This is a genomic window from Streptomyces sp. NPDC005574 (assembly GCF_040605435.1).
GTDB lineage: Bacteria > Actinomycetota > Actinomycetes > Streptomycetales > Streptomycetaceae > Streptomyces.
Genome location: NZ_JBEXCW010000038.1, coordinates 1 through 57671 on the forward strand (window position 1 = coordinate 1; position 57671 = coordinate 57671).

Consider the following 57671-nt stretch of genomic DNA (forward strand, 5'->3'; position numbering starts at 1 on the left):
AGCAACTCCCGCGACGCCGACGCGCTCACGTACTCACGCAGCGGATACCGCGCCAGCACCGCGTCCACCTCCGGCGTCAACGCCGCCGCCAGCCGCGTGGCGACCGGCAGGGTGTCGTCGCGCAGCGTCCGCGCCGCGGCCATGACCGCCGTACGCGAGGGGCCGTCCGGTACTCCCGAGGCCGCCCGCGCGTACAGGTCCGCGCCCTCCTCCAGGACCAGCCCGGTGTCGATGCCCGCCGGGACCTTGATCCGGGCGACATGGCGCCAGGTGGCCACCGGGTCGCCCCACGCCTCGACGCGGTAGGTCCAGCGGCCCACCGCGTCCGGGGTGATGGCGGCTCCCCACCGGTCGGAGCCCGGGGCCAGTTCGCGCATCGGGGTCCAGGGTCCGTGCGTTCCGTCCGGACCGGTCAGGACGACGTTGGCGCCGACGGCGTCGTGTCCCTCGCGGAAGACCGTCGCCGAGACCTGGAAGGTCTCTTCGGCGACCGCCTTCGCCGGACGCCTGCCGCACTCCACGGCCGGACGGACATCGCGCACCGGGATACGGCCGATCGGGGTCGAACTCATGGGTGTCACCTCCGCCGTGCTGAAGGCCGGGCCTGTTGGCCCGGCCGAGAACCGAGTTGCGCCGGAAGGGTCACCTTCCGGCGGGGGAGCGCCGGTCGGCCGCGGGCGGGCCCCGGCGGACCACGGCGCCCGGATGCGGCCGTTCGTCCTGCTCCCGCAGATAGGCCGACAGGGTCGTGCGCAGATACCGGTCGGCGGCGTCCGCAGCCTCGCGCGCACACCGCTTGCCCATCAGCACGCACAGCGTGTAGCCCGAGTCCTCGAACGTGGCGCGCAGATCCCGGTCGGCGGGAGCGGCGAGCATCATGCGTTCCCAGGCCCGGTACCGGCGCAGGTGGCGGGCGACTTCGTTCTTGGCCGGCAGCCGCATGGCGACGTTCACCTTTCAGGGTCTCGAAGGCACGTACTCCCGGCCGCCGGCCGGTCGCCGTGCGCACGCGGGCACGGTTCCGTCACGGGCAGCGAGGTCTTCACTCATGGTGCACGTACGGCGACCCAGCGTCTTGTTGGATTCTCAACCACCCCTCCGGTCGCTCGTGTTGCACGAATGGCGTAGCGCTCGCACTCTGGAGCTGACTCAGAAGCGACCAGTGCTCACGCTTCGTGTCCGGGGCCAGTCCCCGCAGGGGGCGAGGAGGAGCGAGAGCTTCGCCGGTGAGGAGCGACGACGATGAAGACCGCAGTGCCCTGCTACTACCACCTCGACGTGGAGGTCGGCCCCGAACGGGTCGGACAGGTCAGCCGCATTCTGGCCGCCCACCTCCGGTTCTGGGACCTGGAGAACCTGGTCGGACCCGTCTGCCACGGAGCCGAACTGCTGCTGAAGGCCATCGGCGAACACGCGACGGACAAGAACACGTCCATCGAGATGTGGTGGACCGGCCAGCACCTCATCACCGCCATCGGGGACAACAACCGGACCCTGCGCCCGGACCAGGAACTGCGCGCCTGCCTGGAGCGGATCGCCGCGATGAGCGACGGCTGGGGCTGCTGCACCACCGACACCGGCAGCAAGGTCATCTGGTTCTCGCAGCGGGCCCGGGCCGGCGAACGCGTCCCCCGGGTGCCGACCGCCCCCGCGCCCAGCCTGCGCGAAGGACTCCTGCTGCCCCACGAGGTCGCCGTCGCCCAACTGGCGGGCGCGGCGACTGCGCCGGACGGCGTACTGGTGGCCGCCCGGTGACCGCGCGCCGCAATCGGAAAGGGGTGTCCGCCTGGAGCGGGCACCCCTACCCGCTGGGTGCCGCCTACGACGGCGAGGGAACCAACTTCGCGCTGTTCAGCGAGGTCGCAGAGCGCGTCGACCTCGTGCTCGTCGACGAGGACGGCGGGCACCGCGAGGTGCGGCTGAGCGAGGTCGACGGCTTCGTGTGGCACGGCTTCGTGCCCGGTGTCGGACCGGGACAGCGCTACGGCTACCGGGTGCACGGCCCGTGGGCCCCCACGCTCGGACACCGCTGCAATCCGGCGAAGCTGCTGCTCGACCCGTACACCCGGGCGGTGGACGGACAGGCCGACAACCACGCCTCGCTCTTCGAACGCACCCCCGGTGGCCCCTCCCCGTCCGACAGCGCGGGACACACCATGCTCGGCGTGGTCACCGACCCGGCCTTCGACTGGGGCGAGGACCGGCCACCCAGACGGCCCTACGCCGACAGCGTGATCTACGAGGCCCACGTCCGCGGACTGACCGCGACCCACCCCGACGTCCCCCCGGAGCTCCGCGGCACCTACGCCGGTCTCGCGCACCCCGCGGTGCTCGACCACCTGACCTCGCTGGGCGTGACGGCCGTCGAACTCATGCCGGTGCACCAGTACGTCCAGGACGGCGTGCTCCACGACCGCGGACTGTCGAACCACTGGGGCTACAACACCATCGGCTTCTTCGCGCCGCACAACGCCTACGCCGCCCACGGCACCGACGGACAGCAGGTCACCGAGTTCAAGACCATGGTGAAGGCGCTGCACGCGGCCGGCCTCGAAGTCATCCTGGACGTCGTCTACAACCACACCGCCGAAGGCAACGAGAAGGGCCCGACCCTCTCCTTCCGCGGCCTCGACAACGCGTCGTACTACCGCCTGGTCGACGGCGACTGGGGGCACTACTACGACACCACCGGCACCGGCAACAGCCTGCTGATGCGCCACCCCTACGTGCTCCAGCTGATCATGGACTCGCTGCGCTACTGGGTCACCGAGATGCACGTCGACGGCTTCCGCTTCGACCTCGCGGCCACGCTCGCCCGGCAGTTCCACGAGGTCGACCGGCTGTCGGCGTTCTTCGACCTGATCCAGCAGGACCCGGTGATCAGCCGCGTCAAGCTGATCGCGGAACCGTGGGACGTCGGCGAGGGAGGCTACCAGGTCGGCAACTTCCCGCCCCTGTGGTCGGAGTGGAACGGCAAGTACCGGGACGCGGTACGGGACTTCTGGCGGACGGAACCGCACACGCTCGGCGAGTTCGCGTCCCGGCTCACCGGTTCCTCCGACCTGTACGCGCACAACGGACGCCGTCCCCGCGCCAGCGTCAACTTCGTGACCGCGCACGACGGTTTCACCCTGCGCGACCTGGTCTCCTACAACGACAAGCACAACGAGGCCAACGGCGAGGACAACCGGGACGGCGAGAGCGACAACCGGTCGTGGAACTGCGGGGCCGAGGGAGAGAGCGACGACCCCGCCGTGCTGGAACTGCGCGCCCGCCAGCAACGCAACTTCCTTGCCACGCTGCTACTTTCGCAGGGCATCCCGATGCTCTGCCACGGCGACGAACTCGGCCGCACCCAGCGCGGCAACAACAACGCCTACTGCCAGGACAACGCCGTGTCCTGGATCGACTGGGAGCTGACGGCGGAACAGGAGTCGCTGCGGGACTTCACCCGGTACGTCATCGGGCTGCGTGCCGAGCATCCCGTGCTGCGCCGCCGCCGGTTCTTCCTCGGCGAGACCGTCCGGCACGCCGGCCAGCCGCTTCCCGACCTCGTGTGGCTGCTGCCGGACGCGCGCGAGATGACGGACGAGGACTGGCAGCGCTCCGACGCGCACAGCGTCGGGGTCTTCCTCAACGGCGACGCCATCGCCGAGCCCGGGCCGCGCGGCCGGCCCGTGGTGGACGACTCCTTCCTGCTCCTGCTCAACAGCTACTGGGAGCCGGTGGACTTCCGGCTGCCCGACATCACCTACGGCGAGCGCTGGACGACCCTGATCGACACCGGTGATCCGCTGGGCGGGCCCGACGAGTCGGAGCACAAGGCGGGCACGGAACTGACCGTCGAGGCACGGAGTCTGGTCCTGCTGTCGAGGCCCTCCCGCGGGACCCGCTGAGGGGCGGCGCCCGGTCGGCCGCGGTGACGCGCGGCCGACGCGGATGCGCCGGAGGTCACGACCGGTACCCGTACCCGTGCCGGTACCGGTGCCGGTGCGGGTGGCGCGAGGTCGGGGGCGGGGACGCGAAGTCGGGGGCGGTGACGCGAGGGCGGAGCCGTTGCGGTGGGGCGAAGTCGCCGCTCGCGGCGCCGGGCCACCACCGCGGGGCCGGGCTACCACCGGCGTCGTATCACCGCTCGTGGCGTCAGGTCACCGCTCGTGGCGTGATGTCGCCGCTCGTGGCGCCGGGCCACCACCGGCGTCGTATCACTGCCCGTGGCGACAGGTCACCGCTCGTGGCGTGAGGTCACGGTGAACTGGGCGCCGTCCTGATCGCGCAGTACGGCCTCGGTGCCGTTCTCGGCCAGGACACTGCCGCCGTGCCGCTCCGCCGCCCGGGCGCAGGTGGCCACGTCCGACACCGCGAAGTGGACCTGCCAGTGCGGCCGGACGGTGGGGTCGGGTGCCGAGCCCAGTGCCCCGGACTCGATACGCGCCACCACGTCACCCTCGTTGCGCAGCACCACCTCGCCGCCCTCGTACCCGACCTCGCAGCAGCCGCCGCTCTCCGACGCCCAGTCGAGGACCTCGCCGTAGAAGATGGCGGCGTCGAAGGCGTCGCGGGTGTGGAGCCGGATGAAGGCGGGCTGCGCGTGGCGCCACCTGTCCCAGTTGGCGACGAGCTGACCCTCCCATACGCCGAAGGTCGCGCCGTCCCGGTCGGCCAGCAGTGCGGCCCGTCCGGGCGGGAAGGAGATCGGGCCGACCGCCGCCGTACCGCCGCGCTCCTGCACCCGCGCCACCACCTGGTCCGCGTCGGGTACGGCGAAGTAAGCCGTCCAGGCCACCGCCATCTGCCACATGGAGGCCACCGCGGCGATCCCGGCGACGGGTGTGCCGTCCGCCAGCGCGACCCGGAACCGGTCGCCCAGCTGGGCCGTCCGCCACCGCCAGCCGAGCACGGCGGTGTAGAAGTCCTCGGTGGCCCCGACGTCACGGCTGGTCAGGCTCACCCAGCAGGGCGCCCCGAAGACGGAGTGGGTGGAGAAGACGTCGGTCGTGCCGGCGGAGAGTCTCGAGTCGTGCGTCATGGCAGTCGTGTCCTGGTCTCGTCGGCCCGGGCCCGGGGTCTCACCCCAGTCTCCGGCCGGAACCCGCTGGTCCGCCTGCCGAGTACCCCGGCGGCTGCGTCGAAACGGTGACGCGACCGGCTCACGCCCGGGGCGGCGGGACCGTCCCGGGCGGTGACACGACCGGCTCACGAACGGATGCGGGGGCCCCCGGTGACAAGATGGACAGGTGGCATCGACCTCTCGCGAACCCGTGGAGGAGGGGGACCGCATCTGCCGGCTGCAGGAAGAGGTACAGCAGCTGAAGGAGGCCGTCGCCTCGCACGCTGTCGTGGACCAGGCGATCGGCATGATCGTCGCGCTCGGCAGAGTCACCCCCCGGCAGGCGTGGCAGGTGCTGAAGGACGTGTCGCAGCACACCAACATCAAACTGCGCAACGTCGCCGACCTGATCCTCGTCTGGGGGCGGGCCGGGGTGATGCCCGAGCAGATCCGTGCCGAACTCGAGGACGCCCTCGACCGGCACGGCCCCTCGCAGGTACCGGGCACGCCCGAGGGCTGAGAAGACGCCGGGACCGTTCCGCAGCGTCGTCAGCGGCTCTCGTTGAGGACCTCGTCGCGGAGGCGGTCGAAGCAGCCGCTGAGCAGCCGGGAGACATGCATCTGTGAGATCCCGAGCCGCTCCGCGATCGCGCTCTGCGTCATCCCCTTGTAGAAGCGCAGGTAGAGGATCGTGCGCTCACGCTCCGGCAGCGCGTCCAGACAGGGCCGGACGGCCACCCGGTCGACCACGACGTCGTACCCCGGGTCCGGCCGGCCGATGGTGTCCGCCAGCGCGTACCCGTCGGTGCCGGGCATCTCGGCCTCCAGCGACAGCGTGGAGAAGCACTCCAGGGCCTCCATGCCGGTGCGCACCTCGTCCTCGCTCAGCTGCGTGAACGCGGCGATCTCGGTGACGGACGGGCCCTGCCCCGACGTGGTCGGCGACAGCTCCTTCATCGCCTGGCGCACCCGGTTGCGCAGGTCCTGGACCCGGCGCGGCACATGCAGCGTCCACAGGTGGTCGCGGAAGTGGCGTTTGATCTCCCCGGTGACGGTGGGCACGGCGTACGCCTCGAAGCGGCTTCCGTGGTCGGGGTCGTAGTGGTCGACCGCCTTGACCAGGCCCAGCGCGGCCACCTGGTAGAGGTCCTCCAGGGCCTCGCCGCGTCCCCGGAACCGGACCGCGATCCGCTCCGCCATGGGCAGCCACAGCCGGATCAGTTCGTCCCGGAGCGCCTTGCGCTGCGGACCCTCGGGCAGTGCCGCCAGCCGGACGAACGCCTCGATGGTGTCGGGGGCGTCGTCGTGCGGATGCGGCTTCGTTCTGGTGGTGATGCGCATGGCACGCACCTCCTCGACGGGTGCTGAAGGGACAGACACCGCGGGAGACGCGCCCCGGACCGGACGTAAGGACCGGGGACCGAGTGCCGACTCCCGCCGAACGTGCCTCCTGTCCGAAGCACTGGAATTCGGATTCCCTCGGTCTCCCCGTCGAAACAAATCGGGCCATTAACGGTCAATAGGTACTCTCCTGGGTCGCCCGGTGGGACCGCCGCACCCGGCATCGCGGCGGCCTTCTCGCCCCTCGGACGGCCGGCCCGTTGATCATGCGACGGAACGTGATGTGCGGCACGCCCGCGGACACCGTTGTCGGCCCGGCCGGGGGATTCTTCCTGCGCACGGCTTGATCACCGATCAAGGGGACGAATTCGCTGGCCACAGCGCATTCCGCTCATTTGACAGTGCGCTGAGCCCACAGATAGGAAGCAGCTCTCTGAGGTCGAAGAGGTGCACCGTGTACGAGCCGAACGTGGTCGGGGACTGGCAGGAGTACGACGAACATGCCGGTCTGCGTGTCCGCGTCCACCGTCTGGAGGCGGGCGACCCGCCGCGCGGGCGGGACGACGCCGCCGAGGGACTCACGTACTTCAGTCTCAGGGTGACCGTGGAGAACCGCGGCAGCCGGCACTTCGGCATCCACCTGGAGGACGGCCAGATCGACGTCCGGGTCGGCTCCGACGGGGAGAGCGCGTTCATCGACTGGCGCAACACCCAGTTCATCGAGGGCTTCGACGTCCATCCGCTGCGCCGGGCCACCGCCGTGCTCTACGCGGCCGGTCCGGAGGCGGCCCTGGGTCAGGTCGACGTCCAGATCCAGCTGCGGGTCGACGAGGAGTGGACCGACCGCCGGCTGTGGGCCGGAGGCATCGGCGTCGACGAGCAGCGCGCCCACGCGGCGGGGCGGGAGAGCCTCGCGCACCAGGTGAGCAACTTCCTGCGGGACCAGGCGGAGGAAGGCACCGCCTGACCGTGGGTCCCGCCTGACCGTCCGCCCCCGGCCGCCTTCGTCCGACGGTCAGGCGCCCGACTGGCCCCGGGCGCTCGGCGGCCGGCCTCCGGCGGGCCCGGTCCGGCGCCCGACCTCCCGAGGGCGGACCGCCTGCTCAGTGCGGGATACCGTCGATGATCTCGCGGGCGCCCTGACGCAGCAGGGCCACGGCGACCGAGGTGCCGAGGGTGGCCGGGTCCAGCCGTCCCGCCCACTCGTGGGCGTTCAGCCGGGTCTTGCCGTCCGGGGTGAACACACAGGCCCGCAGGGACAGCTCACCGGTGCCGTCCACCTTCGCGTAGCCGGCGATCGGGCTGTTGCAGTGGCCCTGGAGGACGTGCAGGAACATGCGTTCCGCGGTCGCCTCCCGGTGGGTGTCCGGGTCGCCGAGCTCACTGACCGCGTCGATGACGTCGAGGTCGCCCTCGCGGCACTGGAGGGCGAGGACGCCCGCGCCGATCGGCGGCATCATCGTCTCGGGGGAGAGGACGTCGCTGATCACGTCCTGCCGGCCGATGCGCTCCAGACCGGAGACCGCGAGCAGCAGGGCGTCCGCCTCGCCGGCCGCCAGCTTCTCCAGCCGCCGGTTGGCGTTGCCGCGGAACGGCACGCAGTCCAGGTGCGGGTGACTGGCCGCCAGCTGGGCGACCCGGCGGACCGAGGAGGTGCCCACGCGTGTCTTGGCGGGCAGTTCGTCCAGGGTGAGCCCGCCCGGGTGGACCAGGGCGTCGCGGATGTCGTCCCGCCGCAGGAACGCGGCGAACGTGGTGCCCGCCGGGAGCGGCCGGTCGGCCGGCACGTCCTTGACGCAGTGGACGGCGAGATCGGCCTCCCTGGCCAGCAGCGCCGCGTCCACCTCCTTGGTGAACGCGCCCTTGCCCTCGACCAGGGACAGATCGCCCAGCCACTTGTCCCCGGTCGTCCTCACCGGCACGACCTCGGTGCGCACACCGGGGTGACGCAGGGCCAACTCGGCGCGTACCCGCTCCACTTGGGCGAGAGCCATCGGGGAGTCGCGGGAGACGATACGGATCAGTTCGGGCACAGACATGCGGACACGATAGACCTTCGGGGAGGTACGTCCGTGCCGTAACGCCCGCTTCCAGGCGGTGGTCCCGGTCACTGCCGTCGCGGTCGGCACACCGCCCGGAAGGCGTCCCGGGCCCGGGGCCTGCGCCCCGGGCCCGGTAGTCGCGCCGGTCAGGCGTTGGGGTCGAACGGGATTCCGGACGGTTTGGCCGACGAGAGGTGCGAGGCGAAGCTGCCGTCCTTCAGGCCGAAGTTGGCGCTGCCGAAGTTGTACGCGCTGAGCTTGTCCCGCAGGCCCGCGGGATAGCCGTTCCAGCCGACCAGCGGCGGGTACTGCCAGGTGTGCTTGTGGTTCTCCGGCGGCTCGTCGTTGGTGTTCGCCAGCCGGAAGCAGTGCGTGCCGATGCCGTCCTTGTGGTAGACGATCTTCGGGTGGGTGCCTTCGAAGCGCACGGTGGAGGCCGCGTGCACGGTGAACGAGCCGTGGTTGGAGGTCGACACGTACTGGACCTGGTCGTTCTGCACCCACACCACGACGTGCTCCCAGTCGTTGCGGTGCCCGCCGAGGCCGCTGCCCGCCACGGCCTGGTCCTTCTCGAAGTACAGCCCGTACATGTAGGCGCACCAGCCGTTGTTGCACTTGGAGCGCGAGTAGCCGTTGGTGTTGTCGAGGTCCGAGGCGTCGTGGCAGCTGCCGTTGAGCGCGCCGCTCGGGTTGAGGCCGCCGTTGACGGTGCCGTCGGGGCCGATGGCCGGTGTGGGGTAGCAGCCGTCGGTGTCGTAGTCGAAGGCGGGCTGGAAGGTGTTCTCGCCGGCCTCGGCGTTGGCCGGAAGGGCCGTCGGCGGGGCCGCGAAGGCGGCGGTGGGGAAGGCCACGACGAGAGCGACGGCTCCGGTGAGTCCGGTGAGCCATCTCCGCCGGTGCAGGGTGGACCTCTTCGAAGACGACACCGCGTCCTCCTTCTGGGGCGCAGCCCAACGGCTGTGGGGGGTAAGGGAGTTCAGCTTCCCGGCTTTTCACTGCCGCGCCAAGGGCCACGGGCGTACCCGATGTGAAGGGCAGTTCAACGGTTGGTTCCCGCCGCCCGGTCAGACGCTGTCGTCCGGGAGGTCCGCCGACGACTGCTCGGGGGTGAGGTCGGTGCGCAGCCGCAGCCAGGACGGTTGCCGCAGCATCCCGGCCCGGGTCCGGGTGCTGTAGCGGACCTCGCCGACCAGCAGGGGCCGCACCCAGTGGGCGCCCGCGACCGGCGGCACCGGGGTGAAGGGGCAGACATCGGTCGCGGCGTCCCGCAGCAGTTCGGCCAGGCGCAGACGTTCGCCCTCGCTCCAGCCGGTGCCCACGCCGCCGACGTACCGCAGGGTCCCGGCGGCGCGCTGGCCGACCAGGACGGCGCCCGGCAGTCCGGTGAGTCTGCCCCGGCCGGGCAGCCAGCCGCCGACCACGACGTCCTCGCTGCGCATGTTGCGGATCTTGATCCAGGCGCGTGAGCGCACACCGGCTTCGTACACCGAGTCCAGCCGCTTGCAGACCAGGCCCTCCAGGCCGTGTTCGCGGGTGGCGCGCAGCGCCTGAACGCCGTGTCCGACGATCGCGGCGGGGGTCGACCAGGAGGGTCCGGCGAGGTCCAGCTCCTCCAGCTGCCGGCGCCGCCGCGCGTAACGCACCGGGAGCAGGGGGCTCCCGCCCAGGTGCATCACATCGAACAGCACCAGGTGCGCCGGGACCTCCGCGGCCCGGCGCGCGGCCCTGCCGGGGGCGTGCGCGAGGCCCATCCGGGACTGCAGCAGCTGGAAGTCGGCGCGGCCCCGCGCGTCCAGGGCGAGGATCTCCCCGTCCAGCACGGCGGGCGTGGTGCCCAGGGCGCCGCCCAGTGCGTGCAGTTCGGGGTAGGCGGCGGTGATGTCCTCCCCGGACCGGGCGCGGAGCGTCACGCTGCCGTCCCCGGGCAGGTAGACCACGGCGCGCTGGCCGTCCTGCTTGGTCTCGTAGGCCCAGCGGGTGTCCTCGGCGGCGGGCGGCAGGGAGCCGGGCGTGGCGAGCATGGGGGCGATCGGCGGGAGGCGCACTGCTCAGTTCTCGACGCCTCCACCCCGCGGCACGCCCCGCGGCGGGGCATTTCGCCTGAACGGCGTCAGCCGGCGTCAGCCGGCGTCGCCGTCGGGAGGAGGGGTGGTGCGGCGCGTCCGGCGAGGCGGTGACGGGAGTGGGGGTGCGGTGCGTCAGGCGGACCGGTGACGAGAGGGGGCGCGGAGCGTCACGAGAGCCGGTGACGGGAGGGGGTGCGGCGCGTCAGACGATGCCGCCGTTCGCCCGCAGCACCTGCCCGTTGACCCAGCGGCCGGCCGGACCGACGAGGAACGACACGACGGAGGCGATGTCCTCGGGCGTCCCCAGGCGCTCCAGCGGGGCCTGCGCGGCGAGGCGGGCGACGGTCTCCTCGTCCTTGCCGTCGAGGAACAGCTCGGTGGCGGTGGGGCCGGGCGCGACGGCGTTGACGGTCACGTCACGGCCGCGCATCTCCCGGGCGAGGATCAGGGTCAGGGCCTCGACCGCGCCCTTGCTCGCGGCGTAGGCGCCGTAGCCGGGGAAGGCGAGCGCGAGTACCGAGGTGGAGAAGTTGACGAGCGCGCCGCCGGGGCGCAGCCTGCGGGCCGCCTGTTGGTCGACGACGAACGTGCCGCGGATGTTGGTGCGGTACAGGGCGTCGAGCTCGGCGAGGTCGAGGTCCACGACGGGGGACAGCGGCATCCGGCCGGCCGCGTGCACGACGGCGTCGACTCCGCCGTACGTGTTCTGCGCCAGGTCGAACACGGCCGCGACGGCGTCCTCGTCGGCGACGTCCGCCCGGGCGGCGACGGCGCTGCCGCCGGCCGTCTCGATGGTGCGCACGACGTCGTCGGCCGCGTCCTGGTTGCCCGCGTACCCGACGACGACGGCGAATCCGTCGGCGGCGAGCCGCTGGGCGACCTGGCGTCCGATGCCGCGCGATCCACCGGTCACGATCGCGACGCGCTGCTTGGCGGTGGGCTGAGTGGTCATGACTGCATCCTTTGTTAGCGGCGCTACGTTCTTCTCGTATCGACGGTAACACAGAGTCGTAGCGTTGCTATTCCTCTTTCGTATCGGTGCTACGAATGGCGTACGGTGGACCCATGAACGCGCGGGAGAAGATCTTGGAAGCGGCCACGGCCCTGCTGGCCGAGGCGCCGGTCGCCGACGTCTCCACCCGCGCCGTCTGCGAGGCGGCGGGGGTCGGGGCGCCGATGCTGTACCGCCTCTTCGGCGACAAGGCGGGGCTGCTGGCCGCGGTCGTGGACCGCGGGTTCGAGGAGTACCTCGCCTCCAAGCGGGCCGCCCGCCCCGGCGAGGACCCCGTCGAGGACCTGCGGCACGGCTGGGACAACCACATGCGTTTCGCGCTGGAACACCCCAACCACTACCGCCTGATGTACTCGCCCGGACTGACCGCCCCGCCCGCGGCGGCCCAGGAGGCGCACGCCCTGCTCCACGGCATCCTGGAGCGCTGCGCGGCCGCCGGACGCCTGACCGTGCCGCCCGCCCTCGCCACCCGGGTGATCATGTCCGCGAACGTCGGAGCCGCGCTGTCCCTGCTCACCAGACCGGAGCAGTACCCCGACGCCGGTTTCTCCGCCCGGTTGCGGGACTCCGTCATCGACTCACTGACCCGCCCCGCCGAGCCCGGGGAGCCGGAGGGCGTCCCCGGCGCGGCCGCCACCCTCGCGGCCCGCCTGCGGGCACGACCGCCGCGGTCGTTCACGGCGGTCGAGGCGGCTCTCCTCCAGCAGTGGCTGGACAAGCTCGCGGAGAACTGACGGCTCCACCGCGCGGCGGCGGCGGCGCGGCCCGCACCGGGCCCGACCGGTGGGCCGGCGCGACGAGTCGGGGGCCGCGGGTGCCCGGCTTCGGGGAGCCGTGGGGGCCGGCATGCGCCTGGCACGGCCGTGCCAGGCGGGTGTGGCCGCTCCGGTGTGCTTGGGGCCGCGTCCGGGCGGGCTTTGGACTGTCTGTCGTCCTCGGCCTGTCGTGCGGACCTTGCGGCGCGGACGCGCGTGCCCTGCCCCGCGTCCCGCCGTACGACCCGAACGACGGGCCTGGCACCGGCTGCGGCCGGTCGGGGTGCCGCGACGCGTGTGCCTGCCGCGTCGGCCACAGCCGCGCATGCCCGCGCGGTCGCGGGACCGGACCTCGTACGGCCGTGTCGTCCCGGGGCTGCGTTCCGGTCCGCCGCGGACGTGCCGAAGTCCTGTCAGGCGACCGCGGCCCGGTGACCGCGGACCCTGGTGGGCTCGCGGTCACCGGGCCGTGTCCTCAGCGCGCCGAGGGTGCGTCCGCCGTCGTCTCCGCGGCCGTGGGCGCCACCGCCGCGGTCACGGCGACGCGCTGGCGCGGGATGAAGGAGGCCACGGCGCAGGCGAGCAGAGCCGCCCCGGCGCCGAGGGCCATCACCGTCCTGAAGCCGTTCTCCGAGGGCAGGGCGTAGCCGCCGAAGTCGACGGTCATGTGGGACAGGATGACGCCCGCGATCGCGCTGGCCACCGACGTGCCGATGGACCGCATCAGGGTGTTGAGGCTGTTCGCGGCGGCCGTCTCGCTCGCCGGCACCGCGCCCATGATGAGGGCGGGCATAGAGCCGTAGGTGAAGCCGATACCGGCGCCGATCACACAGGACACCAGGACCAGATGCCAGACCTCGGACATCAGCACGATGTCGATGCCGTAGCCCGCCGCCACGATCAGCGCGCCGATCATCAGGGTGACCTTGGGGCCCCTGGCCTTGGAAACGGCGGCGGACACCGGGGCGGTGGCCATCATGACCAGGCCGGACGGCGCCATGACCAGACCGGCGGTCAGCAGCGACCGGCCCAGCCCGTAGCCGGTCTGCGCGGGGAGCTGCAGGAGCTGCGGCAGGACCAGGGACATCGCGAACATCGAGAAGCCGATCGCGATCGAGGCGAGGTTCGTGACCAGCACCTGGCGCCGGGCGGTGGTGCGCAGGTCGACGAGCGGCTGGTCGGTGCGCAGTTCGAAGACGCCCCACACCACCAGCACGACCACGGCCGTCACGAACAGGCCCAGCGTGGTGCCGCTGCCCCAGCCCCAGTCGGCGCCCTTGGAGACCGCCAGCAGCAGGCACACCAGTCCGGTGGCCATGCCCAGGGCGCCGATCACGTCGAAGCGGCCTCCGCTGCGCACCGGCGACTCGGGCACGGTCAGCAGGACCAGCACGAAGGCGATCACGCCCATCGCGGCGGAGCTCCAGAACAGCATGTGCCAGTCGAAGTGGTCGGCGATCAGTGCGGCGGTCGGCAGACCGAGGGCGCCGCCGACGCCCAGGGAGGCGCTCATCAGGGCGGTGGAGCCGGCCAGCCGCTCGGCGGGCAGTTCGTCGCGCATGATGCTGATGCCGAGGGGGATGACGCCGGACGCCATGCCCTGCAGCGCGCGGCCGACGACCAGCGGGACCAGCTGGTCGCTGAGCGCGCACACCACGGAGCCGGTCACCAGCAGGACGACGCTGACCAGCAGCATCCGGCGCTTGCCGAACATGTCGCCGAGGCGGCCCACCACGGGGACGGCGACCGCGCCGGCCAGCAGCGTGGCCGTGACCGCCCAGGCGGTGTCGGACGCGGGGGCGTCGAGCAGCTTGGGCAGCTCGGGCACGATCGGGATGACCAGGGTCTGCATCAGCGCGACGACGATTCCGGCGAAGGCCAGCACCGCCACCACGGCGTTCGTCCGCGGCGGTGGGCCGCCTCCGGCGTCGCCGGGTCGGGCAGGGGCGTCGGACATGAAGGAGCCTCCGGAGGTGGTGGACGGGCCGAACTCGCGACGGGCGACTGAACTCGACCGAAGTTAAGTCAGATGCTTGACTTACTTTAGTACCCGGGAGCTGTCGGCCGATCACGGCGGAGGCGCGGGGTGTGGAACGCGCGTCAGCGGCGTTGTCGTCGGTCGCCGGCGCTCCAGCCCCGCGGGGCACATGGCAGGACGCGGTCACGGGTCCGGCCGACGCGATCCCCGGCATGTGGACGGCGCCCGTCACCGCGGAGGAGTGGCGGTGGCGGGAGGTTTCGGCCCGATGTCGCGCGCGGGGACGGCATCCGTAGATTACTTGAGTTACGCAACAAGATGGTAAAGTGGGTCACATGTCCACCTCACCGCTGCCCGATGTCCCCGCGTCCCCGGAAGTCGTCGAGATCGAACGCGCACTGACCCGGATCACGTACCTGAGCACCCGGGCCCGGCAGCACGAGCGGCTGATGGCGCTGGCCGGCGTGCCGCTCGACCGGGCCGCCGTGGCGCTGCTGCGCCGGATCGCCGACTCCGAGCCGCTGCGTCCGGGAGAACTGGCCAACCGGCTGGGGGTCGAGGCGTCCCACGTCACGCGCACCGTGCAGCAGTTGCAGAAGTCCGGTTACGTCACCCGGGTGCCCGACCCGGAGGACCGGCGTGCGCAGCGCGTGCAGCTCACCGAGGCGGGTCAGGTGGCCGTCGACCGCGTCCGCGAGGCGGGCTCCCGGGGCATGATGCTGGCGCTGGCCGACTGGTCGCCCGAGGATCTGCGGCAGCTCGCCACCCTCTTCCACCGCATGGTCGACGACTTCCTCTCGCACGCGGAGGACGGGGCCGAGCGGGCCGCCGACCCCACGAGGACCGGCTGACCCGCGCGGTGACACCGGTCGGGGGCGACGCGGTGGTCACACCCGCAACTACCGTCCAGTAATATCGCGCGGCAGGTCATCAGAGGAGGAACCGTGTCACGGTCCGAACGCTCGCCCCTGCTGCTCGCCGGCCTGCTGGCCACCGCGGGTGTCGCCCACTTCGCCTCACCACGTCAGTTCGACGCCACGATTCCCCGGTCGCTGCCCGGCTCGCCCAGGGTCTGGACGTACGCCAGCGGCGCCGTCGAACTGGCGCTGGCCGCCGGTCTCGCGGTGCCCCGCACCCGCAAGGCCACCGCGCTGACCGCCGCCGCGTTCTTCGTCGGCGTCTTCCCCGCCAACGTCAAGATGGCCGTGGACTGGCGCCACCGCCCCACCCCGCTGAAGGCCGCGGCCCTCGGACGGCTGCCGCTCCAGGTGCCCCTCGTGCTGTGGGCCCGCGGCGTCGCCCGGAACGCCGCCGCGGCGAACGCGGGAGGACGGTCGTGAGCGGGCTCCCGGAGGTCGGCGACACGGTCGAGGACTTCTCGCTGCCCGACGAGACCGGCACCGACCGCAGCCTCTCCGGACTGCTCGCCGACGGGCCGGTGGTGCTGTTCTTCTACCCGGCGGCCCTGACGGCGGGCTGCACCGCGGAGGCCTGCCACTTCCGTGATCTCGCCGCCGAGTTCGCCGCGGCCGGCGCGCGGCCGGTCGGCATCAGCGGAGACGCCGTCGAACGCCAGCAGGAGTTCGCCGGAGAGCACCACCTCGGCATGCCGCTGCTGTCCGACGCCGACGGCGCGGTCCGCGAGAGGTTCGGCGTCAGGCGCGGGTTCTCCCTGGCACCCACCAAGCGGGTCACCTTCGTGATCGCGCCGGACCGGACGGTCGTCGAGGTCGTCCGCAGCGAGCTGCGGATGAACACCCACGCCGACCGGGCCCTGGCAGCGCTGCGCGCCCACGGGAAGTGACCGGCGGCCCCCTCGGGCCGCACCGCGGTTGATGCGGTGCGCCAAAGGGACCATTCTGGACGATATGGAGCACGTCTCCGCTGCGGCGGTCCTCGACGGCCGGGGCATGGTGACCGGGTGGAGCGAGGGTGCCCGGCGGCTGACGGGATACGCGGCGGAGGAGGCCGTGGGGCGGGCGGCGCGGGAACTGCTCGCCCATGCCCCGTCGCCCGACGTCCTGGCCGCGCTGGAGGGTGACCTCGTGCTGCGCCACCGGGACGGCTCCCCGGTGCCGGTCACGGTCCGGGCCAGCGCCGTACTGGGCCGCGACGGTGAGCCGGGCGGATACGTGGTCACCACCGAACGCCCGCGCCCGCCGGAACCGGCGCTGGGCGCCCGCGCCTTCGAGCAGGCCTCCCTCTCGATGTCCGTCTTCGACACCGAACAGCGCTACCTGCGCCTCAACGGCGCGGCCTGCCGGGTGATGGGAGTGCCGGAGGAGGTCCTGCTCGGCAGGCACTTCCCGGACACCGTGGAGGACGGCGAACACAGCCGCGGGTTCCTCGGCAAGCTGCGCCAGGTCGCCGACACGGGCCGGCCGGTCCGCTACGAGAGCTTCACGGGCGCGCCCTCCAGCAACCGCGAGCACGCCTGGAACTTCGAGATGTGGCCGGTCCGCGACGAAGCCGGCGAGATGACCGGCGTCGCGCTGGCGGGCTTCGACAGCAGCGAGCAGTACTGGGCACGGCAGCGACTGGCGCTGCTCAACGAGGCGGCCGCCGCCATCGGCACCACCCTGGACGTGGTGCGCACCGCCGAGGAACTCGTCGAACTCCTCGTGCCCCGGTACGCCGACTTCGCCAGCGTGGACCTGCTCGACTGGGTCCTGGGCGCGGACGAACCGCCGCCCCTGCACGACGGAGAGGTCGTGCTGCGGCGCGTCGCCCACGGCTCCGCCACCGAGGGCACGCCGGAAGCCGCCGTGCACCTGGGCGCGGCGGACGTCTACCCGGCGTTCTCGCCGCCCGCCAAGGCCCTGCTCCAGGGGCGGGCGGTGCTCGGCCAGGCAGGCGAGCCCGACTTCGTGCGCTGGGTCGCCGAACGCAACGCGCAGGCCCCCGCGGGCCGCCCCCACCGCGCGGGCGTGCACTCGATGCTCGCGGTGCCGCTGCGGGCCCGCGGCACCACGCTCGGTGTGGCCGTGGGCGTCCGCATCGCCCACCCGGACGCGTACGCCGAGGACGACGCCGTGCTGGCCGAGGAACTCGCCAGCCGCGCCGCGGTCTGCGTGGACAACGCCCGTCGCTTCGCCCGGGAACGGACGACCGCGCTGGCCCTCCAGCACAGCCTGCTGCCGCGCGGACTGCCCGGACAGGCGGCGGTCGAGGTCGCCCACCGCTATCTGCCCAGCGGGTCGCTCGCGGGCATCGGCGGAGACTGGTTCGACGTGATCCCGCTGTCCGGCAGCCGGGTCGCGCTGGTCGTCGGTGACGTGGTGGGGCACGGCATCCCCTCCACGGCGACCATGGGACGGCTGTGCATGGCCGTGCGCACCCTCGCCGACGTGGACCTGCCGCCGGACGAACTCCTCACCCACCTCGACGACCTGGTCACCCACCTCGCGGCGTACGAGGGCGGCGAGGAGGTCGCGGAACTGGGCGCCACCTGCCTCTACGCGGTCTACGACCCGGTGTCGCGCCGACTGACCCTCGCCGCCGCGGGCCACCCGGCGCCGGCCCTCGTTCTGCCCGACGGCACCGCGCGCCTCGTCCCGATGGCCCCCGGCCCCCCGCTGGGCGTGGGCGGACTGCCCTTCGAGGCGACCGAACTCGACCTGCCGGAGGGCACCGTCGTCGCCCTCTACACCGACGGCCTGATCGAGGACCGGGACCGCGACGTCGACCGCGCCACCGTCGAACTGTGCCGCTCGCTGACCGCCCCCGCGGAGTCGCTGGACGCGCTGTGCGACACCGTGCTGAAGGCCGTACTGCCGGAGGAGCCCAGCGACGACGTGGCGCTGCTGCTGGCCCGTACCCGGGTCCTCGGCGGCGACCGGGTCGCCACCTGGGACGTGGCGCCGGACCCCGCCCACGTCGCCGTCACCCGGCAGGCCGCCACCGAGCGACTGGCCGCGTGGGGCATGGACGAGGAGGTCGCCTTCGTCACCGAACTCGTCGTCAGCGAACTGGTCACCAACGCGATCCGCTACGGCGAACCGCCCATCCAGCTGCGCCTGATCCGGGACCGCACCCTCATCTGCGAGGTGTCCGACGGCAGTTCCACCTCACCGCACCTGCGCCGCGCCCACGCCTTCGACGAGGGTGGGCGCGGCCTGCTCCTGGTCGCCCAGCTCACCCAGCGCTGGGGCAGTCGCCAGACGGGGCGCGGCAAGACGATCTGGGCCGAGCAGGCACTGCCGGACTGACCGGCCGCACGCTCACTGGAACGGGCAGCCGGGGTTCGGCGCGTCCTCGGAGAACGGCGCGTCGTGCGGCAGTACGTAGAGCACGTCCAGGACGAGCGGCGCGGTGCCCAGGTTGCGGCCGATGTGGACGTTGCCCGGGCCGGCCGGTTCCTGGATGGCGCTGCCCCTGCGGTAGACGCCGTCGGAGGCGCAGCCGGAGTCGAAGTGGCTCAGCGTGCCCTGGCGCACGACGCCGTAGAGCGGGCCGTCGTGGTAGTGCCAGCCGGTGCTCTGCCCGGGCGGCACCGTGATCTCCCGCACGATGTAGTCGGTGTCGCCCACCGTGGTCCGGCTGATCAGGCGGGCGGTGACGCCCGGACCGGCCGGGGTCGCGTGGGCGGTGCCGCCGACGAGGACGGTGGCGGCGGCGACCGTCCCGGTGAGGGCGGTGCGGAGCGCGTGGCGCATACGTGGGCCTCCTGGTGCTGGAGCGGACAGATCGAAACGTGCCGCAGCGAACATAGAGGCGTGGAGGGGGCGTCGGGGCCGCAACGGCCATACCGGCGGGCCAGGCCCGGCGTATCGGCGCTCTCGGCCCCCCTCGGCCGTCCGGGCCGCCGGTCAGAACTCCTCGTGCACTTCCGGGTCGCCGCCGATGCGCTGGTGGTCCCGGTCGGCGACCGCCCGCATCTGGGCCGGCCCCAGGGCGAAGCCGAAGATGTCGAGGTTCTCGCGCTGCCGGTCGGGGTGCGACGACTTCGGGATGGGGACGGCACCGAGCTGGGTGTGCCAGCGCAGCACGACCTGGCCGGGGGTCACCCCGTGCGCCTCGGCGACGGACACGAGCACGGGGTCCTCCAGCAGCCGCGTGCCCCGGCCCAGCGGGCTCCAGCTCTCGGTGCGGATGCCCTTCTCGGCGTGGAAGGCCCGCAGTTCGGCCTGCGGGAAGAAGGGGTGCAGCTCGATCTGGTTGACGGCGGGCAGGACCCCGGTCTCCTTCTCCAGCCGCTCGATGTGCCCGGCGGTGAAGTTCGAGACGCCGATCGACCGGACGAGTCCGTCCTCACGCAGTTTGATCATGGCCTTCCACGAGTCGACGTACCTGCCGACGCGGGGCAGCGGCCAGTGGATCAGGTACAGGTCCACGTACTCCAGGCCGAGCCGGCGGCGGGACTCCTCGAAGGACGCGAGGGTCTCGTCGTAGCCGTGGTGCCGGCCCGGGAGCTTCGTCGTGACCACCACGTCCTCGCGCGCCACGGAGCCGTCCGCCAGCCCGAGTCCGACTCCGGTCTCGTTGCGGTAGTTCGTCGCCGTGTCGACCAGCCGGTAGCCCATCTCCAGGGCGCCGCGCACCGCCGGCCGCGCCTCGGTGTCGTCCATCGGCCAGGTGCCCAGACCGACCGCGGGAATCGTCGTACCGTCGTTCAGCGTGTACGTCGGGATGCTGGTCACGGCCGCGCCTTTCTCTGGCTGCTCTTCGACTGCGTTGTACGGCCAGTATGGGAGAGCGCGCCGCCCGGGCCCCGGCGGCCACGCGGAAGCCGCGCCCCGGGCCGGGGACGCTGTCGCCACCCGACGCGATCACTGACACGATCTTCCGTGGAGCCGGCACGGGCAGGTGCCGCGGACGGACGAACGGAGCGGGCATGACGACGGACAGGGCCACGCCGGGCGAGTCGGCGAAGGGGGCCGCGGGGATCGAGGTCAAGCCGGTCGCCGGGTACATCGGCGCCGAGATCACCGGCGTCGACCTGGCCGGCGGGCCGACGGACGCCGAGGTCGCGGCGATCAGGGCGGCCGTGCTGCGCTGGAAGGTGGTGTTCTTCCGCGGCCAGCGCCTCGATCACGCCGGGCATGTCGCCCTCGCCCGCCGGTTCGGCGAGCCCGTCGTCCTGCCCCGCCGGGGCAGCGCCTCGCCGCCGGACTTCCCGGAGATCGAGACCACCGCCGACCGGCTGGAACTCGGCGGCAGATTCGGCATGGACCACGAGGAGTGGCTGCGCCGTCGGCGGCACAGTCTGCTGCGCGGCTGGCACTGCGACCACGGCGCGCGCGTCGACCCGCCGGCCGCGACGATCCTGCGCGCCGAGACCGTCCCGCCCTACGGCGGCGACACGACCTGGTCGAACCTGGCCGCCGCCTACGCCGGGCTCTCCGCACCGGTGCGCGCCTTCGTCGACGGCCTGCGGGCCGAGCACCGGCTGGGCGTCGGCTACCAGCCGCGTCCCGGCGACGACGCCTACGTCCGTCACCTGCTGGACCATCAGATCGCCACCCTGCACCCGCTGGTACGGGTGCACCCGGAGACCGGCGAGCGCGTGCTGTACGTCAACGGCTACTACGTGGAGCAGATCGACGGCGTCTCCCGGGCCGAGAGCACGGCGATCCTGGATCTGCTCCTGGAGCAGGCGACCCGGCCCGAGTACACCGTCCGGTTCCGCTGGGAGGCGGGCAGCGTCGCCTTCTGGGACAACCGGGCCACCATCCACCTCGCCCCTTCCGACAACGCCCACCTCGGCCATCCCCGGACCATGCACCGGGTGATGCTCGCCGGCGACGTGCCGGCCGGGGTGGACGGCACGCCGTCGCGGGCGCTCGTCGGCAGTCAGCCGGGCCGCTGGTGACGCCGCCGCTCAGCCGGCCGGATGCCAGCCCAGCGCCGGGCCCAGCTCGGTGGCCATGTCGGTGAGGATCTGGACGTAGTCCTCGTGCTCGAAGGTGAACGGCAGCGCGAACGCGACCTCGTCGACCTCGCGGAACGCGGCGTGCGCGTGGAGCCGTTCGACCAGCTCCCGCGAGGTGCCGACCAGGTCCGGCGCGAACATCAGGCGGGCGGGGCCCTGCGGGGATGCGGTGCGGGGTGCGCGTGCGGCCGCGTACTCCTCGTACTTCGCGCGCTGACCGGGCGAGGCGGAGTCGGTGGGGATGACGACCAGGCCCTGCGAGACGCGGGCGGCCTCGCCGTCGGGGTGGTGGGCGCGGAAGGCGCGGATGTGCGACAACTGGACGTCGGCGAAGTCCGCGGGGCCGTCCGTGCCGGGGCCCTCGGCCTTGACGACACTGCTGGTCAGGAAGTTCATGGCGTTCTCGCCCGCCCAGCGCGCCGAGCCCAGGCTGCCGCCGCCGTACCACAGGCGGCTGCCCAGGCCGGGGGAGTGCGGCTGGACCCTCTCCGAGAACACCTCGAAGCCCTCGGTGCCCTGGAAACCGGTGACCGGCTTGCCGCGCACGCCGTCCAGCAGCCGTTCCACCCGGGTGTAACCGAAGTCCTCGGCGTCGGCGGTGTCCGGGTACAGGGCGCCCTTGACCTGGTCGTAGTGCATGGGCGGGCCCACGCTGACGCCCGGGTTGAGGCGGCCCCCGCTGAGGATGTCGACGGTCGCCAGGTCCTCGGCCAGCCGCAGCGGGTTCTCCCAGCCCAGCGGGATGACCGCGGTTCCCAGTTCGATGCGGCGGGTGCGCTGCGAGGCGGCGGCCAGCACGGCGACGGGCGAGGAGATGCCGTACTGGAGGTGGCGGTGGCGGACCCACGCGCTGTCGAAGCCGAGCCGCTCGCCCAGCTCGATGATCTCCAGCGTGGACTCGTGTCCCCGGCGCGGATCGGCTTCGTCGAAGAGACCGATGGTGAGGAAGCCCAGCTTGCGCAGCGGGCGTGAGGTCGGGGACACGTGCTCCTCCATCGTCCACGGCGCACTCGGCCGCACACCGGTCACTCGGATTGTCTCAGGCGCTGTCGCCGGGACGGGCTCAGGTCAGGGGGATGACGACCTCGTCCTCGACCGGCGGTTCGACCTCCTGCGCTCGGTTGCCGGTGGCCGCGTAGCAGCGCAGCCGGACGGCCTCGGGGGTGACGTCCAGGCGCAGGAAGCTCTTGAAGAACGGCGGACTGTAGGTGGCCGAACCGGGTGAGAACAGCTGCGTGTAGATCTTGCGCACGGGCAGCCGCAGTCGTGCGGTGCGGTCGGGGCGGCCGCCCGCGCCGAGGAGGCTCGCCACCAGCCGGGTGCGCGCGGTGACGCGGGCCGGCTCACCCGGGGAGCGGGTCGGCGGGATGCCGAGCCGTTCGGCGATGACGGCGGTCGCCTCGGCCTCGCTGAGCTCGAAGAAGCGCCGCAGGCGCAGGCGGCGGCCGTAGAGCCTGCTGTAGAAGGCGAGGGAGTCGCCGCGCAGCGGATAGCAGCGGAAGTCCCGCTCGGTGACGTTCGCGACGCCCACGCGCGGGATGGTGTGGGTGGCGTGCATGAACGCCCCGCCGCCGCCGGAGACCACGTACTGCAGGGTGCGGCCGTCCACCCGGACCGGGTAGCGCTGGTAGTTGTGGATGTCGCCGCCGATCGCCGCGACGTAGTGGTGGGCGGGGTCGCGCACGAGGTCGTCGACCGTGCCGCCGCCCTCGATCGCACACGGGTGGTGTTCGCCGTCCACGTACAGCGGTGACCCGGTGACGAGGATCTTCGGGCGGGGACCCCGGGACACCTCGCGCAGCCACGCCCCCTGCCGGGCGTCGAGGGTGCCCAGCAGACCGGTGTCGATGCCGACGATGCGCACCGGACCGGCGTCGATCGCCCAGTACGGGCCCGGCTGGAGGGCCTGTTGGGCGGGCGAGGACCGCAACGCGCGGGCCGCGTCCAGGTGTTCGCCGTCGTGCGGGCGCGGCCGGTGCCACAGCAGGGACCGCAGCCAGGCCCGGGTGAGGGGCCGGGGCGCGGGTTCCGGGGGGAGGGGCGCGGTGTCGCCGCAGAAGACCCGCATGAAGGCGCCGAGGTCCTCGTACCAGTCGTGGTTGCCCGGTATCGCGTAGATGGGGGCCGGGTAGTCCCGGTAGGGGCGGAAGAACTTGGTGTCGTAGTCGTCGGCGCCGCCGACCGGGTAGATGACGTCACTGGTGAGGACGGCGAAGTCGGTTCCCTGACCGACTTTCAGAAAGCCCGGCACGACGGCGTACTGGGGGTCGTCGCCCTCGCCGGTGTCACCGATGACCATGAAGGAGAACCGGTCCGGGACCTCGCGCCGGATCACCTTGTCGGCCGGTGCGCCGGCGGCCGCCCGCCGCTCCACCCATCTGTCGCGGGTACGGCCGGTGGGGTCCGTGAACCAGGAGGCCAGTACGCCGTTGCGGGCGGCCCACAGCATCTTCGGGTCGAGCCAGGAGATCTTCTCGACCCTGGGCGGCATGAGGTTCCGGTAGTCGCCGCGTTCTGCGGCGCCCCAGCCGGCGCCTTCGGCGGTATCGCGTGAGGAGTCAGACACCGGTGCACCGTAACAACCGCGCTGGTGACGGTCGTAGGCCCGTCCGCCCGTCGTCCGCGGTGCGGCCGGGGCGACCTCGCGCGGGCACGGGAACTGCACAGTCGGCTCACAGGAAAGGTGTGAGGGGTGGCCGTGACGGGGCGGTCACCGAGGGATAACCCTAGAAGCCTCCCTGTTTTGGTGACATGGCCAGGACAAGCCTGTCAGTCTCCCTCCCAGCTGCCGTGCACAGGTGTCAACTGCCATGCGCGGCCAGTCTGTTCCCCTCACACACGCTCGGTCCCGCACACCTCGGCTCGTCCCGGACAGCACACCCGTCTGCCCGGTCTGTCACCGGCCGACCCATCGGTCGCAGCAGTAGGAGAACGAGTGAGATCCATCCCCCGCAAGCGGACCGCGGTCGGAGCAGCCCTGCTCTCCACCGCCGCCCTCCTGGCCGTCGGCGTCCAGACGGTCCCGGCGGCCGCGCAGCCCGCAGCCCCCCACCCCAGCCCCCTGCGTGCCGGCGGCCTGCCCGCCGACATCACCCCCGCGCAGCACACCGCGCTGGTCAGGAGCGCCGCGTCGAAGACGACGCAGACGGCCCGCACCCTCGGGCTCGGCGCCAAGGAGAAGCTGGTCGTCAAGGACGTCGTCAAGGACAACGACGGCACTGTGCACACCCGTTACGAGCGGACCTACGCGGGACTGCCCGTCCTCGGCGGCGACCTGGTCGTGCACACCCCGCCCGCCTCCCGGGCCACGGGCACGGTCAGCACCACCTTCAACAACAGGCGTACCGTCAAGGTCGCCTCCACCACGGCGACCTTCTCCAAGTCGGCCGCGCAGACCAAGGCGTTGAAGGCGGCCAGGGCACTGGACGCCGAGCAGCCCGCCGCCGACAGCGCCCGCAAGGTGATCTGGGCCGGCAACGGCACGCCGAAGCTGGCCTGGGAGACCGTGGTCAGCGGCTTCCAGGACGACGGCACCCCGAGCAAGCTGCACGTCATCACCGACGCCGTCACCGGCGCCAAGCTCTCCCAGTACGAGGGTGTCCAGACCGGCACCGGCAACAGCCAGTACAGCGGCACCGTCACCCTCGGCACCACGCTGTCCGGCTCGACGTACCAGCTGAACGACACCACGCGCGGCACCCACAAGACGTACAGCCTCAACAACGCCACGTCCGGCACCGGCACCCTCATGACGGACGCCGACGACACCTGGGGCACCGGGTCCGGCTCCAACACCCAGACCGCCGGCGTCGACGCCCACTACGGCGCCCAGGTGACGTGGGACTTCTACAAGAACACCTTCGGGCGCAGCGGCATCAAGAACGACGGCGTCGCCGCCTACTCGCGCGTCCACTACAGCACGGCGTACGTCAACGCCTTCTGGGACGACAGCTGCTTCTGCATGACCTACGGCGACGGCACCGGCAGCACCCACGCGCTGACCTCGCTGGACGTCGCGGGCCACGAGATGAGCCACGGCGTCACCTCCAACACCGCGGGCCTGGACTACACGGGTGAGTCGGGCGGCCTCAACGAGGCCACCTCCGACATCTTCGGCACGGGCGTGGAGTTCTACGCCAACAACTCCACCGACGTGGGCGACTACCTCATCGGTGAGAAGATCGACATCAACGGCGACGGCACGCCGCTGCGTTACATGGACAAGCCGAGCAAGGACGGCGGCTCCGCCGACAGTTGGTACTCGGGCGTCGGCAACCTCGACGTGCACTACTCCTCGGGTCCGGCGAACCACATGTTCTACCTGCTCTCCGAGGGCAGCGGCAGCAAGACCATCAACGGCGTCACCTACAACAGCACCACCTCCGACGGGGTCGCCGTCGCGGGCATCGGCCGGGCAGCCGCCCTGCAGATCTGGTACAAGGCGCTGACGACGTACATGACGTCCAGCACCAACTACGCCGGGGCCCGCACCGCCGCGCTGAGCGCCGCCGCGGCCCTGTACGGCACCAGCTCCAGCCAGTACGCGGGCGTCGGCAACGCCTTCGCCGGCATCAACGTGGGCAGCCACATCACGGTCCCGTCGACAGGCGTCACGGTCACCAACCCGGGCAGCCAGTCGTCCACCGTCGGCACCGCGGTGAGCCTCCAGGTCTCGGCGAGCAGCACCAACAGCGGCTCGCTGACGTACGCGGCCACCGGCCTGCCCGCCGGACTGTCGATCAACAGCTCCACCGGCGTCATCTCCGGCACCCCGACGACGGCCGGCAGCTCCAGCACCACCGTCACGGTCACCGACAGCACCGGCGCGACCGGCACCGCCTCCTTCACCTGGACGGTGAGCACCGGCGGGGGCGGCGGCACCTGCACCGCGGCCCAGCTCCTGGGCAACGCCGGCTTCGAGTCGGGCAACACCACCTGGACGGCGTCCAGCGGGGTCATCACCAACTCCAGCAGCCAGGCGGCGCACGGCGGTTCCTACAAGGCGTGGCTGGACGGCTACGGCTCGACCCACACCGACACGCTGAGCCAGTCGGTGGCGATCCCCTCGGGCTGCAAGGCCAGTCTCACCTTCTACCTGCACGTCGACAGTGCGGAGACCAGCACCAGCACCGCCTACGACAAGCTGACGGTGACCGCCGGATCGACCACGCTGGCGACCTACTCCAACCTCAACAAGGCCACCGGGTACACCCAGAAGACCTTCGACCTGTCCTCGTTCGCCGGCACCACCGTCGCCCTGAAGTTCAGCGGCGTCGAGGACTCCTCGCTCCAGACCAGCTTCGTCGTGGACGACACCGCCCTGACGACCAGCTGATCGCTTGGATGTGAACACGCGTCCCTGAACGGCCGCCCCGCACGCGAAGTCCTCTTCGCGTGCGGGGCTCCTCTCAGTTGAGGGGGTCGAGGGTCAGATAGCCCTGCTGGGGCGCGCCGTCGTGGACGAGCGACTCGTGGTTGCCGACGTCGTCGAACGCGAAGGCGTACGCCTTGCCGTCGGCCATCTGCGCGTGGATCTTGCGCGCGTAGTGGTTGGTCACCGCGTCCTGGTAGAAGGCCGCGTCGGTGGTGTCGGGCTGGTTGGGGTTCGTCAGCAGCGTGGAGCGGTTGTAGCCCGCGCACAGGGTCCGCGAGATCGGCCCGCGGACCTGGTCGTTGGGGGCGTCCAGCAGTTTGTGGCAGCCGAAGACGCTGTCCGCGTCCGGCTTCTGGAAGCTGGTGACGACCGCGCCGGAGCTGTTGGTGAAGTTCATGACGTTGCCGGAGACCCGGCCGTAGTACTTGGTGCCGGGCTGGTCGCCGAAGGGCGCGACGGTGAGTGTGGCCGACGCGTACTTCTGCCAGACGCGGTTGACGTAGTCGTCCATCACGGAGGCGGGCAGTGCCCCGGTCTCCAGGCCGTAGGTGGGTGACAGCGCCCGCAGCACGGTGCCGTCCGAGCGGGTCTGGATCAGGTTGCCCCACCCGCCGGGCTGCCCGCGCAGGGCGTTGAAGAACCCGCTGTATCCGCCGGCCTTCAGGTGCCCCGTGCTGACCGTGGTGCCGTCGGCGCGCTGCACGCCGACCGCGTAGGGCGCGGAGAACATGTCCACCTGCGTGCTGTTGAGCCACAGGCCGGAGTCGTTGAGGGTGTACTCGGACCAGTTGAAGAGGATGTTGCGGTTCGGGTCGGTCGGGTTCTGCACGGCCGGCTGCACCAGACCGCCGGTGGTCAGGCGGAACACCAGCTTCTGCCCGTACGAGAAGTAGATCCGGCCGGAGAACTTGGGGATCCGGATCGTGCTGGACTGCCCGGCCGCCGGTCCGGGGATGGACGCGTCGGGTGCCGGTGTGGGGGGATTGCCGCCGGCGGGCCACGCGTGGAACGTGCCGTTGGCGTCGGCCCAGCCCTGCTGTCCGGTGCTGAGCAGGGTGCCGAGGTTGTAGACGTAGACGGCGTCACCGCGCCCCGAGCTGTTGGTGATCTTCAGGGGGATGGTGTTGGGGACGGCGGCCTGGGCCGGGGGTCCGAGGCTGAGGAGCGCGCCTATGAGGGCGGCGGCTCCGACGAGTCTGAGGGTGATCCTTGCGAGCACTCTCCACCTCCGTGCGGGGTAGGCCTGTGGGGTTGGTCCGTACCATGTTGAGAGCGCTCTCAACGTCGCATCGGGTTGTGCCCATGTCAACAAGTCGAACAAAAAAGGGACGCCGGTCGGACCCGCTGGGCCCCCGGCGTCCCGGTGCGAAGGGTCGTCCCCGCGCTCAGAAGGTCCGCTTCAGCAAGTCCAGCAGCGCCGCCCAGTGCCGCTCCGCGCCCTTCTCGTCGTACGCGGAGGTGTCGGCCTGCGTGTAACCGTGCTCGGATCCGGCGTAGACCTCGCAGGTGTGACGGACCCCGGCGGCGGTCAGGGCCTCGTCGAAGCGCGCGATCTGCTCGGGCGGCAGGCCCGGGTCGTCGTCGGCGTGGCCGAAGTACACCTCGGCCGTGATCCGCGCGGCCGCCAGGTGGGGGCTGTCCGGTGCGTCGGTCACGAGACGGCTGCCGTGGAAGCCGGCCACCGCCGCGACCCGGTCCGGGTACGCCCCGGCGGTCGGCAGGGCGAGCCGGGCGCCCATGCAGTACCCGGTCACCGCGACCGGGCCGTCCGCGACCAGCGCGCTCCGCGCCATCCACCCCAGGTACGCGTCGGCGTCCCGGACGATCAGCTCGGGGGTCAGGGCCAGCACGTACGGGTACAGCGTCTCGAAGATCTCCGGGCGCGCGACGGGGTCGATGAAGTCCGGCAGCTCCATGACGGGGGCGCGTCCGTGACGGTAGAACAGGTTGGGCACCAGCACCGCGTAGCCGGCCCCGGCGAGCCGGTCGGCCATCGACCGCAGGTGCGGGCGCAGCCCGAAGGCGTCCTGGTAGAGCAGCACGCCGGGCCGGGGCGTCCCGTCACCGGGATGCGCGAGATACGCGTCGGCGACGCCGTCCTCGGTGGGGATGTCCACGGCTGTTCCCTGTACGGAGGTCATGGGGGTGCCTCTCTGCGCGGTGCACGACGACGGGCGGACGATCGGCCCGGCGGGGCCGGGCGGCGACCATCGTTGCACGCACCATCCACCTGGGCGGTCCGGGCCCCCGCCGCGCGGTCCTGAGAGGCGCGGGGTGCCGGGGGTCCGGCGTGCCGAGGGGGCTACTCGAAGCGCGTGACGTCACCCGCTCCGTGCCGTACGACCTCGGCCTCGCCGCCGGAGAAGTCGATGACCGTCGTCGGCTCGGTGCCGCACTCGCCGGAGTCGACCACCGCGTCCAGGACGTGGTCCAGCCGGTCCTTGATCTCCCAGCCCTGCGTCATCGGCTCGTCCTCGTCCGGCATGAGCAGGGTGCTCGACAGGAGCGGCTCCCCGAGCTCGGCCAGCAGGGCCTGGGTGACGGCGTGGTCGGGGATGCGCACGCCGACCGTCTTCTTCTTCGGGTGCTGCAGGACGCGCGGCACCTCCCTGGTCGCGGGCAGGATGAAGGTGTAGCTGCCGGGGGTGGACGCCTTGATCGCGCGGAACACGTCGTTGTCGATCCGTACGAACTGACCGAGCTGCGCGAAGTCCTGGCACACGAGAGTGAAGTGGTGCCGGTCGTCCAGCTTGCGGATCGTACGGATGCGGTCGATGCCGTCACGGCTGCCGAGGCGGCAGCCCAGCGCGTAACAGGAGTCCGTCGGATACGCGATGAGCGCGTCGGAGCGGATCATGTCGGCGATCTGGGCGATGGTGCGCGGCTGCGGGTTGTCGGGGTGCACGTCGAAGTACTTCGCCATTCACTGAGCTTATGCCGTACGGGTACCGGGTCCGCCCCGGGAGGCCGCGGGGGCCGCGGTCACCGGCGTGCGGCACCTGTCCGCCGCGGCCCCGCGACGGCCGGATCCCCGTGCGTTTTCGCGCCGTCGGCCGCCGGGCACGCGTGGGGTAACGTCCGCGGACGGCGGACGAGGCGACAGGCGAGGAGAAGGCCATATGACTGGCCGAGAGGACCGAAGCCCCCCGACGACGACAGACCACAGCGCGGACGGTACGACGGATCGCGGGACCGGTCGCCCGACGGACCGCGCGGCGGACTCCGCGGCAGAGTCGACGTCGGATCGCGCCGCGGACCGGCCGGTACGGGGTGGGGGCCCGGGCGGGGGAGGGGACGGGCCGTGGGCGCAGGGGCTGCTGGAGCATCTGCGGCCGAGTGGGCGTGACGTGCGCAGGGTCGTCACCTGGCTCGCCGAGGCCGTGCACGGCACCGCCTCCCTCCAGGACCACACCGGTGGCCTTCTCGCCGGCGCCCCCGCGGCACTGGACCCCGGCCTGGTCGCGGACCTCGTCACCGGCCGGATCGCCTCCGCCGCCTGGGACGACCGGGGACAGCACCTGCGCCTGGTCAGGGTCGCGCCGGGGCCCGCCTCGCCGGCCCGGGTGCTGGCGGTCGCACGCGAGGCGCCGTTCGACCGGCGGGCCTCCGAGATCGTGACGCACACCGCCCAGGTCGTCGAACTCCTGCTCCGGGCCAGGGAGGCCGCCGAATCCGCCCGGCGGCTGGAGCTCGCGGCGGCCGACCTGCGGCTGGCGATCCTCCAGCTGCTGATGGTGGAGGACACCGTCTCGGCACGCCGCGTCGCCGCGGGCCTGTGGCCGGGACTGCTCGACACGGACACGGCGTGCGTCTACGTCGTCGAGGGCGGCCCCGGGGAACGCGACGCGCTCGCCGAGGAGTGCCGCGACGCGACCGCGGAACGGGCCCTGGTGGTGCGCTGCCCCGCCGTTGACCGGCACGTGATCATCGTGACCCCCGGCGAGGCCGTGGGGCGGGACCTGCGGTCCCTGGTCGCCGGGCGCCCCGGCACGTTCCTCGGCGGCAGCGTCCGGCAGAGCCTGGCCCGCACGGCCACCGCGTACGGCCAGGCCGTGAGCGCGCTGGCCGTCGCCCGGTTCCGGCCGGACAAGACGGCCGTGTACGCCGAACGCACCCACCCCGAACGCCTGATGGACCCGGGGGCGCTGCGCGTCTGGACCACCCGGGTGCTGCGTCCGCTGGACGTCCTGCCGCACCACACCCGAGCCGAACTGCTGGCCACCACCCGGCTCGGCCTGGAGTTCACCGCCGTCAGCGCGGCGAAGGTGCTGGGCGTGAGCCGCAACACCGTCCGCGCCCGGATGGAACGCGTCGAGAGCCTGCTGCGGACCGACTTCTCCGACCTGACGGTCCGTGCGGTCGTCCACCTGGCACTGAACACCCAGGTCGGGCTGGGGGAGGAAGCACCCGGGAGTGATGCCCGGCCGGGCGAGCGGCCGGAGGTCGGCGACCTGCTCGCCGGACCCGGCCTGCGTGCCTGGGCGGACGGTCTGCTGGGGCGGCTCGACGCGGACGGCCGGGACCTGCGCCGCACCCTGCGCACCTGGATCGCCGCCGGTGGCAACGCCGAACGGGCCGCGCAGACGCTGGGCGTCCACGCCCAGACGGTGCGTGAGCACGTCCGCAGTGCGGAACCCGTGCTGGAACGCCAGCTCCTCGCCGCCGGCAGCGACCTCTACGAGGTCGTCGTCGCGCATGTGGCCACCGGAGACCTGCGGCCGCCCGTCCTGGACCGGACCAAACCGGGCCATCCGGACGCACCTGTGCACGGGTGAGTCCTCGGGGCGGCACAGCGGGCATCGTTGCGGTTCACAAGGGCAGGTCCGGGACGTAAGTTCGACTGGCCGCGGGGGCACGACCGGAACGGGGGACCGGTCGGGTCCCCGCCTGCGGGCCGGGTTGCGGCCTGGGGTGCGCCGTCAGGGTTGAGGCCGGGGGCAGCGCCCGTTCGGCGGCGGCACGCTTCCCGGTCCGTACGTCGAACTGACCGGTTGACCCCGGACGCGGCCGCCGGTCCACGCACGGCTCGTCAGGGAGTGGCGTGCCGCGGGGCGCGCGGTGCCCGCCCGGCCGGAGTTCCGGTGGGCCTCCGCCGGTCTGCCGAACGGGTCGCCGCCACCCTCGCTGTGACGGTCGTAGCTCGTCCGCTGCGACGGTCGTACGCCGTCCCTGGCCGCCGTGGCGGTCGTGCCTCGTCCCCGGCCCTCGTGACGGTCCGTCAGTCGCCGTGCGCGGGGGTGAGTACGGCGAGGGTGCCGTTGGCCTGGCGCAGCGCCATCTCCAGGGTGACGGGGGCGTGCAGGGAGCCGGTGCCGTCGGGCGGGATGAGCCACTCCAGGGAGCGGCCGGCCCGGTAGGGCGGAGGTACGGCGACCCAGGAGCCGCGGCCCGCGTGGCGCAGGCCGGCGCCGACCCAGTGACTGCCGGGATCGGGCGGCAGGAAGAAGCCGACCCGGTGGGCCGCCGAGTCCACGAGGGTCGGTCCGGGCAGCGGCAGGGAGGGTCTCCACAGGAGGTCCAGCGTGAGCAGTCCCAGGTGGTCGGGGACGCTGAGCACGTCCCAGTACCGCCCCGCCTCGAGCAGGGCGATGCCGTCGCCCTCGTCCCAGGCGCGTTTGCAGGTCCGGGGGTTGGGGGCGGCCGCGGCCAGCCACTCGATGCCGTGCACCCACATTGCGTTGGTCATGTCCCGCTCCCGGGTGATGTCCGTCGGGCCTGCAGGGCTGCAGGAAAGATCCAGCCGGGAACGGGCCGTCGGCCGCCGCACGCGATCCCGGCATATGCATGCTGGTGGATATTTCCAAGTGGCGGAAGGGGTGGCGCGACCTGGCGATTAACCTGCGAATGAATCGATCGTCAGCACGAATGATTCCATCGCTACCTCTTGAGTTCGCACTTTGATCCGTCGTACAGTGCGCTGGTTCCGTCGTCCCGGCCTGCGAGGTCTGCCATGGATCGTCAACGACTGCATGACCTGCTCGTCCGCGAAAGAGCGCAGGCCGAGCGGCTGTGCCCGCGTTCGAAGGACGCTCACGCGCGAGCCGGACACCTTTTCGGGCGGGTCCCGATGACGTGGATGAACAAGACCGCCGGCCCCTTCCCCCGCTACCTGGACGGGGCCCGCGGTGCCCGGGTCACCGACATCGACGGTCACGAGTACATCGACTTCTGCCTCGGCGACACCGGCGCCATGGCCGGTCACTCCCCGGCCGCCGTGGCCGAGGCCGTCCAGCACCGGTTCGCCGTGCGGGGCGGTGCCACCGCGATGCTTCCCACGGAGGAGGCCGAGTGGGTCGGGGCCGAGCTGACCCGCCGCTTCGGGCTGGCCCGCTGGAGCTTCTCACTGACGGCGACGGACGCCAACCGGTGGGCGATCAGGCTCGCCCGGGCCGTCACCGGCCGCCCGAAGATCCTCGTGAACAGCTACAGCTACCACGGCAGCGTCGACGAGTCGCTCATCGTGGTCGGCCCGGACGGACAGGGCGCGGCCCGGCCGGGGAACGTCGGCGCCCCCTGCGACGTCACCCTGACCAGCCGGGTCGCCGAGTTCAACGACCTGGAGCAGCTGGAGCGCGAACTCGCCCACGGTGACGTGGCCGCCGTACTCATGGAACCGGCGCTGACCAACATCGGCATCGTGCTGCCCGAGCCCGGCCACCTCGCCGGCGTCCGCGAACTGACCAGGCGACACGGCACGCTGCTCATCAACGACGAGACCCACACCTTCTCCGCCGGGCCGGGCGGGTGCACCGCCGCCTGGGGCCTGGAACCCGACCTGCTGACCATCGGCAAGGCGATCGGCGGCGGCATCCCGGCCGGCGCCTACGGGCTGTCCGCCGAACTCGCCGACCGGCTGCTGGGCCGGGACGACCTGGACCTGGTGGACATGGGCGGTGTCGGCGGCACCCTGGCCGGCAACGCCCTGTCGGTCGCGGCGATGCGCGCCACCCTCGAACACGTCCTCACCGACGACGCGTTCGCCCGGATGTCGGCGCTGTCCGAACGCTTCGAGGCGGGCGTGCGCGCGGGCATCGACGCCCACGAGCTGCCCTGGTCCGTCAGCCGGCTCGGCGCCCGCACCGAGTACCGCTTCGCCGATCCGGCGCCCCGCAACGGCACCGAGTCCGCGGCGGCTGCCGATCCCGAACTCGAGGACTTCCTGCACCTGTTCCTCGCCAACCGAGGCATCCTGCTGACCCCCTTCCACAACATGGCGCTGATGTGTCCGGACACGACCGAGCGCGACGTGGACACCCACACCGAGCTCTTCGCCGAGGCCCTCGCGGCCCTGGCAGGCTGAAGCACCCGGCGGCGACGGCCGCGCCGGGCGGAAAGGAGACACCCCTCGCATGGACGAGATCGACCGGGCCATCCTGCGCGAACTGCAGACCGACGGCCGTATCGCCTACGCCGACCTGGGCCCGAAGGTCGGCCTGTCGGCGTCCGCGGCCCGCCAGCGACTGCAACGGCTGCTGGACAGCGGGGTGGTGTCGGTGGTCGGGGTCACCGACCCGATGGCCATGGGCGGACAGGCCATGGCCCTGCTCGGCATCGTCGTGGACGGCGATCCGCGCGCGGTCGCCGACCAACTCGCCGCGCGGGACGAGGTGGTCTACGCGGTCCTGACCTCGGGCGGCTTCGACCTGTTCGCCGAGGTCGTCGCCCCGGGTCCCCGGCAACTGCTCGACTTCGTCAACGACGTCGTGCGCCCGGTGGAGGGGGTGCGGCAGATCCAGTCCTTCCCGTACTTCGGCATCCACACCCACCGCTTCCTGTGGGACGTGGGCTGAGCACGCCGTCGGCGGCCCCGGTTCACCGGCGTCGGTCGGGCGGACGCCCTCGGGGGTGGGACAGCTGTCACAGGGTGGGCGGGAGGCTCAATTCCGTTGTGACACCCAGGGTTTACACGATGCCGGTCGGCGGGACCGACGGGACTTGCTAGGGTGCTACTCACCGGTAGCAAGCTGAAAACGGGGGACCACGAGGAGACCGCGCGACCGCGGCTCCTCGGACGAGCGGTCGAGATGGACGCAACGGCAAGGGGGCCGGAGCGGCCACGGCTTCTGCGCGCGCTTCGACGCGGCCCTCGAACGCCAGTTCCTCGCCCACCGATCCAGACAGGTGACACTCGTCTTATGGCTCGATCCCTGGTCGATCTGCTGACCACGCACGCCTCGCACCAGCCCGACCGGACCGCCTACCGCTATCTCGTCACCGGCGACTGTGACGGAGAGATCCAGGACATCACTTACGGCCAACTGGCCGTGCGGACACGGGCGATCGCCGCCTGGCTGCAGGAACGAGGGCTTGCGGGTTCCCGCGCCATGCTGCTGTACCCGCCCGGCCTGGAGTTCATCTCCGGCTACCTCGGCTGCCTCTCCGCCGCCGTCGTCGCCGTACCGGGCGTGCCGCCGCAGGGCCGGTCCCAGAACCACCGTGCCCTCACCCGTATGAAGCGACTGATCGCCGACGCGGACGCCAAGGTGATCCTCGGCGGCCGCGAGGTGATCGCCGCGCTCGGCGCCATGGCGGAACACCTGCCCGAACTCGCCGGCATCACCTGCGTCGTCACCGAGGACATCCCCGACGAGACGGCCGCCGCCTGGCGCGAACCCGACCTCACCGCCGAGTCGGTGGCCTTCCTCCAGTACACCTCCGGGTCCACCTCCGCCCCGCGCGGCGTGACGGTGACCCACGGCAACCTGATGGCGAACGAGCACGCCATCACCGAGCGGATGGGGCACACGCCCGAGGCCGTCGCCGCCCACGACCACGAGATGTTCGTCAGCTGGCTGCCGGTGTACCACGACATGGGCCTCATCGGCCCCGTCCTGAACACCGTCCACCTCGGGGTCACCGCCACCCTCTTCTCCCCGCTGCACTTCCTCCAGCGGCCCCAGCGCTGGCTGACCGCGATCAGCCGCTACCGGCCGCACACCACCGGCGGCCCCAACTTCGCCTACGAGCTGTGCCTCAAGCACGCCACGCCCGAACTCCTCGACGACCTCGACCTGGGTTCCTGGAAGGTCGCCTTCAACGGCGCCGAACCGGTGCGCGCCGCCACCCTCCGCCGCTTCACCGACACCTTCGCCCCGGCCGGCTTCCGCCGCGAGGCGTTCTATCCGTGCTACGGCCTCGCCGAGGCCACCCTCATCGTCACCGGCGGCTCGGTCGACGCCCCGCCCACCCTGGCCGAGGCCGCCTCGGCCGGCCCGCACGCCGGCGCGGCGGACGCCGCCGCCGTCTCCTCCGGCCGGCCCGCCCCCGGCACGACCGTGGTCGTCGCCGACCCCGAACGGCAGGAGGAACTCCCCGAGGGGGAGGTCGGCGAGATCTGGGTCGCCGGCGCGAGCGTCGCCAAGGGCTACTGGCGCAACACCCTCGCCACCCGCGAGACCTTCCGCGCCCGGCTGGCCGGCCGGGAGGAGCGCTTCCTGCGCACCGGCGACCTCGGATTCCTGCGCGACGGTGAGCTGTTCGTCACCGGCCGGCTCAAGGACCTCCTCGTCATCGACGGCCGCAACCACTACCCGCAGGACCTCGAACTGTCGGCCGAGATGTGCCACCCGGCGCTGCGGCCCGGCTGCACCGCTGCGTTCTCCGTGGACGGGGGAGTCGCGGGCGAACAGCCCGTCCTCGTCGCGGAGGTGAGCCCCGTGCCGGCCGAGGAGCACGAACGGATCACCGACCTGATCCGCAGCGCGATCGGCGAGGCGCACGGCCTCGCGGTGCACGACGTCGTGCTCGTCCGTCCCGGGACCATCCCCAAGACCTCCAGCGGCAAGATCCAGCGGCACGCCTCCCGCGCGGCCTATCTGAACGGCACCCTCACCGCCGTCGACACGCCCGCCACCCGCTGACCTGGACGCCGCCGGCCCAACGGCCGTGCGTCGGACCTCCGTTCGGCCACGGCGCCGCCGGTGTGCCGTCGTGCACCGGACGTGACGTCATGCGTCCGTCGCAGGTCGCACACCGGTCACAGCGTCGTGCACCGGACGTGACGTCATGTGTCCGTCGCAGGTCGCACACCGGTCACAGCGTCGTGCACCGGTCATGCCGTCAGCCGGCGGTCGCGCCGTCCTGCACCGGTCAGGCCGCGTGCACCGGCCCTTCAGCCCTGCGGCCGTCACGGCGCCGTGCGCCGGTCGCGGCGCCCTGCGCCGTCGTGGCCCGATCCCGCCGTCCCTCCGTATCGGCGCGCCCCGGCCGGGGCCGTCGCCCGGATCCCGCTCGCGCCCGCCCGAGTTCACGAGGACACCTCTTCACATGCCTGCGAACGAGTCTCCGAAGCAGTACCCCGCGCCGTCCGTCACGACCCCGGAGGGTGTACGGGCCTGGCTGACGGCGGCGGTCGCCGAGGCCGCCGGACTCGATCCGGTGGCCGTCGACCCGGACCGCCCGATCGCCGAACTCGGACTGGGATCGCGCCAGTTGGTGACGCTCGCCGCGAACCTGTCGGAGCGTCTCGGACGTTCCCTCAACCCCGCTCTCGTCTTCGAGCACCCCACGGTCGCCGAACTCGCCGAGGCGGTCCTCGACGACCGGCCCGGCAGCCCCGCCACGGCCCGGCCGCAGCCCGCGGACCGCTCCCCGCGGACCGACGGCGACATCGCGGTCATCTCCATGGCCTGCCACCTCCCCGGCGCCGACGACCCCGAGGCGCTCTGGCGGCTGCTCGCCGAGGGCAGGGAGGCCGTCACCGAGGTGCCCCCGGGCCGTTGGAACACCCAGCGGCTGCTCGACCCCGACCCGGAGACCGCCGGCACGGCGTACTCCCTGCGCGGCGGCTACCTCACCGGCATCGACCGCTTCGACGCGTCCTTCTTCGGCATCTCCCCGCGCGAGGCCGCCGCGATGGACCCGCAGCAGCGGCTCCTGCTGCAGACGACCTGGGAGACGATCGAACGCGCCGGGATCCTCCCGGAGACCCTCAACGGCAGCTCCACCGGCGTCTACCTCGGCCTCTACGACAGCGGATACCTGGCCTCGGCCGCACTGGACCAGCTCGACGGGCATGTCGGCACGGGCTCCGCGGCGAGTGTCGCCTCCGGGCGCATCGCCTACACCCTCGGCCTCCAGGGCCCCGCCGTGACCGTCGACACGGCTTGTTCGTCCTCCCTCGTAGCCCTGCACCTGGCCGCCAGGTCACTGGCCGACGGCGAGTGCGACCTCGCGCTGGCGGGCGGCGCGACGCTGCTGGTCACCCCGCGCGGGCACGTCGAGTTCAGCCGGCTGCGCGGGTTGTCGCCGTCGGGGCGGTGCAGCCCGTTCTCCGCCGACGCGGACGGTGTGGTGTGGGCCGAGGGCTGCGGCCTCGTCCTGCTGAAACGGCTGGCGGACGCACGCCGGGACGGTGACCGGGTCCTCGCGGTCGTCAAGGGCTCCGCGATCAACCAGGACGGCCGCAGCCAGGGTCTGAGCGCCCCCAGCGGGCCCGCGCAGGAGCGGGTGGTGCGCGCCGCGCTGGACGCGGCCGGGCTGACGCCCGCGGACCTGGACCACGTGGAGGCCCACGGCACCGGCACCCCCCTCGGTGACCCCATCGAGGGCCGGGCGCTCGCCGCCGTGTTCGGACCGGGCCGGCCCGGTGAACGGCCGCTCGGCATCGGTTCGTTGAAGTCGAACCTCGGGCACACCCAGGCCGCCGCGGGCATCGCCGGCGTCATCAAGACGGTCCTGGCCCTGCGCAACGAACTCCTGCCGGCGTCGCTGCACGCGGACACGCCCACCGAACACGTCGACTGGGCGGGCAGCGGCCTGCGCGTCCTCGGCGACGCCCAGGCGTGGCCGAGGGACGGTGACCGGGTGCGGAGGGCTGGTGTCAGCGCCTTCGGCATCAGCGGGACGAACGCGCACGTGGTGCTGGAGGAGGCGCCGCCGGAGCCGGCGCGGGCGGCAGCGGGGGAGCAGCCGGTCACCGGGCCGGCCCCGGTTCCGATCGCCGGGCCGGGCGAGGCGGCGACCCCGGCGGGGCCCGGTCTCTTCCCGCTCTCCGCCCGGAGTCCGCGGGCGTTGCGTGGACAGGCCGAGCGGCTCCACCGGGCCCTCCTCGACCGGCCGGAGACGCCCCTGGGCGCCGTGGCCGCGACCCTGGCCCACCGCCGTACGCACTTCGAGCACCGGGCCGTCGTCCGGGCGGCGGACCGTGAGGAACTGCTCACCGCCCTGCGCGCCCTGGCCGACGACCGACCCGGCGGGGACGCGGTGGCCGGTCCCCAACAGATCGCGCCCGGCGGCAAGATGGCGTTCGTCTTCCCCGGACAGGGCTCCCAGTGGGCCGGAATGGCCCGCGACCTGCTCGACCGCGACCCGGTGTTCGCCGACGAACTCGACCGCTGCGACGCCGCGTTGCGCCCGTTCACCACCTGGTCGCCGGCGGCCGTCCTGCGTGGCGACGCCGGCGCCCCCTCCCTGGACCGGGTCGACGTGGTCCAGCCGGTGCTGTTCGCCGTGATGGTGTCCCTGGCCGCCGTGTGGCGGGCGCGGGGGGTCCGCCCCGACGCCGTCGTCGGGCACAGCCAGGGCGAGGTCGCCGCGGCCTGCGTCGCCGGGGCCCTGAGCCTCAACGACGCCGCCGCGGTCGTCGCCCTGCGCAGCCAGGCCCTCACCGGCCTGTCCGGCACCGGCGCCATGGCCGTCGTCGCCCTCCCGCACACCGAGGTCGAGACCCACCTCGGCGCGCACGACGGCCGGGTGTGCGTCGCCGCCGTCAACAGTGGACGCGCCACGGTGGTCGCCGGCGAGGTGACGGCCGTGAGCGCCCTGCTGGCCGAGCTGGAGCGGCGACAGGTGTTCGTCCGCCGCCTCGACGTCGACTACGCCTCCCACAGTGCCCAGGTCGAGCCGGTCCGCGGGACGATCCTCGACGAACTCGACGGCGTCGTGACCTCCCCGACCCCGGTCGCCTGGTACTCGACGGTCACCGGCGAGCCCGTCACCGGGGAACTCGACGCCGGATACTGGTACGACAACCTGCGCGAGCCGGTCCGCTTCGCGCCCACCGTCGAGCGCATGACGGCCGACGGCTACCGGTACTTCGTCGAAGTGGGCCCGCACCCGTCCCTGCTCACCGCGCTGAGCACGGTCGCCGAGGACACCGGCCGCGACCTCGTCGCCGTCGGGTCGCTGCGCCGCGACGAGGACGGGCCCGCCTGCCTGGACCGCGCCGCCGCCGAACTCCACGTCCAGGGACGGCCGGTGGACTGGCGCCGTCTGGTCCCCGACACCCCGGCCGCCGACCTGCCGACATACGCCTGGGACACGCGCCGCCACTGGACCGAACCCGCGCCGGCCACCGGCACCTCGGGTCTCCTGGACCGGGCGGCCCACCCGTTGCTCGGCATCCAGCTGCAGTCGGCGGACGAGACGCGCTGGACCTTCCGCGACGAGTGGTCCCCGGCCACCGCGGACTGGCTGACGGACCACACGGTGTTCGGCCGGACCGTGGTGTCGGGCACCACCGTGATGGAGGTGTGCCGCGCCGCGCTCGCCGTGGCCCGCCCGGACACCCCGGGCGACGTGACCGACCTGCTCCTGCTCGCGCCGCTCGCGCTGCCCGCCACCGGCACGGTCGAGGTGTCCGTGGAGGTGTCCGCCACCGGTCCCGCGACGGAGATCACCGTGCACAGCCGCCGGCGCGGCGAGGAGGGCGCCGACTGGACCCTGCACGCCACCGCGTCGGCGGCCGGGCCGGCCACCGACGACACCGGCCCGCCGCCGGTGTGGCCGGCCACCGCCGCACCGGCCTGGAGCGAGGAGACGTACGAGCGGCTGACCGGCCTGGGTCTCGGCTACGGACCGGCCTTCCAGGGCGTACGGGACGCCGTCGCCGTCCGGGACGGCGAACTGCTCGCCCGGCTGTCCCTGCCGACGGTCGCCCGCGAGGCGAGCGACCCCTATCCGGTCCACCCGGCGCTGCTGGACGCGGCGCTCCAGGTGGCCGCGGCCTTCGACGCCGCCGACGGCCGGGTGCTGCTACCGGTGTCGGTGGGGCGCTGCGTCCTGCCGCCGGGCGGCGCGAGCGACCTGACCGCGTCCCTGCGGCGGACCGGCGGCTCCGGCACCGACCTGACGCTCGACGTGACGCTGTGGGACACCGACGGGCTCCCCGCCGGCCGGCTGGAGGGCGTACGGCTGCGGGCGGCCGACCCGGCCGACCTGGACGCCGGATCGGAGAACGCCCGGCACCTGTACGAGATCGCCTGGACCGCGATCACCCCCGAACCGGCGCAGGACCCCGACGCGCGGCCGGCCGCGCCCACCGCCGACCGGCCGGACCGTCCCGTCACGGACCGGCCATGGACCCTGGTGGGTGACCCCTCGGACCCGGACGTCACCGCCGCCCTCCGTGGCCTCACCGGGGCAGGAATCCGGGCCACCGTCCGCACCACGGGCCCGCTCCCCGGCGTGCCGAGCGTGGACTTCGGACAGGAGGCCGGACCGACGCCGGTCGGTGCGCCTGCTGTGACGGCGGACGCGGGTGCCCAGCCGGACGGTTCGGGTCCGGACGCCGGGTTCGGCGGGTCCACCGCTTCGGGCCCGCCCGGAGCGGTGGACGCGGGCCCGCGGACCGGCGACGCAAGCTCGGGCGTGCTCGTCCGGTTCTGGCCGCGCCCCCTGCCCGGTCACGAACTGCCCTCCGGCGCACATGCGTTGGCGGTCGCCGCGCTGGCCGAGGTGCGGGCGTCGCTCGCGCTGCCGGCCGGTGAGGCACCCGCCCGGGTGGTGTGGGTGACCCGTGGGGCGGTCGCGGCCGCGGACGGGGACAGCGTGCCCGGTCTCGCCCAGTCGGTGCTGTGGGGGCTGGCCCGCAGCACCCGCACCGAGCACCCGGACCTCGGACTCAGCCTCCTCGACCTCGACGGCTTCGACCCGGTGGCCGCGCTGACGGCGGCCGTCGCCCACGCGGCCGAGCCCGAACTCGCCGTACGCGACGGCAGGGTGCTGGCGCCGAGGCTGGTGCGCGCCCGCACGAAGGACGCGCCTGCGACCATGACGGACGACCGACGCGAGCAGGCCACCGGCCCGCAGCACGCGCGTCCGCGCCCGCGGGACGCGGCGCCCCGCAGCTCGCTCCCCACCGAGGGGACCGTTCTGATCACCGGCGGACTCGGCGCGGTCGGCCTTCACCTCGCCCGGCTGCTCGCGGAACACGGCGTCCCGCGCATGCTGTTGACGTGCCGTCAGGGTCCGAACGATCCGCGTGCCGCGGAGGCGGTCGCCGAACTCGCGGCCCTGGGAGCGGCCGCCGAGGTGGTCGCGTGTGACGTGGCCGACGCGTCCGCCCTGGCCGGCGTACTCGCGTCCGTCGGTGAACGGACGCCGTTGCGCGGAGTCGTGCACTGCGCCGGCGTCCTGGCCGACGGAGTGGTCGCCGAACTGACGCCCGAACGTCTCACGCGGGTGCTCCGCCCCAAGGTCGACGGTGCCGCCCACCTGCACCGGCTCACCGCCGACCTGCCCCTGGACTTCTTCCTGCTGGTCTCCTCGGCCGCCGGTGTCGTCGGCAACGCGGGGCAGGCGAACTACGCGGCGGCCAACGTCTTCCTCGACCAACTCGCCCACCACAGGCGGGCGCTGGGCCTGCCCGCCGTCTCCGTGGCGTTCGGCGCGTGGTCGGGCGGGGGCCTGGCCGCCGAGCACGCCGACCTCGACCGCATGGCCCGCCTCGGCCACCGCGCCCTCACCCCCGACCAGGGCCGCGACCTCGTCCGGCTCGCCCTGCGGCGCGGCTCCCCGCACCTCGTCGCCTGGGCGCTCGACCTGCCCCGCCTGCGGGCCACCGCGGCCACCGCGGCCACCGGGGACAGCGGTACGACGGCGCTGTGGCGGTCCCTGCTGCCCCCGCCCCCCGCCGGACAGGGCGCGGGGCCCCGCCTGGCGGACCGACTCGCCCGGCTCCCGGAGCCCGAACGCGCCGAACGCGTCCTCGCCCTGGTCCGCGAGGAGGCCGCCCACGCCCTCGGCCTGCGCGCGGCGGACTCCGTCCCCGCCGACCGGCCGCTGCGCGACCTCGGCATGGACTCGGTGACGGCGGTCGACCTGCGCAACCGCATCGGCACCCGCATCGGTGCCAAACTGCCCGCCACCCTGCTGTTCGACCACCCCACCCCGGCCCGGCTCACCACCCACCTGCTGGCCACGGCCCTCGCCACCGACGGCCGTACAAGCGGACGGACCGCGAAGGCCGCACGCCCCGCCCGCACTGCCCCCTCGGCCGTCGACGAACCGGTGGCGCTGGTGTCGATGGCCTGCCGGCTGCCCGGCGGGGTCGAGGACCCGGAGGGGCTGTGGCGCCTGGTCGCCGAGGGCCGCGACGCCGTCGGGCCGTTCCCGGCCGGCCGCTGGGACGTGGAGGCGCTCTACGATCCCGACCCGGACGCCCCCGGCAAGTCCTACGCGCGTGAGGGCGGCTTCCTCGACGACATCGAGTCCTTCGACGCGGGGTTCTTCGGGATCACCCCGAAGGAGGCCGCGGCGATGGACCCCCAGCAGCGGCTCCTGCTGGAGACGGCCTGGGAGTCGCTGGAGCGTGCCGGACTCGTGCCGGCCGACCTCGCGGGCAGCACCACCGGCGTGTACGTCGGCATGTTCGGCAGCGGCTACCTGTCCGGCACCCGGCTCGACCGGCTGGACGGATACGTCGGCACCGGCCAGGCGCTCAGCGTGGCCTCCGGCCGGCTCGCCTACACCCTCGGCCTCAACGGCCCGGCCATGACGGTGGACACGGCCTGCTCCTCGTCACTGGTGGCCGTGCACCTGGCGGCCCAGGCGCTGCGGGCGGGCGAGTGCGACCTGGCCCTGGCCGGCGGGGTGACGCTGATGGTGACCCCGCAGACGTTCGTGGAGTTCAGCCGGCTGCGGGGCCTGTCGCCGACCGGCCGCTGCCGGTCCTTCTCGGACGACGCCGACGGCGCCATCTGGTCCGAGGGCGCGGGCATGGTCGTACTGAAGCGGCTCGCGGACGCCCGGCGTGACGGCGACGAGGTACTCGCCGTGCTGCGCGGCACCGCCGTCAACCAGGACGGCCGCAGCCAGGGCCTGTCCGCGCCCAACGGCCCCGCGCAGGAGCAGGTCGTCCGGCGCGCCCTGGAGTCGTCCGGACTGGCACCCGCCGACATCGACCACGTCGAGGCGCACGGGACGGGCACCACCCTGGGCGACCCGATCGAGGCCAACGCGCTCGCCCAGGTGTTCGGCGGCTCACGCCCCCACGACCGTCCCCTGCATGTGGGGTCTCTCAAGTCCAACATCGGCCACGCGCAGGCCGCTTCGGGCGTCATCGGGCTGATCAAGGTGGTGCAGTCGCTGCGTCACGAGGAGCTGCCGCGCACCTTGCACGCGGGCACCCCCAGCCGTCACGTGGACTGGGCGGACAGCGGGCTGAGCCTGCTGCGCGAACCGGCCGACTGGCCGCGGGGCGAGCGGATACGGCGGGCCGGCGTGAGCGCGTTCGGGATCAGCGGCACCAACGCGCACGTCGTGGTGGAGGAGGCCCCGGCAGCCGAACCCGCGCCAGCGCCGGCCCGACGACCCACGGGATCCCTGCTGTTCACGGTGTCCGGGCGCGGCGCGGACGCCCTGCGCGGCCAGGCCGCACGGCTGGCCGCCCACCTGTCCGAGGACACACCGCTGCCGGACCTGGCGCACACGCTGGCCCGGCACCGCAGCCACTTCGAGCGCCGGGCAGCCGTGGTGGCGGCCGACCGGGAGGAACTCCTCGACGGGCTGGAGGCGTTGGCGAGCGGACGGACCGTGCCCGCGCCACCCCGCGAGGAACCGGCGGGCAAGGTGGCGTTCGTGTTCGCCGGTCACGGCGGTCAGTGGCCCGGGATGGCGCTGGACCTCATGGCGGGCTCCGACGCGTTCCGCGAGGAACTGACCCGGATCGACGAGGCGGTGCTCCGGCAGGCCGGCTGGTCGGTGCTCACCGCGCTGCGGGCCCCGGAGGACGTCGCGCCGCTCGCCCGCACCGAGTTCCTGCAACCGGTGCTGTTCGCCGTCAACGCGGCGCTGGCCGCGGCCTGGCGCGCCCTCGGCGTCACCCCCGACGCCGTGACCGGCCACAGCCTGGGAGAGATCGCCGCCGCCTACACCGCGGGCGCCCTCACCCTTGAGCAGGCCGTCACCGTGGTGACCGGGCGCGCCCGCGCCGTCGTACCACTGGAGAACCAGGGCGGCATGCTCGCCGTCGAACTGCCGCGCCCCGAGACCGAGATGCTGCTCGCGCCCTACGCCGGACGGCTGTTCGTCGCGGCCGTCAACAGCGCCAGGTCCACCGCGGTCTCCGGCGACATCGAGGCGCTGGCCGCCCTGCGCGCCCACCTGGAGGAGCGGGGCGTCCCCGCCCGCGGCCTCTCGACGCCCTTCGCCTCGCACACCCCGCTCATGGAACCGCTCCGAGCGGACCTGCTCGACCGGCTCGCCGGGGTCACCGGATCGGCCGCCTCGACGCCGCTGTACTCGACCGTGCTGGCCCAACCCGTCACCGGAGACCGGCTGGACGCCGGGTACTGGTTCGGCAACCTCAGCGAGCCGGTGCGTTTCGCCGACACCGTCCGGCGCATGCTCGACGACGGCTACCGCACGTTCGTGGAGCTCAGCCCCCATCCCTCGCTCGGCCCGTCGATCGAGGCGGTGGCCGCCGAGGCCGGCGTCGACGCCGTGAGCGTGGCCTCGCTGCGCCGCCAGCAGGGCGGTCAGGAGGTCCTGCTGCGCGGACTGGGTGAGCTGTACGCGGCCGGTCACACCCCCGACTGGTCCGTCCTGTTCCCGGCGGGCCGCCGCACCGACCTGCCCACCTACGCCTTCGCCCGCGAACGCCACTGGATCACCCCCGAGCCCCTCGCCCCGGCGGCCGGCCACGGCTCGCCGCTCCTCGGCACCCATGTCGAGGCCAGCGACGAACCCGACCGGCACCTCTTCCAGCTGGACGTCGACCTGCGCGACAGCCGCTTCGCCTATCTCGCCGACCACCGGGTCACCGGCGAGGTCTGGCTGCCGGCCGCCGCGTTCCTCGACCTGGTCCTGGAGTCCGCGTCCGCGCTGTCGGACGGCGATGACATCCGGCTGTCCGACGTCCGGTTCGCCCAACCTCTGCGGCTGGACGCGGACACGCCCGTGCGGCTCCAACTGGTGCTGCGGCCGGCCGAGGACGGCCGGCGCGAGTTCACCGTCGCCTCGGCTCCCGCCGGCGAGCGGGGCGCGCCCTGGCAGCGGCACGTCAGCGGGCGGATGAACGTCGGCACCGCCGATCCCGCCGCCGACTCCGCCGCCGACCCGGGTGAGGACCTCACCCGGCTGCGTGAACCCGGCGTGCGGGAAGCCGACTTGACGTCCGTGTACGCCGGGCTCGCGGCCCTCGGTATCGACTACGGCCCCGCCTTCCGCGGACTCCAGGAGGGCCGCCGTACCGACACGGAGGCGCTGGGGCGGCTGGCCGCACGGCCCGACGCCGGACACCTGCTGCACCCCGCCGTCCTCGACGCGGCCTTCCACACGGCCGCCCTGCCCCAGGACGCGCCCGAGGGGCGGGCGTTCGTGCCCGCGGGAGTGGGACGGCTGCGTTACACCGCCCTGCGGACCGCGCCGGTGTGGGTGACCTGCCGGCTGCGCTCGGTGGACGGCGACCGGGCGACGCTGGACCTGCGCCTGTGGGACGAGCACGACCGACTCGTGCTGGAGGCCGAGGAGTTCGAGCTCGCCGCCCTCTCACCGCTGGACGGCGCGCTGTTCGAGACGCGCTGGCAGCCGCGGCCCGACGCCAAGGAAAGGCCCGCGCAGGGCACTTGGCTGATCCTGGCCGACGAGGGCTCGACGGCCGACGACGGCTCGGTGGCCGGCGATCTCGCCGGGCGGCTGCGCGCCGCGTCCGTGCCGTACGTCGGCGTCCGCCGGGGAGCGGAGTTCGCCGCCGAGGGCGACGGACGGTACGTGCTCGATCCGGCCGATCCGCGCCAGTGGACCCGGCTGCTCGACGAGGCGTTCCCGGACGGACCGCCCCGCCGGGTCGTCCAGCTGTCGTCCCTGGACGCACCGCCGGTCACCGACACCGCGTCCGCGCGGGAGGCGGCCCGGCTGTGCTGCCTGCACACCCTGCACCTGGTCCGTGCCCTCACCGACCGTCCCCAGGGCCGCCCACCCCGTCTGTTCGTGGTGGTCAGGGGCAGCCAGGCGGCCGACGGCAGCACCCGGGTGGTCCACCCCGAACAGGCCCTGGCCTGGGGCTTCGGGCTCGCCGTGGCGCAGGAGCACCCGGAGTTCACCACCACGCTGATCGACCTGCCGCCCACCGGCGGCGCCGAGGCCCTGTGGACGCAACTGCGCCACGCGGACGACGAACGCCTGGTCGCGCTGCGCCCCGAGGGCCGCCTCGTCCCGCGCCTGACCCGCACCCGCCCGGACGACGCCGGCCACGCCCGGGTCACCCCGGACGGCGTCCACCTGATCACGGGCGGCCTCGGCGGCCTCGGCCGCGTCGCGGCCGAACGCCTGGTGCGCCGCGGGGCCCGCCACCTGGCCCTGCTGAGCCGGGGCACCCCCACCCCCGACGCGGCGCGCTGGATCGCGGCACAGGAGGAGCGCGGGGTCAGTGTGCGCCTGGTGCGCGCCGACGTCGCCGACCGCGCCGGCCTGGGGGCCGCCCTGGACGCCGTACGACAGGAAGCCGGTCCCATCACCACGGTCGTCCACGCGGCCGGCGTCCTCGACGACGCGACGGTGGCGAACCTGACCGACGAACGCGTCCTCGGTGTCCTCGCCCCCAAGGTCCTCGGCACCGCCCTGCTCACCGAACTCGTGCCGGAGGCCGAGGACTTGATCCTGTTCGCCTCGGTGGCCGGACTCCTCGGCTCGGCCGGGCAGAGCCCGTACTCGGCGGCCAACGCCTTCCTCGACGCCTGGGCCCACCATCTCTCGCGCACCGGACGCCGGGCACTGAGCCTGGACTGGGGCGCCTGGGCGGAGGTCGGCATGGTCGCGGCCTCCGGCACCCGGGCGGCCGAGACCGGCCGGTCGGGTCTGATCGCCTTCACCCCGCAGGAGGGCGGCGAACTCCTCGACCGGGTACTGGCCACCTCGCGCCGCCAGCTCGCCCCCGTCGCCCTGGACTGGGAACTCCTGGCCCTCGACCCGGACGCGGCCCGCACCCGTCCGATCCTGGCCGACCTCGTCACCGCCCCGGCGACCGCCGCCGGCGCCGACGACCTGGTCGGGAAGATCCTCACCGCGCCGACGGACCAGGCCCGCGCCGAGCGCCTCGAAGCGTACGTACGGGCCAGGGTCGGCGAGGTGTCCGGCGGCACCGCGGACGTGTCACCCACCGCCGGGCTGAAGGAACTCGGCCTCGACTCCCTCATGCTGGTACGGCTGCGCAACGCCTTCGTCCGCGAACTCGGCGTCGAACTCCCCGCGGCCGCCCTGTTCTCGGCCACCGACCTGCGCGGCCTCGCCCGCACCCTGGACCGCGCCCTGCCCGACCGCGACAGCGCGGCCGCGGCATCCGGACAGCCGCGGCCCGCGGAGCCGGCCGCGCCGGCACCCGATCACACCGTGCTCCCCGCCACCCGCGATGTCGTACGGCTGCTGCGCAGCGCCCAGCCGGGCATGCCGGACGCGGCACACGCCGTCGGCCTCGCCGTACGGCTCGTGTCGCCGACCACCCCCGACGCGCTCACCGGCATCCTCGCCCGTCTCGGCGCACGGCACGCGGCCCTGCGCACCGCGATCGTCACCGGCCCCGAAGGCGGCCGACAGCTGCGCGCACAGCGGGAGTTGACGGAACCTCTGCTCCGCTGGACACAGGTCACCACCGGGACCGGACCCGACGCGGCCGAAGGTCTCCGCCTGCTCCTGGAACCGCCGTTCGACCTGACCCGACCGCCGCTGTGGCGCTTCGAACTGCTGGACGCCGGCGCACACGGCCAGACACTGGTGTTCGGCGCCCACCACGCGGTGAGCGACCTGCAGTCACTGCTGCTGGTGGCCGCGGAGATCGACGCCGAACTGTCCGGCACCCCGCTGGACGACACCGTCAGCAACCGCGACCTCGACCTGCTGGTCGCGGCGCAGGAGACCAAGGGGGCCAGGCGTACCCGGGAGGACGCCGACGGCGCCGCCGAGTGGCGCCGGGCCTTCCACGGCAGCGCCCGCCTGGACCTCACGCTCGCCCGGCCGCGCCCGGCACACCGCTCCTACCGGGCGGGCAGTGTCACCGTGGCCCTTCCCGAAGGGCTCACGGAACGCGTCTCGAAGGCCGCGAGCCGGCTCGCCGTCACCCCCGCCGCGTTCTGCCTGGGCGCGCTGACCGTGCTGCTGGCCCGGCGCAGGGAACGCGAACGCTTCGTGCTCGCCGTGCCGGTGGACACGCGGATGCACGCCGACGCCTTCGACGCCGTGGGCTTCTTCGGCGTACCGGTGCCGTTCCCGGCCGAGGCCCGGTTCGACGAGCCGGTAGCGGAGGTGCTGCGCCGCACCGACAGCCGCCTCGCGCGGATCCTGGCGAAGGGCACCGTCTTCTCCGACGTGCTGCCGACGCTGGCCGCACAGGGGCTGCACCGGCCGAACGCACCGCTGGTGGAGGTGTACTTCAACTACGTACGGTCCGCGTCCGGTCGCCTCACCCGGCTGGACGTGCTGCCCGCCGGAACGGGCTACTCCGACCTCGACCTGATGATCACCATGACTCCGGACGCGGGAGGGGTCCGCCTCGACCACAACCTCGACATCCTGGACGCGGAGACCGCCACCGGGCTGGGGGAGGAGCTCGTGCGGCTGCTGGACGAGACGGCCGCCGACCCGCAGAGCCGGGTACGGCCCGAGGGGAGGGCGACCGGTACCTCGTCCGAGCCGGCGGTCGAGGTGGCATCACCCGCGACCGATCACACGACCGACCGCTCGGCCGGTGCCGGTGCCGGTGCCGGTGCCGGTGCCGACGCCGTCCCGCGGCCCACCCTCGCCCTCGCCGCCACCTTCGCCCTCGGCAACCTCCCCGCCCTGTACGCGGCGGCGGTCGACGAGGGCGCCCGGGACGGGGGGACGGCCACGGTCACGGAGGCCCCGTACCACCAGGTGCTCGCCGCCGTGCAGGACCCCTCCGGCGTCTTCGCCGACCCCGCCGTGACGGCCGGGGTGGTGCTGGTGCGGGCGGCCGACCTCCAGCGCTTCGGCCCCGTGGACGACACGCTGCTCGCCGAACTGCGGGGCGCGTACCCGGCCGCCCTGCGCGCCCTCGCCGAGCGCACCCGCACGCCGCTGATCGTGGGCTTCCTGCCCACCGCCCACCCCGAGGACCGCCTGACCCGCTGGGAGCGGGAGGTAGCCGGCGAACTCGCCGAACTGCCCGGCGTCGCCGTGCTGCGGCCCGACGACTGGACACGCCACCACGCCGTCGGCGAACGCTTCGACGAGCGGACCGAACGCCTGGCCCACCTGCCCTTCACCCCGCACTTCCAGGCGGCCGTGGCCCTGCGCCTGGCGGAGACCGTACGGGCGGTCCGGCGGCCCGCGCCGAAGGTGATCGTGGTCGACGGCGACGAGACCCTGTGGGGCGGGATCGCCGGAGAGATCGGGCCTCGGGCCGTCGACCTCACCGGCGCGCGCGAGCTGCTGGCCCGCAGGCTGCTGCGGTGGCGGGCGGCAGGCGTGCTGCTGGCCCTGGTCAGCAACAACGACGAGGACACGGTCCGGGCCGTACTGGACCGCCCCGACAGCCTGCTCAAGGCGGAGCACTTCAGTGTCCTGTCCGCCGCCTGGGACCCCAAGCCGGTGCGCGTGGCCGAGGCGGCGCGCACACTGAACCTGGGCCTCGACAGCTTCCTGTTCCTCGACGACAACCCGGCCGAGATCGCGAGGATGCGGTCGGCGCTGCCGCAGGTCCTGTCGGTGACCTGCCCGCCGGAGGCCGAACTCCCCGCCTTCCTGGACCGGTTGTGGCCCCTGGTCCCGGCCGCGGCCACCGCCGAGGACGCGCTGCGGGCGCGCTTCTACGAGCAGGAAAGGGAACGGGACGCCGTCCGCGACCAGGCCGGCTTCGAGGAGTTCCTCGACCGGCTCGACCTGCGCGTCGAACTGCGGGAGCTGGCACCGGACGGAGCGGCGCGGGCCGAGCAACTCGTGCGCCGAACCAACCAGTTCACCCTGCGTGGCCGCTCGGCGGACGGCGGCGACCTCGCCCGGTGGCGCGAGCGGGGCGAGGTGTGGACGGCCGCGGCCCGCGACCGCTTCGGCGACTACGGCCAGATCGGCCTGCTCGCCGTCCGCGCGGAGGGCGACCGACTCGACGTACTGGCCTGGCTGATGAGCTGCCGAGCGCTCGGCCGGGGCGTCGAGGAACGCATGCTGGGCTGGCTCGCCGACCGGGCCGAACAGCTCGGCTGCACCAAGATCCGGCTGACCGCGGAGCGCACTCCGCGCAACGCGCCGGCACGGCGTCTGCTGGCCGCCCTCGGCGGTGGTGAGCAGGACGACGAACGGCTGGAGGCCGTCGGGACGCCCGAGCACCTGCGGGCGTTCCGCTCCTGGCGGCAGCAGTGACCGGGCCGGCCACGACCCGGGGCAGCAGTGACGAAAGGACCGCGTACAGCGTGAAGGACTTCCATGCGTGAGACGAACGAGACCGCACCGGGACACGACGGACAGCGGGAGACCGCCGAGGAGATCGAGCGGGGCGGCGGCGGACCGGCCGTGAGCGACCTGCTCGCCCGAGTCCTGGGGGCCGCGGCAGGGGCCGGGCCCGTGGACCCGGCCGCGGAAGCGGCGGCGGGCGAGGCGGAAGCGACGGCGGGTCACGCGGAAGCGGGTGCCGCCGCACCTGCGCACGGGGGTGCGGGTGCGGAAGCTGGCGTCGCCGTACCTGCGCACAGGGGTGCGGAAGCGATCGCCGCCGTCCTGCCGTCCCCCGACCCGGGAACCGCGCCCCGCTCCGATCCCGCCCTCGCCCCCGTGCCGGCCACCGGCGCCCCGGTCCTGGATCCGGACGGCCTCGCCGCCGTCATCGCCACCACGGCCGGCCGCTTCCTGCCCGGCGGGCACCTGTCACCGGACGCGGACTTCTTCGACGCCGGCGGCAGTTCCGTGAACGCGGTGGAGCTCGTCGCCACCCTGGAGGACGAGCTGGGCATGGAGGTCGACCTGGACGAGGTGTTCGCCGACGCCCGCCCGCGCAGCCTCGCCCGGCGCTGGCTGGAGACCACCGGGGGAGCGCCCCTCCCCACCGCGGCACCCCGGGCGGCCACGGCGGCCTCCGCCGCCCCGGCCACCGGCACACCCGGCCCGACCACCGGCACACCCGCCCCGACCACCGGCACACCCGGCCCGGCCGTCACCCCGACGCCGGCCGCCCCCCTCACGGCCAACGCCGCGGTCACCCCGTACCCCACCGCCGACCTCGCCCCGTACTCCACCGCCCGGCGCGAGGACCTGGAGCAGATCCTGGCCGATCTCGCGCTCGCCGACCGGCTGCCGTTCACCGGCTCGCCCGAGCCCCTGCCTCCGCGCCGCGTCCTGCTGACCGGCGCCACCGGCTTCCTCGGCAGCCACATGCTGCTCGACCTGCTGCGGCACAGCGACGCGCACGTGTACTGCCTGGTGCGCGCGGCGGACGAGGCGGCGGCCACGGCCCGTCTCGGCGAGGCACTCCAGGGCTACGAGCTGCCCTGGTCCTCGGAGGTGCGGCGGCGCGTCACGGTGCTGGCCGGCGACATCCGCCGTCCGCGTCTCGGGCTGTCCGACGAGCTGTGGCACACGCTGGCCCACGAACTGGACAGCGTCGTGGGCGTGGCGGCGGCCGTGGACTTCCTGCGCGGATACCACTCGCTGCGCTCCAGCAACGTCCTCGGCGCGCTGACCCTGGCCGAGCTGGCGTCGGCCGGGCGTCCGAAGCCCCTGCACCACATCTCCTCGATCGCCGTCTTCAACGAGGTCGGCATCACCTCCATGGGCGAGGACGACCCGCTGGCCCACGTCGACCGCCTGATAGCGGGCTACGACCAGACGAAGTGGGCCGCCGAGGTCGCCCTGCGCCGCGCCCGCGACCACGGCCTGGTCGTCACCGCCCTCAGGCCGGGCGGCATCGGCGGCCACACCCGGACCGGCGCGCACAACCCGCAGGACCTCAGCAGCGGCCTGATCTCGGCGTTCGGCCGCTTCCGCACGGTACCGGCGTTCCGGCACCTGAACGCGGCGCCCGTGGACTGGGTGAGCCGCGCCGCCGTCGGCGTGATCTGCGCCCCCGACGCCTGGGGCTTCGACTACAACCTGACCGGCGTGCCGAACACCCTGGACGACGTCGTGGCGGACATGGCACTCGGCGGCATGCACGTGCGGGTGCACGACTGGGAGGAGTGGCGGGCCGACGCCCTGGCCCGTCTCCAGGCCGAACCGGTCCCTGAACTCGCCTTCCTGGAGCGGGTGTTGCAGAGTCCGGCGGCGCTGAAGCTGTGCGAGGCGACCCTCACGGGGCCCGCCGCCGGCATGGACCGCACCGCCGCGGTCACCGCCGCCCTCGGCCTCGCGCCCGCCGCCCGGTTCGACGCGCGGGCGCAGCTCAGGACGTTCGAGAAGCTCGCCCGCGACGGCCTGGCCCGCCTGCCGCACAAGGACGACCAGCCCTACCTGTGGTTCTCCGAGACCACCGAGGGCAGCGTCCGCCCCATCGGCACCACCGCCCGCGCCACCGACTGCTCGATGGAGCTGACGCTCTCCATCGCGAGCATGCACCAACTGGTCACGGAGCGGCGGGTGGACGCGCGCGGTCGGCTGGGCTGCACGGCCGTACACGCCGAGCCGCTGACCGTGGAACGCGGCGACGTGTGGGTCCGGCCGGACGAGGGCATCCCCCAGCAGCACGGCATGCGTCACCAACTTCTGCGCTACCGGCTTCAGTTGACCGACGTGGACGGTGGCCGTTGGTGGCTGGAGGGCCGTAAGTACGCCCGCGCCCGCCGCGATGTGTGGCGCCAGGCCCGGGCGTTGAGCGTCGAGATCGGCCGCGAGGGCGAGGCTGCGAGCCTGGCCGGCGAGGTCGTCGTCCCCGCCGAGTCCTACGTCCGTGACCAGATCGACGGCATCAGGGTCGACCCGCGTCTGACCGGCCGCGAGAAGCGGGCCGCCAAGCTGACCTGGCTCGCCTGGTTCGGCCTGGAGATGGGCCGCGGCCTGCTCGGTCCCTTCGCCCGGGCCGCCGCCGACCTGCTCGACCTGCGCCGCACCTAGGTGGCTTGTGAGGCATCCCCGCGACGCCCGGCACGCCCGGTCGCCGCACGGCGCGAAGGGCCAGGTTGGTCCGCCGCGCCGCACACCGATCGCCCGCACCGGACACCGCTCCTTCTGCCACGGACAACCATCAGAAGCACCCAGACCCCCACGGAGCACAACCGATGATCATCAAGGCGAACACCGGGACCCGGCCGGCCCTGCGCCGCACCCGTACCGGAACGACGCCGCGTCCGCTGCGCCACCGCCTCGGCCCGGCGGCCGTCGAGGAGATCCCGCTGCACGCGGGGGACGGCGTCCGGCTGGGCCTGACCCGCGTGGACAGCGGTGAGCGGGACCGTCCGGCCGTCCTGCTGCTGCACGGCCACACCGCCTCCGCCGACATGTTCCTGCTGCCGGAGACCCGCAACCTCGTCGACGTCCTGCTCGACGACGGCTACGAACCGTGGCTGCTGGACTGGCGGGGCAGCTGCCGGCTCCCCTACAACGAGACCGGCGGGAAGTACACCTACGACGACGTCGCCCTGTACGACATCCCGGCGGCCGTCGCCCACATCCGCGCCCGCATCGGAGCGGACCGGCCCCTGTTCGTGGTGGCCCACTGCATCGGCTCCCTCACCCTCTCGCTGAGCATGACGGCGGGCCTGGTGCCGGGCCTCGCGGGTGTCGTGTCGCAGGGCGTGTTCCTCACCCCGAAACTCGCCGGCCGCACCTCGCTGCGCATGACGCTGGCCGGGGAACTGCTGAAGTCCCGCATCGACCACATCCCCGTCGACTTCCGCAAGGTCGGCCTGTGGTCGAAGTACACCCCGCTGTTCGCGCTGGCGTCCCGCAAGGCGGACTGCCCCGACCCGACCTGCCAGATCCTGCACAACTCGGCCTGGGGCACCGGCGCTTCGCTCTTCGCGCACGAGAACCTCACCGACGCCACCCACGACCGGCTCGCCGAACTCCTCGGACCCGCGCCGCTGTGGATCCTGCCGCACCTGCGCCGCATCGAACTGGCCCGCAGCGTGGTCCGCTGGGACGACACGGACCACCGTTACCGCGCACTGCCGCCCAACGCGCTGGACGCGGCCGACCACATCGACACGCCTCTCCTGCTGCTGTCGGGCAGCGAGAACGGGCTGTGGCTGGACTCCCAGAAGCTGTGCGAGCAGGTGCTGGCCCACCGGCAGCCCCAACTCGACGTCACCTACCGGGAGATCCCCGGCTACGGCCACCTCGACACGTTCATCGGACGGGGCGCCGCCCTCGACGTGTTCGGTCACATCCTCGACTTCCTGGGCTCGCGACGGTGACGCCGGCCCCGGCGGACGGCTACCGTACTGGCCAGTAACCGCAATGCAGGAGGGGACACCGGCATGCCGCAGCTCGAGGTCGACGGCGCCACACTGACGTACGACGACGAGGGGCCGCGCGACGACGCCGGTGCGCCCCTGGTCCTCGTCCACGGCTGGACGGCGAACCGGCACCGCTGGGACCACCAGCTGGCGCACTTCTCGCGGGAACGGCGGGTCGTCCGCCTCGACCTGCGCGGCCACGGAGACAGCAGCGGGGCCGGCGTCCGCACGGTGGCGGAGCTGGCGGAGGACGTCCTCGCCCTCCTCGACCATCTCAAGATCGACCGGTTCGTCGCCGTCGGCCACTCGATGGGCGGGATGATCGCGCAGACCATCGCGCTGGCCCACCCCGAACGCGTCGAGCGCATGGTGCTCGTCAACTCCATCGGCCGCATGACCTACAGCCGGGGGAGGGGCCTGCTGATGGCGGCGTCGACCCTCGTGCCGTTCAAGCTGTTCGTCGCCACCAACATCCAGCGGGCCTTCGCCCCCGGCCACCCGCGCGAGGAGATCCGCTCCTACGTCCGCGCCTCCGCGGCCCTGCCGCGGGAGGTCGTGATGACGCTGTACGGCGCGATGCGGGCCTTCGACGTCCTCGACCGGGTCGGCGAGATCCGCACGCCCACCCTGCTGGTGCACGGCTACCACGACATCCAGCTGCCCGTCTCGCAGATGCTGCGGATGGCGAAGGACTATCCGGACGCGGTCATCCGGATCATCGACGCCGGCCACGAACTCCCCGTGGAGAAGCCCGCCGAGCTGACCGAGGCACTTGCCCGCTTCGTCTGAGCGGCCGTACGGCGGTCACCGCCCGCGCCCGGACGGTCTGCCGGCACCCGCCGGCAGACCGCACGCCTCACACCGGCAGCTTGGCCCTCAGGCCGGCGGCCGCCGCGGCCGGACGCCCGGCGGCGCGCACGGACCGCCGGATCAGCCGCGCGTCCCGCTCCAGGTCCCGCACGGTGTGGCGGCCGCGCCACACCAGCGACGGCCGGCCGGCCGTGTCGTCGGCGGCGATCAGCAGTCCGCCGAGCATCGACAGGTTCTTGAGGAAGTGGATGCGCTGCTGGGCCCGGTCGGAGGGGTCCTCCGCCTCCCAGAAGCGGTGGCCCGCCAGGGTGGTCGGCACCAGGGTGGCGGCGATCGCGAGGGCGGCCGAGCGGGGCATACGGCCCAGACCCAGCAGGACACCGGCCGCCACCTGCACGGCACCGTTGAGCCGCACGATCTGTTCGGTGCGGTCCGGCAGCGCCGCGACACGCTCGGTCACCGGCCGTACGACGGGTTCGGCGGCCGGAGCCACCGACTTCGGGTCGCGGAGGGAGGCCAGCCCGCCGGCGACGAACATCGACGCGAGCATGGGACGGCCGGCCACGCGCAAGAGACTCATGACGTGCTCCAATGCTGTGGGCATGCGGTGGTCACCGACCGAGTCCCCAGCCCGCACCGGCTCATTCGCCTTCGTCGACGGACCGGCCCGTTCGACGGCCGGCCTCCACCGGTGGGCGGGCCCGTCACCCCGGGCTGCCGGTCTCGCAGACCCGGCGGGCGATGTCGCGCAGCTTGGTGTTGGTCGCCTGGGAGCGCTTGCGCAGGATGTCGAAGGCCTGCTCCTCCGTGATGTGGTGGCGCCCCATGAGGATGCCCATGGCCTCCCCGATGGTGTGCCGCGTGGCGATGGCCTCCTGCAACTGCGCCTCGTTGCGGGCGCCGGCGAGAGCCACCGCCGCGTGGGAGGCCAGCAGCCACCCGGCCGTCTCGCTGGCGTCGGTGAAGACGCCGGCGCGGCGGGAGTAGACGTTCAGGGCGCCCAGCTCCTCCTCCTCGGTGTAGAGCAGGAACCCCATCATGCTGCCCACCCCCAGGTCACGGGCGCGCGGCACATAGGCCGGCCAGCGTTCGGAGGGCTCGGTGAAGGAGGGGATACGGAACACCCGCTCGTCGTTCTCGGGCCGGGCCACGTCGAAGCAGGGACCCTCCCGCAACTCCTCTTGCAGCCGGTCGCTGTCGATCACCAGCTGCTCGGTCGGCGCGTACGACCGGACCCGGCCGCCGGACAGGACGAGGATCCCCGCCGCGTCGCAGCCCTCCACCAGCTCCACCGCCGCGGCCGTGGTGCCCTCCAGCGTGGCGTCGACGCTCTCCTGCGCCAGAAGATCCCGGGCCATGGAAGCCATCTTCTGCGCGAACACGAGCCAGTCCACCGGTCCTCCTCACGCAGACTCCCGCCCACCCTGGCACATCGGCGGCGCGAGCGCGGCATTCCGCACGCCGAAGGGACGCCCGGCGCGACGACGCGCCGGTCCGGACGCGCCCGGACCGCGCCCGTTGACCGGGGCGTGAGGCCGGACCACGGCGTCGCCCGCGCCGAGGGGCTTGCGGCCGCCGCGGCGGCGAGTACGGTGGCGGACCGACGCCGCGCCGGCCGGCTGGCGGCGGACACCGGGCCTCGCCTCCACCGCCGTGACCTGCCGCGCCGAAAGTTTCCTACGAGATTCCTGAGAATTTCCGGGACGGTTGAACGCGACGGACCGTCACCGCGTATCTGACGGGGGCTTGCTATGCCCGGCCGGCCGAGACGCGCAGGAGTATTTTCGTGGGACGCAACAAGCGCAGACGCCCAACAGGC

General features: G+C 73.4%; 38 protein-coding genes. 19 read left to right on the forward strand and 19 right to left on the reverse strand.

The genetic code is table 11. The annotated features are described in order from the left end of the window. Together ABZT03_RS23670 and ABZT03_RS23675 are read right to left on the reverse strand one after the other, a co-directional pair. Nucleotides 1-572: maltotransferase domain-containing protein (locus ABZT03_RS23670; RefSeq protein WP_356042334.1), on the reverse strand; the 572-nt coding region annotated here is incomplete at its 3' end. Between the two features lie 70 nt (nucleotides 573-642). After that, nucleotides 643-942 carry a DUF5133 domain-containing protein gene (locus ABZT03_RS23675; RefSeq protein WP_356042336.1) on the reverse strand — a complete coding sequence of 100 codons (300 nt, stop codon included), beginning with the start codon at nucleotides 940-942 and terminating at the stop codon, nucleotides 643-645. A 300-nt stretch (nucleotides 943-1242) separates the two neighbouring features. On the opposite strand from ABZT03_RS23675, the gene ABZT03_RS23680 reads away from it, so the two are divergent. Both ABZT03_RS23680 and glgX read left to right on the forward strand, forming a co-directional pair. Beyond that, nucleotides 1243-1755, forward strand: coding sequence for a pep a2 (locus ABZT03_RS23680; protein ID WP_356042338.1), 513 nt, complete (start codon nucleotides 1243-1245; stop codon nucleotides 1753-1755). Continuing rightward, a complete protein-coding gene (gene glgX, locus ABZT03_RS23685; protein WP_356042339.1) occupies nucleotides 1752-3896 on the forward strand; it encodes a glycogen debranching protein GlgX in 2145 nt (714 codons plus the stop codon). Before ABZT03_RS23680 ends, glgX begins: the two co-directional genes overlap by 4 nt. A 329-nt stretch (nucleotides 3897-4225) precedes the next feature. Here the strand turns inward: glgX and ABZT03_RS23690 are convergent, their stop codons facing one another. Continuing rightward, nucleotides 4226-5029: a VOC family protein gene (locus ABZT03_RS23690; protein WP_356042341.1), complete on the reverse strand. Its 804-nt coding sequence runs from the start codon at nucleotides 5027-5029 to the stop codon at nucleotides 4226-4228. A 208-nt stretch (nucleotides 5030-5237) separates the two neighbouring features. On the opposite strand from ABZT03_RS23690, the gene ABZT03_RS23695 reads away from it, so the two are divergent. Then, entirely contained in the window at nucleotides 5238-5570 is a 333-nt protein-coding gene (locus ABZT03_RS23695) for an ANTAR domain-containing protein (protein ID WP_356042342.1), read from the forward strand. A 29-nt stretch (nucleotides 5571-5599) separates the two neighbouring features. Here the strand turns inward: ABZT03_RS23695 and ABZT03_RS23700 are convergent, their stop codons facing one another. Beyond that, nucleotides 5600-6391 (reverse strand): SigB/SigF/SigG family RNA polymerase sigma factor, encoded by a 792-nt coding sequence (locus ABZT03_RS23700; RefSeq protein ID WP_356042344.1) that lies wholly within the window; start codon nucleotides 6389-6391, stop codon nucleotides 5600-5602. A 454-nt stretch (nucleotides 6392-6845) separates the two neighbouring features. Between ABZT03_RS23700 and ABZT03_RS23705 the strand changes: the two genes are divergently transcribed. Beyond that, complete coding sequence (locus tag ABZT03_RS23705; RefSeq protein WP_356042346.1) at nucleotides 6846-7358, forward strand: hypothetical protein; 513 nt, start codon at nucleotides 6846-6848, stop codon at nucleotides 7356-7358. A 136-nt stretch (nucleotides 7359-7494) separates the two neighbouring features. Here ABZT03_RS23705 and hemC read toward each other — a convergent pair whose 3' ends face one another. From hemC to ABZT03_RS23725, 4 genes are all read right to left on the reverse strand, one after another. Beyond that, nucleotides 7495-8430, reverse strand: coding sequence for a hydroxymethylbilane synthase (hemC, locus tag ABZT03_RS23710; protein ID WP_356042348.1), 936 nt, complete (start codon nucleotides 8428-8430; stop codon nucleotides 7495-7497). A gap of 149 nt (nucleotides 8431-8579) precedes the next feature. Beyond that, complete coding sequence (locus tag ABZT03_RS23715) at nucleotides 8580-9359, reverse strand: NPP1 family protein (protein WP_356042350.1); 780 nt, start codon at nucleotides 9357-9359, stop codon at nucleotides 8580-8582. Nucleotides 9360-9497: 138 nt separating this feature from the next. Next, the gene (locus tag ABZT03_RS23720; RefSeq protein WP_356042352.1) at nucleotides 9498-10478 is read right to left on the reverse strand and encodes an ATP-dependent DNA ligase; all 981 of its coding nucleotides are present in this window, start codon (nucleotides 10476-10478) and stop codon (nucleotides 9498-9500) included. Between the two features lie 223 nt (nucleotides 10479-10701). Beyond that, nucleotides 10702-11451 (reverse strand): SDR family oxidoreductase, encoded by a 750-nt coding sequence (locus ABZT03_RS23725; protein WP_356042354.1) that lies wholly within the window; start codon nucleotides 11449-11451, stop codon nucleotides 10702-10704. A gap of 113 nt (nucleotides 11452-11564) precedes the next feature. Between ABZT03_RS23725 and ABZT03_RS23730 the strand changes: the two genes are divergently transcribed. Beyond that, nucleotides 11565-12245 carry a TetR/AcrR family transcriptional regulator gene (locus ABZT03_RS23730; protein WP_356042356.1) on the forward strand — a complete coding sequence of 227 codons (681 nt, stop codon included), beginning with the start codon at nucleotides 11565-11567 and terminating at the stop codon, nucleotides 12243-12245. Nucleotides 12246-12741: 496 nt separating this feature from the next. On the opposite strand, the gene ABZT03_RS23735 is transcribed toward ABZT03_RS23730, so the two are convergent. Beyond that, entirely contained in the window at nucleotides 12742-14223 is a 1482-nt protein-coding gene (locus ABZT03_RS23735; protein ID WP_356042358.1) for an MFS transporter, read from the reverse strand. A 356-nt stretch (nucleotides 14224-14579) separates the two neighbouring features. Between ABZT03_RS23735 and ABZT03_RS23740 the strand changes: the two genes are divergently transcribed. The 4 genes from ABZT03_RS23740 to ABZT03_RS23755 all read left to right on the forward strand — a co-directional run bounded on the left by ABZT03_RS23740 (nucleotide 14580) and on the right by ABZT03_RS23755 (nucleotide 18452). After that, on the forward strand, nucleotides 14580-15095 hold the full coding sequence (locus tag ABZT03_RS23740; protein WP_356042360.1) for a MarR family transcriptional regulator: 516 nt from the start codon (nucleotides 14580-14582) through the stop codon (nucleotides 15093-15095). Nucleotides 15096-15188: 93 nt separating this feature from the next. Continuing rightward, nucleotides 15189-15584, forward strand: coding sequence for a DoxX family protein (locus ABZT03_RS23745; protein ID WP_356042362.1), 396 nt, complete (start codon nucleotides 15189-15191; stop codon nucleotides 15582-15584). Next, the gene (locus tag ABZT03_RS23750) at nucleotides 15581-16048 is read left to right on the forward strand and encodes a peroxiredoxin (protein WP_356042363.1); all 468 of its coding nucleotides are present in this window, start codon (nucleotides 15581-15583) and stop codon (nucleotides 16046-16048) included. The genes ABZT03_RS23745 and ABZT03_RS23750 overlap by 4 nt, the downstream gene beginning before the upstream one ends. Before the next feature lie 64 nt (nucleotides 16049-16112). Beyond that, on the forward strand, nucleotides 16113-18452 hold the full coding sequence (locus ABZT03_RS23755; protein WP_356042365.1) for a SpoIIE family protein phosphatase: 2340 nt from the start codon (nucleotides 16113-16115) through the stop codon (nucleotides 18450-18452). Between the two features lie 12 nt (nucleotides 18453-18464). On the opposite strand, the gene ABZT03_RS23760 is transcribed toward ABZT03_RS23755, so the two are convergent. Further along, nucleotides 18465-18899: a cupin domain-containing protein gene (locus ABZT03_RS23760; protein WP_356042367.1), complete on the reverse strand. Its 435-nt coding sequence runs from the start codon at nucleotides 18897-18899 to the stop codon at nucleotides 18465-18467. A 153-nt stretch (nucleotides 18900-19052) separates the two neighbouring features. Beyond that, complete coding sequence (locus ABZT03_RS23765; RefSeq protein WP_356042369.1) at nucleotides 19053-19883, reverse strand: aldo/keto reductase; 831 nt, start codon at nucleotides 19881-19883, stop codon at nucleotides 19053-19055. Between the two features lie 194 nt (nucleotides 19884-20077). Between ABZT03_RS23765 and ABZT03_RS23770 the strand changes: the two genes are divergently transcribed. Next, complete coding sequence (locus tag ABZT03_RS23770; RefSeq protein ID WP_356042371.1) at nucleotides 20078-21055, forward strand: TauD/TfdA family dioxygenase; 978 nt, start codon at nucleotides 20078-20080, stop codon at nucleotides 21053-21055. A gap of 9 nt (nucleotides 21056-21064) precedes the next feature. Here ABZT03_RS23770 and ABZT03_RS23775 read toward each other — a convergent pair whose 3' ends face one another. Then, on the reverse strand, nucleotides 21065-22099 hold the full coding sequence (locus ABZT03_RS23775; protein ID WP_356042373.1) for an LLM class flavin-dependent oxidoreductase: 1035 nt from the start codon (nucleotides 22097-22099) through the stop codon (nucleotides 21065-21067). A gap of 79 nt (nucleotides 22100-22178) precedes the next feature. Beyond that, on the reverse strand, nucleotides 22179-23681 hold the full coding sequence (locus tag ABZT03_RS23780) for a metallophosphoesterase (protein ID WP_356042375.1): 1503 nt from the start codon (nucleotides 23679-23681) through the stop codon (nucleotides 22179-22181). A gap of 369 nt (nucleotides 23682-24050) precedes the next feature. Here ABZT03_RS23780 and ABZT03_RS23785 point away from each other — a divergent pair, with 369 nt between their 5' ends. Beyond that, nucleotides 24051-26450: a M4 family metallopeptidase gene (locus ABZT03_RS23785; protein ID WP_356042377.1), complete on the forward strand. Its 2400-nt coding sequence runs from the start codon at nucleotides 24051-24053 to the stop codon at nucleotides 26448-26450. A gap of 73 nt (nucleotides 26451-26523) precedes the next feature. Here ABZT03_RS23785 and ABZT03_RS23790 read toward each other — a convergent pair whose 3' ends face one another. From ABZT03_RS23790 to ABZT03_RS23800, 3 genes are all read right to left on the reverse strand, one after another. Beyond that, nucleotides 26524-27708: a glycoside hydrolase family 64 protein gene (locus tag ABZT03_RS23790; protein ID WP_356042378.1), complete on the reverse strand. Its 1185-nt coding sequence runs from the start codon at nucleotides 27706-27708 to the stop codon at nucleotides 26524-26526. 166 nt (nucleotides 27709-27874) lie between these two features. Beyond that, nucleotides 27875-28630 carry a dienelactone hydrolase family protein gene (locus ABZT03_RS23795; protein WP_356042379.1) on the reverse strand — a complete coding sequence of 252 codons (756 nt, stop codon included), beginning with the start codon at nucleotides 28628-28630 and terminating at the stop codon, nucleotides 27875-27877. Nucleotides 28631-28791: 161 nt separating this feature from the next. Further along, nucleotides 28792-29412 (reverse strand): L-threonylcarbamoyladenylate synthase, encoded by a 621-nt coding sequence (locus ABZT03_RS23800; protein ID WP_356042380.1) that lies wholly within the window; start codon nucleotides 29410-29412, stop codon nucleotides 28792-28794. Between the two features lie 424 nt (nucleotides 29413-29836). Here ABZT03_RS23800 and ABZT03_RS23805 point away from each other — a divergent pair, with 424 nt between their 5' ends. Beyond that, nucleotides 29837-31264 (forward strand): helix-turn-helix domain-containing protein, encoded by a 1428-nt coding sequence (locus ABZT03_RS23805; protein ID WP_356042381.1) that lies wholly within the window; start codon nucleotides 29837-29839, stop codon nucleotides 31262-31264. Nucleotides 31265-31707: 443 nt separating this feature from the next. Here the strand turns inward: ABZT03_RS23805 and ABZT03_RS23810 are convergent, their stop codons facing one another. Beyond that, a complete protein-coding gene (locus ABZT03_RS23810; protein WP_356042383.1) occupies nucleotides 31708-32175 on the reverse strand; it encodes a hypothetical protein in 468 nt (155 codons plus the stop codon). A gap of 264 nt (nucleotides 32176-32439) precedes the next feature. Between ABZT03_RS23810 and ABZT03_RS23815 the strand changes: the two genes are divergently transcribed. The 7 genes from ABZT03_RS23815 to ABZT03_RS23845 all read left to right on the forward strand — a co-directional run bounded on the left by ABZT03_RS23815 (nucleotide 32440) and on the right by ABZT03_RS23845 (nucleotide 55831). Further along, nucleotides 32440-33789 carry a transaminase gene (locus ABZT03_RS23815; RefSeq protein WP_356042385.1) on the forward strand — a complete coding sequence of 450 codons (1350 nt, stop codon included), beginning with the start codon at nucleotides 32440-32442 and terminating at the stop codon, nucleotides 33787-33789. Between the two features lie 49 nt (nucleotides 33790-33838). Beyond that, complete coding sequence (locus tag ABZT03_RS23820; protein ID WP_356042387.1) at nucleotides 33839-34279, forward strand: AsnC family transcriptional regulator; 441 nt, start codon at nucleotides 33839-33841, stop codon at nucleotides 34277-34279. Between the two features lie 345 nt (nucleotides 34280-34624). Then, nucleotides 34625-36349: a fatty acyl-AMP ligase gene (locus tag ABZT03_RS23825; RefSeq protein WP_356042389.1), complete on the forward strand. Its 1725-nt coding sequence runs from the start codon at nucleotides 34625-34627 to the stop codon at nucleotides 36347-36349. Nucleotides 36350-36755: 406 nt separating this feature from the next. Continuing rightward, a complete protein-coding gene (locus ABZT03_RS23830) occupies nucleotides 36756-51020 on the forward strand; it encodes an SDR family NAD(P)-dependent oxidoreductase (protein ID WP_356042391.1) in 14265 nt (4754 codons plus the stop codon). Nucleotides 51021-51083: 63 nt separating this feature from the next. Further along, nucleotides 51084-53699 (forward strand): thioester reductase domain-containing protein, encoded by a 2616-nt coding sequence (locus ABZT03_RS23835; protein WP_356042393.1) that lies wholly within the window; start codon nucleotides 51084-51086, stop codon nucleotides 53697-53699. A gap of 164 nt (nucleotides 53700-53863) precedes the next feature. Then, complete coding sequence (locus ABZT03_RS23840) at nucleotides 53864-55000, forward strand: alpha/beta fold hydrolase (RefSeq protein ID WP_356042395.1); 1137 nt, start codon at nucleotides 53864-53866, stop codon at nucleotides 54998-55000. 63 nt (nucleotides 55001-55063) lie between these two features. Further along, nucleotides 55064-55831, forward strand: coding sequence for an alpha/beta fold hydrolase (locus ABZT03_RS23845; RefSeq protein WP_356042397.1), 768 nt, complete (start codon nucleotides 55064-55066; stop codon nucleotides 55829-55831). A 67-nt stretch (nucleotides 55832-55898) separates the two neighbouring features. On the opposite strand, the gene ABZT03_RS23850 is transcribed toward ABZT03_RS23845, so the two are convergent. Continuing rightward, the gene (locus ABZT03_RS23850; protein ID WP_356042399.1) at nucleotides 55899-56432 is read right to left on the reverse strand and encodes a DoxX family protein; all 534 of its coding nucleotides are present in this window, start codon (nucleotides 56430-56432) and stop codon (nucleotides 55899-55901) included. Nucleotides 56433-56556: 124 nt separating this feature from the next. Continuing rightward, a complete protein-coding gene (locus tag ABZT03_RS23855) occupies nucleotides 56557-57246 on the reverse strand; it encodes a GAF and ANTAR domain-containing protein (RefSeq protein ID WP_356042401.1) in 690 nt (229 codons plus the stop codon). Nucleotides 57247-57671 lie beyond the last annotated feature (425 nt).

Coding starts and splice junctions, on each gene's coding strand:
- ABZT03_RS23675 (WP_356042336.1), bottom strand. CDS start 942: ATGCGGCTGCCGGCCAAGAACGAAGTCGCCCGCCACCTGCGCCGGTAC.
- ABZT03_RS23680 (WP_356042338.1), top strand. CDS start 1,243: ATGAAGACCGCAGTGCCCTGCTACTACCACCTCGACGTGGAGGTCGGC.
- ABZT03_RS23690 (WP_356042341.1), bottom strand. CDS start 5,029: ATGACGCACGACTCGAGACTCTCCGCCGGCACGACCGACGTCTTCTCC.
- ABZT03_RS23700 (WP_356042344.1), bottom strand. CDS start 6,391: ATGCGCATCACCACCAGAACGAAGCCGCATCCGCACGACGACGCCCCC.
- hemC (WP_356042348.1), bottom strand. CDS start 8,430: ATGTCTGTGCCCGAACTGATCCGTATCGTCTCCCGCGACTCCCCGATG.
- ABZT03_RS23725 (WP_356042354.1), bottom strand. CDS start 11,451: ATGACCACTCAGCCCACCGCCAAGCAGCGCGTCGCGATCGTGACCGGT.
- ABZT03_RS23730 (WP_356042356.1), top strand. CDS start 11,565: ATGAACGCGCGGGAGAAGATCTTGGAAGCGGCCACGGCCCTGCTGGCC.
- ABZT03_RS23735 (WP_356042358.1), bottom strand. CDS start 14,223: ATGTCCGACGCCCCTGCCCGACCCGGCGACGCCGGAGGCGGCCCACCG.
- ABZT03_RS23740 (WP_356042360.1), top strand. CDS start 14,580: ATGTCCACCTCACCGCTGCCCGATGTCCCCGCGTCCCCGGAAGTCGTC.
- ABZT03_RS23755 (WP_356042365.1), top strand. CDS start 16,113: ATGGAGCACGTCTCCGCTGCGGCGGTCCTCGACGGCCGGGGCATGGTG.
- ABZT03_RS23760 (WP_356042367.1), bottom strand. CDS start 18,899: ATGCGCCACGCGCTCCGCACCGCCCTCACCGGGACGGTCGCCGCCGCC.
- ABZT03_RS23770 (WP_356042371.1), top strand. CDS start 20,078: ATGACGACGGACAGGGCCACGCCGGGCGAGTCGGCGAAGGGGGCCGCG.
- ABZT03_RS23795 (WP_356042379.1), bottom strand. CDS start 28,630: ATGACCTCCGTACAGGGAACAGCCGTGGACATCCCCACCGAGGACGGC.
- ABZT03_RS23800 (WP_356042380.1), bottom strand. CDS start 29,412: ATGGCGAAGTACTTCGACGTGCACCCCGACAACCCGCAGCCGCGCACC.
- ABZT03_RS23810 (WP_356042383.1), bottom strand. CDS start 32,175: ATGACCAACGCAATGTGGGTGCACGGCATCGAGTGGCTGGCCGCGGCC.
- ABZT03_RS23815 (WP_356042385.1), top strand. CDS start 32,440: ATGGATCGTCAACGACTGCATGACCTGCTCGTCCGCGAAAGAGCGCAG.
- ABZT03_RS23820 (WP_356042387.1), top strand. CDS start 33,839: ATGGACGAGATCGACCGGGCCATCCTGCGCGAACTGCAGACCGACGGC.
- ABZT03_RS23825 (WP_356042389.1), top strand. CDS start 34,625: ATGGCTCGATCCCTGGTCGATCTGCTGACCACGCACGCCTCGCACCAG.
- ABZT03_RS23830 (WP_356042391.1), top strand. CDS start 36,756: ATGCCTGCGAACGAGTCTCCGAAGCAGTACCCCGCGCCGTCCGTCACG.
- ABZT03_RS23835 (WP_356042393.1), top strand. CDS start 51,084: ATGCGTGAGACGAACGAGACCGCACCGGGACACGACGGACAGCGGGAG.
- ABZT03_RS23840 (WP_356042395.1), top strand. CDS start 53,864: ATGATCATCAAGGCGAACACCGGGACCCGGCCGGCCCTGCGCCGCACC.
- ABZT03_RS23845 (WP_356042397.1), top strand. CDS start 55,064: ATGCCGCAGCTCGAGGTCGACGGCGCCACACTGACGTACGACGACGAG.
- ABZT03_RS23850 (WP_356042399.1), bottom strand. CDS start 56,432: ATGAGTCTCTTGCGCGTGGCCGGCCGTCCCATGCTCGCGTCGATGTTC.